Consider the following 48,773-nt stretch of genomic DNA (forward strand, 5'->3'; position numbering starts at 1 on the left):
CACAGTGTCAACGGCAAATTCAACCTCAGCCTTTCAACCGCCGAAAAATCATGCAAATGAATCACTTTGCGAGTCTGCTCGCAGCCAGGAGTTAAGCTTGTCACGTTTTCACGTAAAACGGTGCTATAAAATGAACCACTAATTAACCCCACAGATATTCAGGAAATTGTATGATCAAGGAACGAATGACGCCAGAAGAGTTAGCCCTGCTGACTGGCTATAGCCGACAGACCATCAATAAATGGGTACGCAAAGAGGGTTGGATTACATCGCCAAAACCAGGCGTTCAGGGCGGCAAGGCGCGTCTGGTACACGTCAATGAAAAAGTGCGCGACTTTATTCGCAGCGCACGCAGGGTAACAGAGTCGCCGGAAATGCCAGAAAAGGCGTACCACGAAGGCTCGCTTCACGCCCTGCTCCTGACGCTGGCGAATGAAATGACGCCGGATGAGCAAAAGCAGATGACATCTCTGTTACTGCGGGAAGGGATTACCGGATTGTTACAACGCTTAGGGATTCGCGACCAACGCTAATATGAAAAGATTACGCAGCAAAATGACCACGGAAGAGCTGGCGGACAGTCTGGGCGTCGCCCGACAAACCGTTAATCGCTGGATACGACAGAAAGGATGGAAAACGGAGGGTATCAACGGTGTAAAAGGCGGAAGAGCGAGGGTGATATGTATTGATGCGCACGTTAAGGAGCACATCATTAGCCTTCCCGCCATTCGTAACAGTCGGGCTGTTTACCATGCGGCAGAAAGCCCTTCACTCTATGGCGTGGCGACCTCATCCAGCCTGCTTCCACAAATTATCGACTCGCTGGAAAACATGACAACTGTCGAACAGGAACGTTTGCACAAGCTGCTCGCTCGCGAAGGTTTGCAGGGTTTTCTCACGCGTCTTGGTATTGCTGAATAACAGACATAAAAAACGGCAGGTTACCCTGCCGTTATTTGTATTTCACGAGCATTACTGCTGGCTTTCGCGCTCAGCAATAAAGCCCAGCGCCTTGTTGATACGCGCAACGCTACGTGATTTGCCAATGGCATGAACGGTCACGTCCAGCGCCGGAGACTGGCCTGCCCCCGTCACCGCAACGCGCAGCGGCATACCGACTTTACCCATGCCAATTTCCAACTCATCAGCGGTTGCCTGAATCGCGTGGTGAACATTTTCTGCAGTCCATTCGGTAATGGCTTCGAGTTTATCTCGCACCACTTCCAGCGGCTGACGCGCAACCGGACGCAGGTGTTTCTTGGCCGCGTCGGCGTCGAACGCGTCAAACTCTTCATAAAAGTAGCGGCAGCTCTCGGCGATCTCTTTCAGCGTTTTGCAACGCTCGCCAAGCAGCTTCACCAGATCCGCCAGTTCAGGGCCCGTACGGGTATCGATGTTTGCCTGCTCAATGTGCCATTGCAGATAAGTCGCCACATACTCTGGCTGCATGGTATTGATGTAGTGATGGTTCAGCCACAGCAGTTTGTCAGTGTTGAACGCGCTGGCTGATTTGCTTACCGAGTTCAGAGAGAAAAGCTCGATCATCTCTTCGCGGCTGAAGATCTCCTGGTCACCATGAGCCCAGCCCAGACGCACCAGATAGTTCAGTAGCGCTTCCGGCAGATAGCCGTCATCACGGTACTGCATCACGCTCACCGCGCCATGACGTTTGGACAGCTTTTTACCGTCGTCACCGTTGATCATCGATACGTGCGCATACACCGGTACAGGCGCGTTCAGCGCTTTAAGAATGTTGATCTGACGCGGGGTGTTATTGATATGGTCTTCACCACGGATCACGTGAGTGATTTCCATATCCCAGTCGTCCACAACCACGCAGAAGTTATAGGTTGGCGAGCCGTCAGTACGACGAATGATGAGGTCATCCAGCTCCTGGTTGCTGAATTCGATCGGGCCACGGATCTGGTCATCAAAGATAACAGAGCCATCCTGCGGGTTAGCAAAACGCACTACGCAAGGCTCATCAGCAGCATGCTCGCTGTGGTCATGACGGCAACGACCGTCATAACGCGGTTTTTCGCCTTTTGCCATTTGCTCTTCGCGCAGCGCATCCAGACGCTCCCTTGAGCAGTAGCACTTATAGGCCGTGCCTGCGACCAGCATCTCGTCAATTACGGCGTTATAGCGGTCAAAACGTTTGGTCTGGAAGTATGGGCCTTCGTCCCACTCCAGATTCAGCCAGTTCATCCCATCCATAATGGCTTCAATTGCTTCCGGCGTTGAGCGCTCCAGGTCGGTGTCTTCAATACGCAGCACAAACTCACCTTTGTTGTGGCGTGCGAAAAGCCAGGAGTAGAGAGCAGTACGTGCACCACCGACATGCAGATAGCCTGTCGGGCTCGGCGCGAAGCGAGTTTTGATTTTCATGAAATGGCCTTACGTTATAAAGATGCCGGTAATCGGCAAATCCTGGGAAGAAAACAATGGGCAATATTCTATCACTGTGGGCCGATTCCTCAATGTCGATCACTTTATCCGGTTCGAGATTGCTGTTTTTGTTTAGAAATCATGCACCACAGTCCGTTTTGCGATCGTTTTGACTAATTTTACGACGAACGAATAAAAACTTTAGAAAATGCGTTGACTCATTTTCAACTCTCCCTATAATGCGACTCCACACAGCGGGGGTGATTAGCTCAGTTGGTAGAGCATCTCCTTTACACGGAGGGGGTCGGCGGTTCGAGCCCGTCATCACCCACCATCTACTTCGGTAGACTCGCAGTGTAGATAAGAATTGAGATTGGGCGATTAGCTCAGTTGGTAGAGCATCTCCTTTACACGGAGGGGGTCGGCGGTTCGAGCCCGTCATCGCCCACCATTCTCACCTTATCGTAGCAGTTCCGAAATGGGCGATTAGCTCAGTTGGTAGAGCATCTCCTTTACACGGAGGGGGTCGGCGGTTCGAGCCCGTCATCGCCCACCATTTCGGGTCGTTAGCTCAGTTGGTAGAGCAGTTGACTTTTAATCAATTGGTCGCAGGTTCGAATCCTGCACGACCCACCAATGTAAAAAAGCGCCCTAAAGGCGCTTTTTTGCTATCTGCGATATAGCACATCCCCATTGCAGCCAAACCGCTTGTTTTACTCAAGCTCACGCCTTCTTTGCCGATACCTCTATTTTATGGCGAAAAGGATCTCAATATGACAACTCTTAAGCCCGTTTCTCTGTCGGCGATGGAAATCGGCAGCGTAGATAACAGCTCCGGCGGAAACGACATTGCTTCCCAGATCACCCGTCTGACCAAACAGATAACGAAAGTCACTCAGCAACTTAAAGAAGTCGCCATGGGTGATGCCACAGCGGAAGAAAAGCAAAAGCAGCAAGAATTGCTCGAATCTCAGCTGGCTATGTTGCAGGCACAGCTGGCGCAATTGCAGCGTCAGCAGGCAGAAGAGGCGATGCCAAAACAGGAAAGCGGTCAGGCTGTGGCGGAAGGCGTCAATAAACCCTCCGCAGAACATCAGATTGATATCTATATCTGATCATTGGTTTCATTAAAAAGTGGATCGCGCGTGCGGGCCTCCATCAGACGCCTGGCCTGCATACGCACCACATCCCAGCAGGCGTGTGCCGCTCCGGAAAGAGACCTGTTTTTACGGCGTACCAGCATCAGCTGGCGTTCGACACAGGGTACGAAACGCTTCACCGTTAAACGACTCCCCTGCGGCAGTGGCAGCGCCAGCGCCGGCAGAACGCTGATGCCAATCCCCGCTTCGACCATCGGGAAGAGCGTGGCAGGATGCCCAATCTCCTGCACAATGGTTGCCTTTACGCCCTGTGCGGCCAGTGCGGCATCTATCAGCGGGCGGCTACCTGATGCATAATCCTGTAACACCAGGTTTGCCCCCTGTAAGGCTTGCCAGGCCACCTGCGACAGCGATGCCAGAGGATCATCATCGCGGCAGAGCAATAAAAAGGGTTCCGAGAGTACCACTTCACATTCCAGGTCGCTTACCGCTCCGGGATCGATAACAATCCCGAAATCCACATCCCCCTGACGAATACTCTCCAGTACCCAATGCTGCGGCCTGTCGTGCAAAACAAAATCGATATCCGGATAGCGGTGATTACTTTCAGCGATGCACTGGGGAATAAGATGCGCCGAAATCGTCTGGCTCGCCGCCACTCTCACGGTACCGGAAAGCTGTTGTCCAAGCCGTCCGACGTCTCTCAGCGTACTGTTCAGTTCATCCAGCAGCCTTTCCAGACGCGTTGCCAGCTGATGTCCCGCTTCGGTGAGCACCACTTCGCGCGTCGTGCGGTCGAGCAGTTTCACGCCGGTTTGAGTTTCCAGCTCTTTCACGCTATGGCTCACCGCCGACTGGCTGAGGCCAATCATCTCCCCTGCCCGACTGAAGCTGTGGGCCTGCGCGACGGTGACGAAAACACGAAGCTGACGTAGTGAATAATTCATCTGTTTAATTCATGAATGGATGCAATAAATCAATTTTATTTCTCAAAGGGAAGAAAGCACAATAGCGGCATCTGTTTTCAGGAGTGATTATGAAACTTTTTCGTATCCTTGATCCGTTTACGCTGACCCTGATTGGTGTCGTCTTGCTGGCCTCGTTCTTCCCGGCGCGGGGCGGTTTCGTTCCGGTCATTGAAGGGCTGACCACGGCAGCCATTGCCCTGTTGTTCTTTATGCATGGCGCCAAACTCTCCCGGGAAGCCATTATTGCAGGCGGTAGCCACTGGCGACTGCACCTCTGGGTAATGTGCAGCACCTTTATCCTCTTCCCTGTTCTGGGCGTGCTGTTTGCCTGGTGGGCGCCGGTGAATGTCGATCCGGCACTCTATACCGGTTTCCTTTATCTGTGCATTTTGCCGGCCACCGTGCAGTCTGCTATTGCCTTTACCTCGCTGGCGGGCGGCAACGTCGCGGCGGCGGTCTGTTCTGCTTCGGCTTCCAGCCTGCTCGGGATCTTTGTTTCACCGCTGCTGGTCGGTCTGCTGATGAACATGCATGGTGCAGAAGGTAATCTGGAGCAGGTGGGTAAAATTTGTCTGCAACTGCTACTGCCGTTTGTGCTCGGACACTTATCCCGCCCCTGGATTGGGGCGTTTGTGGCGAAACACAAAAAATGGATCGGGAAAACGGACCAAAGCTCCATTCTGCTGGTGGTTTACACGGCCTTCAGCGAAGCCGTGGTGAACGGCATCTGGCACAGGGTGGGCGCAGGATCGCTGCTGTTTATTGTGGTGGTAAGCATTGTTCTGCTGACCATTGTGATCGCGGTTAACGTCTTTGTGGCCCGCAAATGCGGCTTCAATAAGGCCGATGAAATCACCATCGTATTCTGCGGATCGAAAAAGAGCCTGGCCAACGGGATCCCGATGGCCAATATTCTGTTCCCGACGTCGGTCATTGGGATGATGGTACTACCGCTGATGATTTTCCATCAGATCCAGCTGATGGTGTGTGCGGTACTGGCGCGGCGTTACAAGGCACAGACTGAAAAGCTGGCGCAGGAAGAGACCCGCGCCGCGAAAGTTTAAGGACGTTTCAGGGGCTGCACCAGCTGGGTCAGCCCCTCTGTTTTGATCAGTAATGTGATAGCCATCAGCTCGCCAAGACGCCCGGCAGGAAACTCATCCTTACGGGCAAACCACAGCAGATATTCTTCCGGTAAATCAATCAGCCTGCGGCCCTTATATTTACCGAACGGCATCTCCGTATTGGCGATCTCAACGAGCTGCTCTTTTTCCACATCACTCTCCTAACAGGCGCATCATTTCCGCTTCATCGATCACCTCGATGCCGAGCTCCTGCGCTTTTGCCAGCTTCGAACCGGCCGCTTCCCCGGCGATCACCAGGTCGGTTTTCTTTGACACGCTTCCCGCCACTTTTGCCCCAAGCGCCACCAGGCGCGCTTTCGCGTCATCACGCGAGAGCTGGCTCAGACTGCCGGTCAGCACCACCGTTTTACCGGCAAACGGGCTGTCGATCTCTTCTGCATTAACCACTACCGGTGCGGGCCAGTGAATGCCCTGTTCCAGTAATTTACCGATCACTTCACGGTTGCTCTCTTCGGCGAAGAAGTTGAAGACGTGGGTAGCGACCACTATACCAACGTCAGGGACTTTCTGTAGTTCGTCGATGGTGGCTTTCTCAAGAGCCTCCAGCGTGCCGAAATACGCCGCCAGCCCTGCCGCCGTCGCCTCTCCGACTTCACGAATGCCTAGCGCGTAAAGGAAACGGGCAAAGGTAGTATTTTTGGCCGCCTCAAGCGCATTGACCACGTTCTGGGCAGATTTCGGCCCCATACGATCAAGACCGGTCAGCTTACCTGCCGTCAGGGTAAAGAGGTCCGCTGGCGTATGGACATACTCTTTCTCAACTAACTGGTCGATGATCTTGTCACCCATTCCGTCGACGTCCATCGCCCGGCGGGAGACAAAGTGCTTCAGGGACTCTTTACGCTGCGCGCCGCAGATTAACCCGCCCGTACAGCGCGTTACCGCTTCACCTTCCACGCGCTCAACGTCCGAACCACATACCGGACAATGGGCAGGAAACTCGATGGCACGGGTATCGGCAGGACGTTCTGATTCCACTACGTTAACCACCTGCGGGATCACATCGCCCGCGCGGCGAATCACCACTTTGTCACCAATTCGCAGCCCCAGACGGGCAATTTCATCGGCGTTATGCAGCGTAGCGTTACTGACCAGCACGCCAGCCACCTGCACAGGCTCCAGACGCGCCACAGGCGTAATCGCACCCGTACGTCCTACCTGAAATTCCACGTCGCGAACGAAGGTCATCTGCTCCTGCGCCGGGAACTTAAAGGCCACTGCCCAGCGTGGCGCCCGGGCAACAAAACCCAACTGTTCCTGCAATGCCAGGGAGTTAACCTTGATCACTACGCCATCAATATCAAACCCAAGCGTGGGACGATCTTCTTCAACCTTGTGATAGAACGCCAGCACCGCCTCTGGAGAGTCGCAAAGCTGCACGCGGTTGCTTACCGGCAAACCCCACTCTTTGAACTGCATTAAACGACCCAGGTGGGTATCCGGCAGGTCACCGCCTTCCAGGATCCCGACGCCGTAGCAGAAGAAAGTAAGCGGTCGCTTCGCGGTGATACGCGGATCGAGCTGGCGCAGCGAACCTGCCGCCGCGTTACGCGGGTTTGCAAACACTTTACCCCCGGTACGACGCGCTTCTTCATTGATCTTCTCAAACCCCGCCTGCGGAAGGAAAACTTCCCCGCGCACTTCCAGCCGCGCAGGAATATTATCGCCACGCAGCTTCAGCGGGATCGCACGAATGGTGCGCACATTGGTGGTGATGTCTTCCCCGGTGGTGCCGTCGCCGCGCGTTGCGGCACGTACCATCACGCCGTTCTCATAAAGAATGCTGACGGCCAGACCATCCAGTTTTAGCTCGCAGCACCAGCTAAGATTGTCGACGCTCTTCAGGCGATCCTGCACGCGCTTGTTGAAAGCCAGAAAACTCTCTTCATCAAACACGTTATCCAGCGACAGCATCGGCACTTCGTGGCGCACCTGGCTGAAAGCACCCAGCGGTTCCGCGCCGACGCGCTGCGTTGGGGAATCGGGCGTAATCAGTTCGGGGTGCTGCGCTTCCAGCTCGCGCAGTTCACGCATCAGGCGGTCATATTCCGCATCCGGCACTTCCGGTGCGTCCATAACATGATAGAGATATTCATGATGGCGAAGCGTGGTTCGCAGTTCAGTAAGTTGTTGTTCGATTGAGTCCATATCGCACCATCAATGAGAAAAACCCCCGACAGGCGGGGGTTGAGGAGGAGTTGAAGTAAACGCGACGATTACGCGTTAGCTTCCTTAACTTCGCGGATGCGGTCCTGATATTCGCGCAGTTTCTGCGGCGTCATCATACGACGCTGATCGTCGAGCACAACACCGCCCACTTCGTCGGCGATGTGCTGAGCGGACTGTAGCATCAGCTTAAAGTTTTGCAGCTCGTCACCGTAGGACGGCACCTGCATAAAGATCGTAACCCCAGGCGTGACGAAATCACCGGTCATTTCCGGGTCAAACGTGCCTGGATTGACCATATTGGCCAGGCTGAACAGCGCCGGACCGCTGCCGTCAGGACTCAGGTGGCGATGGAAAATATTCATGTCGCCGAACTTGAAGCCTGCCTGTTGGATGCTGTTGAGCAGCACGTCACCGTTCAGATGGGTGCCATGATGAGCAGCCACATTCATGATGATTACCGCTTCTTTACGCTGCGGCTTTTCAACAACCGGTTCTGGCTCAACAACAGGCTCTGGCTCAACGCGCGGAGCGGGCTGTGGCGCAGGCGGTGCAGATTCAGGCTGCGGTTGTTCTACCGGCTGCGGCTGTTGCACTGGCTGTGGCTGATGCACTGGCTGTGCAGGCTGTTGCACAGGTTGCTGCTGTACAGGCTGTGGCGCAACGGGCTGCTGTTGCACAGGCTGCTGCGACGGATGACGAACAGGTTCTTCCACTGGCGGCGGCGCTGGCTGGCGCGGCTGGGCAGAGGCATACGGTGGTTGATACTGGTGCTGCGGAGCGCGGGGAGCTTCATGCTCTCCATGCGCTGCGCCGGGCGCAGTATTGACCCGATGAACACGAACTTCACCCACGCCGTCGTCGTCAAGACCGTCGATGTCGTCTTCAACGTCATCGTCTTCGCGACTGGACTTCATGCGCTTCAGTGGACGATCGCGAAACATAGAGGAACGCTCTTTACGGCTGGTCCAGAAACCATGTACCAGTAAAGCGATTATGGCGATCGCGCCAACAATGATTAATATCAGACGCAAATCCTGCATCATTATATTCTCTGTTGTTCTAACACCTTGCCACCACGGCAAACATTTACTCACTAAGAGTATTTGCCGTTTACGTCAAGTGCAAGTGTATGCAGAGCATTCACAGCATAAAGATGAACTAAATCGTGCTTTTTGCTGGTTTTTCGAACATTTCCGAACTGGTCATTGGCCCGTAACTGGATAATATAGGCGGGCAATTCCACTGGTTGTGTAAAAAGGAGTACAGCCTGGTATGGTTTCAACATCTTCTTCTGCCCCACGTAGCGGGGTCTGGTACTTTTCTCAGGGCTGGAAACTGGTCTCCCTGCCGGGCATTCGACGCTTCGTTGTTTTGCCGTTACTGATCAACATTATTCTGATGGGGGGCGCGTTCTGGTGGCTGTTCACCAGACTGGAAAGCTGGATCCCTTCCCTGATGAGCTATGTGCCGGACTGGTTACAGTGGTTGGACTACCTGCTCTGGCCGATTGCGGTTATCTCCGTGCTGCTGGTTTTCGGCTATTTCTTTTCGACGATAGCTAACTGGATAGCCGCGCCGTTCAACGGTCTGCTGGCCGAACAGCTGGAAGCGCGCCTGACCGGTGCGGCGCCGCCTGACACGGGCGTACTGGGGATCGTGAAAGATGTCCCCCGCATCATGAAGCGCGAATGGCAGAAGTTTGCGTGGTACCTGCCGCGGGCGATTGTGCTGCTCATCCTTTATTTTGTACCCGGGATCGGCCAGACGGTCGCACCCGTGCTGTGGTTCCTGTTCAGCGCCTGGATGCTTGCTATCCAGTACTGTGATTATCCGTTCGATAACCACAAAGTGCCGTTTAAAGAGATGCGCACTGCCCTGCGCACTCAGAAGGTTGCCAATATGCAGTTTGGTGCCCTTACCAGCCTGTTCACCATGATCCCTTTCCTGAATCTGTTCATCATGCCCGTTGCCGTTTGCGGCGCGACGGCGATGTGGGTGGACTGCTACCGTGCTAAGCACGCGTTATGGAAGTAATGCAAAAATGTGTAAAAGAGGGGTGGCTTATGCCGCCCCTTATTCCATACTGATCCCCATTATTTCCTTGCAGCATATAGATATGCGATTTCCTTACTTCCCCATACCTGTTCAACAGGTATGCTGGGTCGGTATCCCAATTTCATACAGTTAAGGACAGGCCATGAGTAAGATTTATGAAGACAACTCGCTGACTATCGGTCATACGCCCCTGGTTCGACTGAACCGTATCGGTAATGGACGCATTCTGGCGAAGGTGGAATCTCGTAACCCAAGCTTCAGCGTTAAATGCCGTATCGGTGCGAATATGATTTGGGATGCTGAAAAGCGTGGCGTGCTGAAACCTGGCGTTGAGCTGGTTGAACCCACCAGCGGCAATACCGGTATCGCCCTGGCCTATGTTGCGGCGGCGCGCGGCTATAAGCTGACGCTGACTATGCCTGAAACCATGAGCATTGAGCGCCGTAAGCTGCTGAAAGCGTTGGGTGCGAATCTGGTCCTCACGGAAGGCGCGAAAGGCATGAAGGGCGCGATTCAGAAGGCCGAAGAAATCGTCGCCAGCGATCCTGCAAAGTATCTGCTGCTCCAGCAGTTCAGCAACCCGGCCAACCCGGAAATTCATGAGAAAACCACCGGCCCGGAAATCTGGGAAGATACCGACGGTCAGGTTGATGTGTTTATCTCCGGCGTAGGCACCGGCGGTACGCTGACCGGGGTGTCTCGCTATATTAAAGGCACGAAAGGTAAAAAAGATCTGATTACCGTTGCCGTTGAGCCAACCGACTCTCCGGTTATCGCTCAGGCGCTGGCAGGCGAAGAGATCAAACCAGGTCCGCACAAAATCCAGGGTATCGGCGCTGGCTTTATTCCAGGCAACCTCGATCTGAAGCTGATCGATAAAGTGGTCGCAATCACCAATGAAGAAGCCATCTCCACGGCGCGTCGCCTGATGGACGAGGAAGGCATTCTGGCGGGTATCTCTTCCGGTGCGGCGGTTGCTGCAGCTCTCAAACTGCTGGAAGACGAAACCTTTACCAACAAGAATATTGTGGTTATCCTACCGTCTTCGGGTGAGCGTTACTTAAGCACAGCACTGTTTGCCGATCTGTTCACAGAGAAAGAACTGCAACAGTGATGCCAGCATGTTAAAAACGCGTAAAAAAGCACCTTTTCAGGTGCTTTTTTGTGGCCTGCTTCAAAGTTTTACCCCTCCTGGCATTGCTTCACCCCGTTGGGTCTGGTATTTAAACCAGCAATTATTTTGATGCGCGAAATTAATCGGTGAACGAAATAGCGCTGCTGAATCGATTTTATGATTTGGTTCAAGTCTTGCTTTCACTGCATAATGTTTAATGACGATTGAAACGTCAGCGCTAACTATACAGGCTAAAGTTAAGTCGCCAGGCTAGACTTTAGTTCCACAACACTAAACCTATAAGTTGGGGAAATACAATGTTCCAGCAAGAAGTTACCATTACCGCTCCGAACGGTCTGCACACCCGCCCTGCTGCTCAGTTTGTTAAAGAAGCGAAAGGCTTCACTTCTGAAATCACTGTGACTTCCAACGGCAAAAGCGCTAGCGCAAAAAGCCTGTTCAAGCTGCAAACTCTGGGTCTGACTCAGGGTACCGTTGTTACCATCTCCGCTGAAGGTGAAGACGAGCAGAAAGCAGTTGAGCATCTGGTTAAGCTGATGGCTGAACTCGAGTAAGTTTACCGGGTTCTTTTCAATATCAGTCACAAGTAAGGTAGGGTTATGATTTCAGGCATTTTAGCATCCCCGGGTATCGCTTTCGGCAAAGCATTGCTGCTGAAAGAAGACGAAATCGTCATTGACCGGAAAAAAATTTCTGCCGACAAGGTTGATCAGGAAGTTGAACGTTTTCTGAGCGGTCGTGCCAAGGCATCTGCGCAACTGGAAGCGATTAAAACTAAAGCTGGCGAAACTTTCGGTGAAGAAAAAGAAGCCATCTTCGAAGGGCACATTATGCTGCTCGAAGATGAGGAGCTGGAGCAGGAAATCATAGCCCTGATTAAAGATAAAGGCATGACGGCCGACGCGGCTGCGCATGAAGTTATCGAAGGTCAGGCAACTGCCCTGGAAGAACTGGACGATGAATACCTGAAAGAGCGTGCGGCTGACGTACGTGACATCGGTAAGCGCCTGCTGCGCAACATCCTGGGTCTGGCCATCATCGATCTGAGCGCGATTCAGGACGAAGTCATCCTGGTTGCCGCTGACCTGACCCCGTCTGAAACCGCACAGCTGAACCTGAACAAGGTGCTGGGTTTCATTACTGATGCAGGTGGACGTACCTCCCACACCTCTATCATGGCGCGTTCTCTGGAGCTGCCAGCCATCGTGGGTACCGGTAGCGTCACCTCGCAGGTGAAAAACGACGACTATCTGATTCTGGATGCCGTAAACAACGTGGTTTACGTCAACCCAACTAACGATGTGATCGAGCAGCTGCGTTCCGTTCAGGAGCAGGTTGCTACCGAGAAAGCGGAACTCGCTAAACTGAAAGATCTGCCAGCCATCACGCTGGACGGCCATCAGGTTGAAGTGTGCGCTAACATTGGTACCGTACGTGACGTTGACGGCGCTGAGCGCAACGGTGCGGAAGGTGTAGGTCTGTATCGTACTGAATTCCTGTTCATGGACCGCGACGCCCTGCCAACGGAAGAAGAGCAGTTTGCAGCGTACAAAGCGGTTGCGGAAGCGTGCGGCTCGCAGGCCGTTATCGTCCGCACCATGGATATCGGTGGCGACAAAGAGCTGCCGTACATGAACTTCCCGAAAGAAGAGAACCCGTTCCTGGGCTGGCGTGCCGTACGTATCGCCATGGATCGCAAAGAGATCCTGCGTGACCAGGTTCGCGCTATCCTGCGTGCATCCGCTTTCGGTAAGCTGCGCATCATGTTCCCGATGATCATCTCTGTTGAAGAAGTGCGTGCACTGAAGAAAGAGATTGAAATCTACAAGCAGGAACTGCGTGACGAAGGTAAAGCATTTGACGAGTCAATCGAGATCGGCGTGATGGTGGAAACACCGGCAGCCGCGACCATTGCACGTCATTTAGCCAAAGAAGTTGATTTCTTTAGTATCGGTACCAATGATTTAACGCAGTACACCCTGGCAGTTGACCGTGGTAATGATATGATTTCACATCTCTACCAGCCAATGTCGCCGTCTGTACTGAATTTGATCAAGCAAGTTATTGATGCTTCTCATGCAGAAGGTAAATGGACTGGCATGTGTGGTGAGCTTGCAGGCGACGAACGTGCTACACTTCTGTTGCTGGGTATGGGTCTGGACGAATTCTCTATGAGCGCCATTTCCATCCCGCGCATCAAGAAGATTATCCGTAACACGAACTTCGAAGATGCGAAGGTATTAGCAGAGCAGGCTCTTGCTCAACCGACAACGGACGAGTTAATGACGCTGGTTAACAAGTTCATTGAAGAAAAAACAATCTGCTAATCCACGAGATGCGGCCCAAATTACTGCTTAGGAGATAAGTCTAATGGGTTTATTTAGTAAACTGTTCGGTGACAAAAGCAATAGCGACTCCGGAACTATTGAGATTGTTGCTCCGCTCTCCGGCGAGATCGTCAATATCGAAGACGTGCCGGATGTAGTGTTTGCTGAGAAAATCGTTGGTGATGGCATTGCTATCAAACCAACTGGCAACAAAATGGTTGCTCCAGTTGACGGTACCATTGGTAAGATTTTTGAAACCAACCATGCGTTCTCTATCGAATCCGATAGCGGTATCGAACTGTTCGTTCACTTCGGTATCGACACCGTTGAACTGAAAGGCGAAGGCTTCAAACGTATCGCGGAAGAAGGCCAGCGTGTTAAAGTTGGCGACCCTGTAATTGAATTCGATCTGCCACTGCTGGAAGAAAAAGCGAAGTCTACCCTGACTCCGGTTGTTATCTCCAACATGGACGAAATCAAAGAGCTGATCAAACTGTCTGGCAGCGTTACCGTGGGTGAAACCCCGGTTATCCGCATCAAGAAGTAATTCTTGCCGCACGGTAAAATGGCGCCTTCGGGCGCCATTTTTGTTTATGCAGGCAGAATAAGCTCGTCGTAGCCTTTCGACTGCGTATAGATCATCACGTCAGTCACCCTGTCGCCCGCCATGCGAATGGCGTCGGCCACGGTTTTACCGCCGACGATACCGCTCACCAGCTCCGAACAGAACAGATCCCCCGTCCCTTTCAGGTCCGTCTCAACGCGCGGGTGTGCGCTTACGGTAACGCCCTCCTCGCTCACCAGCACGACGTGGATATTTTGCGGATCGTCAGCCACTGGCGCGCTGGTGATCGCCACCCATTTAAGCGTGTCAGACAGCAGCCCCTGCGCGGCGGCAATGGCGCTCTCCGGAGTACGGCACGGTTTGCCGCTCAGCACTTCCAGCTCAAACACGTTGGGCGTAATGCCTTGGGCCAGCGGGAGCAGGTGCTCACGGTAGGCTTCAGGAATATCCGGCTTCACGTACATCCCGCTGTCGATGTCTCCGATTACCGGGTCGACCAGCACCAGCAGATCGGGATGTTGCACTTTGATCGCCTTCAGCCACTGCGCCAGCAGCACGATCTGGCTGGCGCTGCCCATATAGCCGGTAGTGACTGCTTTAAGCTCGCGCAGGATCTCGCGCTCTTCCAGCGCCTTCAGGTAGCCGCTGAACCACTCGTCCGGGATCACCCCGCCGTAGAAGGTGTCGTAGTGTGGCGTATTGCTGAACAGCACCGTCGGCACGGCGGTAACGTTCAGTCGATGGGTGCGAATATTTGGCACCGCGATGCTGTTTCCCACACTGCCGTACACCACCTGCGACTGAACGGCGACAATATCGGTTTGCTGCGCCCGGGTGTTATCCCGGAATAAAATCATCTCCATGACGCTTAAATCCCCGCCCCCTGCGAATAACTCTCTTCACCAAAGACGCCGGTCGACAGGTAGCGATCGCCGCGATCGCAAATAATCGCTACCACTACTGCACCCGGGTTTGCCTTAGCCACCCGAATCGCCCCCGCTACCGCGCCACCCGAACTGACGCCGCAGAAGATGCCTTCACGCACGGCCAGCTCACGCATGGTATTTTCCGCCTCGCGCTGATGAATATCCAGCACCTGGTCCACAAGCTGCGCATTAAAGATGCCCGGCATATACTCCGCGGGCCAGCGGCGAATGCCCGGAATACTGCTTCCCTCTTCCGGCTGGAGGCCGACAATCGTCACCGGCTGCTCCTGCTCGCGCAGAAAACGTGACACACCGGTGATCGTGCCCGTGGTCCCCATGCTGGAGACAAAGTGGGTGATGCGCCCGCCGGTTTGCTGCCAGATTTCCGGGCCGGTGGTGGTGTAGTGCGCGTACGGGTTGTCCGGGTTATTAAACTGGTCGAGCAGCTTGCCTTCCCCGCGCTCCGCCATCGCTAACGCTAAATCTCGCGCCCCTTCCATACCCTGCTCTTTGCTCACCAGAATCAGCTCGGCCCCGTAGGCACGCATGGCGGCACGGCGCTCCTGGCTCATGTTATCCGGCATCAGCAGCTTCATACGATAGCCTTTCAGGGCGGCTATCATCGCCAGTGCGATACCGGTGTTACCGCTGGTGGCTTCGATCAGCACGTCGCCGGGCTTTATTTCGCCGCGCTTTTCGGCCTGAACAATCATCGACAGCGCCGCCCGGTCTTTCACCGACCCCGCCGGGTTATTGCCTTCAAGTTTGACCCAGATTTCGCTGCCGTTGTCACACCCCATGCGCTGAAGTTTGACCAGAGGGGTGTTGCCGATGGTGTGTTCGAGTGTATTCACGATTTTTACTCAATAAAAAGCCCGGTAAGCATCACGCCACCGGGCGAAAAACATACTCAATAACCTATCAGGCTGACTCCGCCAGAGCAATATCCTCGCGCGTCTCGATGCGCTCGTTGCCATGATAAATGCGCGCGTGTTGCAGCCCCACAAACAGGCGTTCCCCCCGGTGCGGCGGCTCGTCGTCACGCATAACCACGGTCAGCGGCTCGGTGTACCAGCCCAGGGGCTGTACCACTAATTGGGTGTAGTGACCTTTAGGGCTAGCTTCCAGCACCTGCACCGGAAGCGGTGAGTCCAGGCTGGTACGGCGGCTGACGTCCACTTCCCACGGGCGCAGGAACAGATCCACCGGCCCCTGGTGCGCGGAGGTATACCCCAGCGGCCAGCGGTGCGCACCAACGTGGAACTGACCGCCGCGAATAGTACCCTGAAGGCGGTTTACTTCCCCCATAAACTCCAGCACAAAGCGGGTCGCCGGTTCACGCCAGAGTTGCTCTGGCTCGTCAACCTGCTCAATGTTGCCCTGACTCATCACCACCACGCGGTCGGCTACTTCCATCGCCTCTTCCTGATCGTGGGTCACGAAAACGCTGGTGAACTGGAGTTCCTCATGAAGCTGACGCAGCCAGCGGCGGAGCTCTTTACGCACCTGCGCATCCAGCGCGCCAAACGGTTCGTCCAGCAGCAGGATTTGCGGTTCCACGGCTAACGCACGCGCCAGCGCCACGCGCTGTTTCTGCCCGCCAGAAAGCTGTGCCGGGAAGCGGTCCGCCAGATGAGCCAGCTGCACCATCTCCAGCAGTTTGGTCACTTTCGCTTTGATGGCGGCCGCATTCGGACGCTCACGACGCGGCAGTACGGTCAGACCAAACGCGATGTTGTCGAATACCGTCATGTGGCGGAACAGGGCGTAGTGCTGGAATACAAAACCCACTTTACGGTCGCGGGCATGCAAACGGCTTACGTCCGTACCGTGGAAGCGGATATGTCCGCTGGTCTGGTGCTCAAGCCCGGCGATAATACGCAGCAGCGTGGTTTTACCGGAGCCAGACGGCCCCAGCAGCGCCACCATTTGTCCGGAAGGGATATCCAGCGAGATATCATTCAGCACCTGGGTGCGACCAAAAGACTTCTTAATATTGGCAATCTCAATGCTCATGATTTCCCTCCTGATGCTGACGTTTTTCCTGATTCTCTAAACGCCACTGCACCACACTCTTCAAAAACAGGGTCAAAATCGCCATCAGCGTCAGCAACGCTGCGGCAGTAAAGGAACCGACGGTGTTGTAGTCCTGTTCCAGTAATTCAATCTGTAACGGCAGCGACAGGGTTTCGCCGCGAATCGAGCCGGATACCACCGACACCGCGCCAAACTCACCGATCGCACGGGCGTTGGTCAGCACCACGCCGTAAAGCAGTGCCCAGCGGATATTCGGCAGCGTGACGCGGCGGAACATCTGCCAGCCGGAAGCGCCGAGCAGCACCGCGGCTTCATCTTCATGGCTGCCCTGGCTGAGCATCACCGGCACCAGCTCGCGTACCACGAACGGACAGGTGACAAAGACGGTCACCAGCACCATCCCGGGCCAGGCGAACATGATCTGCAGGTCGTGTTCATCCAGCCAGCCGCCCAGCGGGCCATTGGAACCGTAGAAGAGCAGATAAACCAGACCCGCCACCACCGGTGACACCGCAAACGGGATATCCAGCAGGGTCAGCAGCAGCTGACGCCCCGGGAAGTTAAAGCGCGTTACCAGCCAGGCCAGCAATACGCCAAACACCAGATTCACCGGGACGGTGATCAGGGCAATCATGACCGTCAGCCAGATGGCGTGGAGCATGTCCGGATCGGCCAGGTTTTGCAGCGCGGGCATAATCCCTTTGCTGAAGGCCTGAACGAAGATGTACACCATCGGCACGACGAGAATGAATGCGGAGACCAGCACGCCGGTACCAATCAGAAACCATTTGCCCCAGTTGATGCGGGGCGCGTCATAGCGCTTCAATTGCGTAACTTCCGCCATCAGTGACCTACCACACGTCGACCAAAGCGACTTTGCAGAGTGTTAATCGAGAACAGCAGTAGCAGCGACGCGGCAAGGATCACCGAGGCAATCGCACTCGCGGCCGGATAATCAAACTCCTGCAAACGGACAAAAATCATCAGCGAGGTTACTTCAGTTTTCCACGCGATGTTCCCGGCGATAAAAATGACCGCGCCAAACTCACCGAGGCTGCGGGTAAAGGAGAGCGCGATACCCGCCAGCAACGCCGGAGAGAGTTCCGGCAGCACGACCTTGCGAAAACTCTGCCAGCGCGTGGCGCCGAGCGTTTCTGCGGCCTCTTCGTATTCGGGTCCTAACTCTTCCAGCACCGGCTGCACGGTACGTACCACAAACGGGATGCTGGTAAAGGCCATGGCCACCGCGATACCGAGCCAGGTATAGGTCACTTTGATATCAAACTTAGCCAGCCACTCACCGTAAAAGCCGTTCACGGAAAACAGCGACGCCAGCGTCAAACCGGCAACCGCCGTCGGCAGGGCAAACGGCAGATCCATCAGCGCGTCGAGCAGGGTGCGGCCCGGGAAGCGATAGCGAGTTAAGATCCACGCCATCAGCAGGCCAAACACGCCGTTAAAAATCGAGGCCACGAACGCAGACAGCAGGGTGACCTTGTAGGCCGCCACCACCTGCGGGTTAGTAATCACTTCCCAGTACTGGGACCAGCTCATCTCAGCGAGCTGCATCACCAGCGCGCTGAGCGGTAATAACAAAATCAGACAGACGAACAGCAGGCTGGTCCCGAGGCTTAAGGTAAAGCCCGGCAGCACACGTCTGGAGGATACTGCAAACATTACTTACGCCCCGCTGCCAGCAGTTTGTCCAACTCACCGCCGCTGACAAAATGCGTTTTCATGACCTCAGGCCAGGCGCCGAAATGATCTTCCACGCGGAACAGCTCGGTCTGCGGGAATTTGTCTTTCAGCTTGCTCATCACGTCCGGGTTGTTGACACGGTAGTAGTAGTCGGTGATAACGGTCTGCGCCTGCGGGCTGTACAGATAGTTCAGGTAGGCTTTCGCCGCCTTTTCTGTGCCGTTAGCCTTAACGTTTTTATCCACCCACGCTACCGGGAACTCGGCCAGAATGTTCGTTTTCGGGATAACCACTTCGAAGCCCTGCGCTTCGTACTGTTTACGAATATTGTTCACTTCGGATTCAAAGCTGATCAGCACGTCGCCCAGCCCGCGCTCGGCGAAGGTGGTGGTTGCGCCACGACCGCCGGTATCAAACACCTCGACGTTTTTCAGGAACTGGGTCATAAACTGTTCGGTTTTCGCTTTATCGTTACCGTCAGCTTTGTCCGCCGCGCCCCACGCCGCCAGATAGGTGTAACGTGCGTTGCCGGAGGTTTTCGGATTCGGGAAGATCAGCTTTACGTCTGAACGCACCAGGTCGTTCCAGTCGTGGATGTTCTTCGGGTTGCCCTTGCGCACCAGGAAGCCCATGGTGGAGTAAAATGGCGAACTGTTGTTCGGCAGGCGGCTTTGCCAGTTCGCCGGGATCAGTTTGCCTTTGTCGTGCAGGATCTGCACGTCCGTGACCTGGTTGTAGGTCACCACGTCCGCTTTCAGCCCCTGCAAAATGGCCAGCGCCTGCTTGGATGAGCCAGCGTGCGACTGCTTGATGGTCAGCTTGTCGCCGTTGTTCTCTTTCGCCCACTGCTGTTCAAATGCGGGATTAAGGGCGGCAAACAGCTCGCGCGAAACATCATAAGAACTGTTCAGCAACTCGGTTGCCTGCGCCTGCGCCACCAGCAGTAAACCTGCCAGTGCCAGCGATCCTTTTTTCAGTACAGTAACGGCCATTGCGCACCCTTATAAATGTGATGACTATCTTATAGTCATAATATTTATAACGGAGTCTAAAGGAGTAACGGTTTTATATACCGTTTGGTGATTTAGAAGCAGAAAAGGGAATAAGAGTTGCGGGAGAAATTGCCGGGTGGCGCTCACGCTTACCCGGCCTACGAATGGAGAGCGATTTACAACGCCAGCAGGCGCTCAACGGACGGCGCAAAGTAGTAGCCGCCGGTCACCGGGCGGGTGAAGCGCAGCATGGCGTCACGCTTACCGTCGGTATCGCCAAACATGCTCAGCAGCTGCTGTTCGATGTTGTAGAGGCGTGCGCAGTAAGCGCAGAAGTACAGGCCGTGCGTACCGCTCGCGGTGCCGTACGGCAGGCTCTGGCGAACAATCTTCAGCCCCTTACCGTCTTCTTTAAGGTCAACGCGGGACAGGTGGGAAGTGACCGGACGCGCATCGCCGTCAATCTCTTCATTGGCATCTTTGGTACGGCCAATCATCATCTCCTGGTCATGCACGCTCATGCGGTTAAGCTGCCTGAGGTTATGCTCCCAGCGCTGGACGAACACATAGCTGCCGCCCGCGTCCACGCCATCCTTGATTACAGCCACCTCGCGACGCGTCTCTTCCCCGGCCGGGTTTTCGGTGCCGTCGACGAAGCCGCTCAAATCGCGCTCTTCCACCCAGCGGAAACCGTGGATCTCTTCCTGCACGTCGATACTGTCACCAAAGGCCTCAATCGCAGCCTGAGCGACAGAAAAGTTCACGTCGTGACGCAGGGAGAGGATATGGATCAGAACGTCATACTGGGTGGCGGGCGCAAGACCTTTGCCATAAGGAATAAAGTCTTTCAGCTCTTCTGCGCCTTCGCCGCCGCTCAGATGACGCCAGACGGTGCTGCCAAAGGCAACCACCGCGCCCAGATGGGCTTCGGGGAATTTGGCCTGGAAGGTGGCCAGTTTATCAACGAAAACTTTGCTGGCCGCGCGCAGGGCATCCACGTCCCCTTTGACGTTGGCTTCAATCCAAATCGCCGCCCGGCAATGTTCTGGCAAAATGCCACTCTGAACCTGAGACATCGCTCCTCCTGAAATAAAGATGCCACGACAGCGTGGCATTGATGGCGGCTATTATACCCGGATTTCAGCGAGGCGGCTTGCTCAGGCGCAAATTACTGCTGCCAGATAATTTTGCTCACTTTCCACTTTTTCAGGGTGTCGTCAGACGGCATTAACCCTTCCGGACCGTTCCAGGTGCCGCTGAACACATAGCTAATATGCTGGCTGCCGTCGGCCTTACACTCGACCGCCACGCTCTCCTCCGATGGCACACTGGCGCAGTGGCCAAACGCTTTCTGATAGAGTTCGCCAAACGGCGTTCCCACCTTCACGCCACCTGAGGTCGGGATCTCTTCATCCATCACCGCAATGCGGTTGACCGTACCTTTATCGCCGTTGATGACCATTGCCACCTTGTCATCTTTCAACGCTTCGAAATAGCGCACGATGTTGCCGTTCTCGGTTTTCATGCCGCTGCGCAGGCGATAATCACTGCCGATGGCATCCTGAATGGCATCCTGATCCAGCGCCGTCGAGGCGGTGATTTTGCCCACGCCCTGCTCGGTCACTTCCATTGAGGAGCCAAACCAGTTCCACGGATAGGCCGCAGACCAGTTGATGGATGAGAGCGTGGAACAGCCGGTTAACGCCAGCGGGAGAGCGCATAAAAGTAAACGCAGCGATTTCATTGAGACGTCCTTACGTAGTAAATCAACGCTTGTTGGAGTGCAGTATCGACAAAAAGTGCCGTTTTAATCTGGCTCATGCGTAAAACAGGCGCGTAGACGGGGATTCGTGTCCAGCCACAGCAGCGCGACAATATCCGCCACCACCAGTGCAATCCCGATACCCGAAAGCGGCTCGCCGTACAGCCAGAGCAAGGGTTGCCAGACCAGAAGCACAAACTGCGCCAGGATCAGCAGCCAGCGAAGCGCGCGCCAGAAGCGCGGAATGGCTTGCCGCCGTCCGCTGCACAGAAACGCCAGGACCGCCGGTACGCCTGGCAGTAACCCCAGCCAGAACGCATCGTGATCGGGATAAAAGAGATTCAGTAACGTATCGCCCTGCCCGCGCGACGCGCCAGCCATCACGAACAGCACCCAGGTTCGGGCCTGCAACAGCAGAACGCACCAGAACAAAAAAGGCAGACGCAGACGACCGTGAACGTCGTAGTCGCCAGGGTGGAACTCAGTACTCTTCATCTTCGATCAGGCGCTTACCCAGCGTCAGTACATCCGCGTGCTCGTAGCCCAGACGTTCATACATGCCCAGCACCACGTCGTTATCTTCCCGGACCATAATCTGGATTTTCGGGCAGCCACGGGCGATCAGTTTCTTTTCCAGACGGTTAAGCAGCGCGTTGGCGATGCCGCGCGCGCGGTATTCCGGGTGCACGCCCAGATAGTAGGCCGAGCCGCGGTGGCCGTCGTACCCACCCATCACCGTCCCGACCACTTCGCCGTTGACCTCAGCGACCAGAAACAGACTGACGTCGTGATTCACCTTCCGTTCGATGTCCATTTCCGGATCGTTCCACGGACGCAGCAGATCGCAGCGCTCCCAAAGGGTGATCACCTCTTCGAAATCTTCCTGGCGAAAAACGCGTATCTCCATGGTATTAACCGCCTTTTCGGGTTTAAAAACAGTGATTATGGCGTGAACAGGGCGTTTAGCCAATAACCGGGGAAAAACTCGCCAAAATTTGGCATAATGTCACTTTGTCACGTATTGAAATGAAAAGTAAAACAATTCTCAATAAGGACTGTCGTAACGGGAAACACGATACGATATAACACCAGGACCCCAATTTTTACAATTCAGGCCGCATGAGCACATTCAAACCATTAAAAGCACTCACATCGCGTCGTCAGGTTCTCAAAGCGGGGCTGGCGGCCTTAACGTTATCGGGTATCGCAAAGCAGGCTCAGGCAAAAGAAGAGAGCACGCTTAAAACCAGTAACGGACACAGCAAGCCGAAAACCAAAAAAGCTGGCGCAAAGCGTCTGGTCATGCTCGATCCGGGCCACGGCGGGATCGACACCGGCGCCATTGGCCGAAACGGGTCGAAAGAAAAACACGTCGTGCTGGCAATTGCAAAAAATGTACGCGCAATTTTACGCAGTAACGGTATTGACGCCCGCCTGACGCGCACGGGCGACACGTTTATCCCGCTGTACGATCGCGTGGAGATTGCCCACAAGCACGGCGCAGATCTGTTTATGTCCATTCACGCGGATGGCTTCACAAACCCTTCCGCCGCAGGCGCCTCGGTATTTGCGCTCTCCAACCGTGGCGCCAGTAGCGCCATGGCGAAATACCTCTCCGATCGCGAAAACCGGGCGGATGAAGTGGCCGGGAAAAAAGCCACCGACAAAGACCATCTGTTACAGCAGGTTCTGTTTGATCTCGTGCAGACCGATACCATCAAAAACAGCCTGACGCTCGGCTCGCATATCCTCAAACGGATTAAACCCGTGCACCGTCTGCACAGTAAAAGCACCGAGCAGGCCGCGTTTGTGGTGCTGAAGTCACCGTCTATTCCGTCCGTGCTGGTGGAAACCTCGTTCATTACCAACCCGGAAGAAGAGCGTTTACTCGGCACTAAGGCGTTTCGTCAGAAGATCGCGAACGCCATCGCCTCCGGGGTCATCAGTTATTTCAACTGGTTCGATAATCAAAAAGCGCACTCCAGGAAACGTTGATGAAACCGAATGCACAGCTGGTCAAAACTTTCCTGATGCAGCTCCAGGATGCGATTTGCCAGAAACTGACCGCCGCAGACGGCGGTGAATTCCAGGAAGACACCTGGCAGCGCGAAGCGGGCGGCGGCGGGCGCAGCCGCGTGCTGCGTAACGGCGGTATTTTTGAACAGGCCGGGGTCAACTTCTCCCACGTCCACGGTGATGCAATGCCAGCGTCCGCCACGGCGCATCGGCCTGAACTGGCGGGCCGCAGCTTCGAGGCGATGGGCGTATCGCTGGTGGTGCATCCGCATAACCCGTTTGTGCCAACCAGCCACGCCAACGTGCGCTTTTTCATCGCGGAAAAACCGGGGGCCGATCCGGTCTGGTGGTTTGGCGGCGGTTTCGACTTAACGCCTTACTATGGCTTTGAAGAGGATGCCGTGCACTGGCACACCACCGCGCGCGATCTCTGCATGCCGTTTGGCGAAGACGTTTACCCGAAATACAAAAAGTGGTGCGATGATTATTTCTATCTGAAGCATCGCGACGAGCAGCGCGGCATCGGCGGGCTGTTCTTTGACGATCTCAATACCCCGGATTTTGATACCGCGTTCAGCTTTATGCGCGCGGTGGGTGAAGGCTTTACCGACGCCTATCTTCCGATTGTCGAACGCCGCAAAGACACCGACTACGGCGTGCGCGAGCGTGAGTTCCAGCTCTACCGTCGCGGGCGCTATGTGGAGTTTAATCTGGTGTGGGATCGCGGGACGCTGTTTGGCCTGCAAACCGGCGGGCGCACGGAGTCCATTCTGATGTCGATGCCGCCGCTGGTGCGCTGGGAATACAGCTACGCGCCAAAAGAAGGCAGCCCGGAGGCTGCCTTGAGTGAGTTCCTTAAAGTACGCGACTGGATTTAACTGCCGGATGGCGCTGCGCTTATCCGGCCTACTCAATCCGTAGGTCGGGTAAGCAAACGCGCCCTTACAGCGGCTGCGTCTGCGCCTCAACCACCGCCAGTGCCACCATGTTGACGATACGACGCACGGAGGCAATCGGCGTTAACACATGTACCGGTTTTGACACCCCCATCAGTACCGGCCCGACGGTCACACCTTCAGAACTCGACACGCGCAGCAGGTTATAGCTAATACGCGCCGCTTCCACGTTCGGCATAATCAGCACGTTCGCCGAGCCTTTCAGCGGACTGTCCGGCATACGTTCATTACGAATACTCTCCACCAGCGCGGCGTCGCCGTGCATCTCGCCGTCGATCATCAGCTCCGGCGCGCGCGCTCGCACCAGGTCCAGCGTCTGGCGCATTTTGCACGCCGCCGCGGATTTGGATGACCCGAAGTTTGAGTGCGACAGCAGCGCCACTTTCGGCTCGATACCAAAGCGGCGCACGGTTTCCGCCGCCATCACGGTGATTTCCGCCAGTTCGTCCGGGGAGGGATCGTCGTTGACGTAGGTATCGGCGATAAAGGTGTTACCGCTTGGCAGCAGCAGCGCGTTCATTGCGCCGGCAGTATGGACGCCCTCGCGATAGCCGAAGATCTCCTGTACCACGCTGAAATGCTCATGGTACTCGCCGATGGTGCCGCAGATCAGCGCATCCGCCTCACCGCGATGAACCATGATCGCGCCGATCACCGTGGTGTTGCTGATCACCGCCCGCTGCGCCTGCTCCTGGGTGATCCCGCGACGCTTCATGATCGAATAGTATTCGTTCCAGTACTCTTTGAAGCGCGGATCGGATTCGTTGTTAACGATCTCAAAGTCCACGCCCGGCTTAATTTGCAGGCCGAGCTTCTGAATACGCATCTCGATCACGCTCGGACGACCAATCAGGATCGGTTTCGCCAGCCCTAAGGTGATCAGCTCCTGCGTGGCATGCAGCACGCGCGCCTCTTCCCCTTCCGCCAGCACCACGCGCTTCGCGTCGGCGCGCGCCTGGGAGAAGATCGGCTTCATAAACAGGTTGGTTTTGTAAACGAACTCGGTGAGTTTATCGACGTAGGCATCGAAATCTTCAATCGGCCGCGTCGCCACGCCGGAGTCCATCGCCGCTTTGGCCACCGCTGGCGCGATCTTCACGATCAGACGCGGGTCAAATGGTTTAGGGATGATGTAGTCGGGGCCGAAGCTCAGATCCTGATCGCCGTAGGCGGAGGCCACCACTTCGCTCTGCTCGGCGTGCGCCAGCTCTGCGATAGCATGAACGGCAGCCAGCTTCATCTCTTCGTTGATCGCCGTAGCGCCGACGTCCAGCGCCCCGCGGAAGATGAACGGGAAGCAGAGCACGTTGTTCACCTGGTTCGGGTAGTCCGAACGTCCGGTGCAGATGATAGCGTCTTCACGCACCGCCTTCGCCAGCGGCGGCAGAATTTCCGGCTCCGGGTTCGCCAGGGCCAGGATCATTGGCGCGCGCGCCATCTTCTGCACCATCTCCTGGGTCAGCACTTTCGGGCCTGAACAGCCGAGGAAAATGTCAGCACCGTCAATCACGTCTTCAAGCGTGCGCTTGCCGTCGTCTTCCACCGCATAGGCCGCCTTGGTTTCCGCCATGTTTGGCTCGCGGTCTTTGTAGATCACGCCCTTGGAGTCGCAGACCACAATATTGTGCTTCTGCATGCCCAGCGCCACCAGCAGGTTCATACAGGCGATGGCCGCGGCGCCTGCGCCGGAGACCACCATGCGCACGTCGGAGAGATTTTTCTCTACCACGCGCAGGCCGTTCAGAATGGCGGCGGTACTGATAATCGCCGTGCCGTGCTGGTCGTCATGGAACACGGGAATGTTCATACGCTCGCGCAGCTTCTGCTCGATATAGAAACATTCCGGCGCTTTGATGTCTTCCAGGTTGATGCCGCCGAAGGTCGGCTCCAGCGCCGCCACCACGTTGATGAATTTATCCGGATCCAGTTCGTCCACTTCGATATCGAAGACGTCGATACCGGCAAATTTCTTAAACAGAACGCCCTTCCCTTCCATCACCGGCTTACCAGCCAGCGCACCGATGTTCCCTAACCCCAGCACCGCCGTACCGTTAGAGATAACGGCCACCAGGTTGCCGCGCGCGGTGTATTTGTACGCTGCCAGCGGATCTTTTTCGATTTCCAGGCACGGAGCAGCCACGCCCGGCGAGTAGGCCAGCGCCAGATCGCGCTGGGTCGCCAGCGGTTTGGTCGGGGATACCTGGATTTTACCCGGAACAGGAAACTCGTGAAAATCGAGAGCGCTTTGTTTTAACTGATCATCCATCTTGTTATTCCTTTCACGTTTCGGTCAAAAAGGGTGATGTCGACGTTCCTATGCACACCCTGGTGTGCCGCATAGTATCGCCGCAGGCAGGCTCCTAAACTTTGAAGGCTGCCAAACTCTCACCATTGCAGAATAAAAATTGTTATCAATTTATAACAGCCATGTTACCCGTCTCAGAAAGCAATGCCTCCCCCGTCTGCTATGCTTTTTTGTTAAGTCCATCATGATTTTCTCAGAAGTGTGAACTAACGCACTCGACTAACTCTTTTATTTCCAAGGAGTAATTATGAACCAGCTAGACGGCATCAAACAATTTACCACCGTGGTTGCAGACAGCGGCGACATCGAGTCGATTCGTCACTACCAGCCGGAAGACGCGACCACCAATCCCTCTCTGCTACTCAAGGCGGCCGGTCTTGCGCACTTTAGTCATCTGATTGATGACGCCCTTGCCTACGGCAAACAGCGCGGGAAAACGCAGGAACAGCAGGTCGCCGAAGCCAGCGACAAGCTGGCGGTCAATATCGGTGCGGAAATTCTTAAAAGCATACCGGGGCGCGTCTCTACCGAAGTGGACGCCCGCCTCTCGTTCGACCAGGAAAAAAGCATTAACAAGGCCCGCCGCATAGTGGAACTCTACCAGGAGCAGGGGATCGATAAGTCACGCATTCTGATCAAGCTTGCGTCTACCTGGGAAGGCATCCGCGCGGCGGAAGTGCTGGAGAAAGAGGGGATCCACTGCAACCTGACGCTACTGTTCTCCTTCGCCCAGGCGCGTGCCTGCGCCGAAGCGGGCGTGTTCCTGATTTCACCGTTTGTTGGGCGTATCTACGACTGGTATCAGGCGAAACAGCCAATGGATCCGTACGTGGTGGAAGAAGATCCTGGCGTAAAATCGGTGCGTAATATCTACGATTATTACAAGCAGCATCGCTACGAGACCATCGTGATGGGGGCCAGCTTCCGCCGCACCGAGCAGATCCTGGCGCTCGCGGGCTGTGACCGTCTGACCATCTCTCCTGACCTGCTGAAAAAGCTTCAGGAGAGTGAAGAGACGGTGATCCGCAAGCTGGTACCGACCTCTACCGTTCTGCCAAAACCGAAACCCATGACCGAAGCGGAATTCCGCTGGGAGCACAATCAGGATCCAATGGCCGTGGAAAAACTGGCAGATGGCATCCGCCAGTTCGCCGTCGACCAGCGCAAACTCGAAGATCTTCTCGCCGCCAAACTTTAACCTTGCCACGGAGTGAACTATGTCCCGTAAAGAGCTCGCCAACGCCATTCGCGCCCTCAGCATGGATGCCGTACAAAAAGCCAATTCCGGCCACCCTGGCGCCCCCATGGGTATGGCTGATATTGCCGAAGTGCTGTGGAACGACATCCTGAAGCACAACCCGACCGATCCGACCTGGTACGATCGCGACCGTTTTATTCTCTCCAACGGTCATGCCTCGATGCTGCTCTACAGCCTGCTGCACCTCTCCGGTTACGATCTGCCGCTTGAGGAGTTAAAAAACTTCCGCCAGTTGCACTCCAAAACGCCGGGCCACCCGGAGATCGGCTATACGCCGGGTGTTGAAACCACTACCGGCCCGCTGGGCCAGGGGCTGGCGAATGCTGTCGGCCTGGCGATTGCAGAGCGTACGCTGGCCGCGCAGTTCAACCAGCCCGACCACGAGATTGTCGATCACTACACCTATGTCTTTATGGGTGATGGCTGCCTGATGGAGGGGATCTCCCACGAGGTCTGCTCGCTGGCGGGCACCCTGGGCCTGGGCAAGCTGATTGGCTTCTACGATCACAACGGTATCTCCATTGACGGGGAAACCGAGGGCTGGTTTACCGACGACACGGCAAAACGCTTTGAAGCCTATCACTGGCACGTGGTGCACGAAATCGACGGTCACGATCCTGAGGCGGTGAAAAAAGCGATTCAGGAAGCGCAGAGTGTAAAGGACAAACCGTCCCTGATCGTCTGCCGCACCACCATCGGCTTCGGCTCGCCGAACAAAGCGGGTAAAGAAGAGGCGCACGGCGCGGCGCTGGGTGAAGAGGAAGTGGCGCTGACCCGCCAGAAACTGGGCTGGAAACACCCGGCCTTTGAGATCCCAAAAGAGATCTACAGGGCCTGGGATGCTCGCGAAACAGGTGAAAAAGCGCAGCAGGCCTGGAACGAGAAGTTTGCTGCCTACAAAAAAGCGTATCCGGAGCTGGCGGCCGAATTTAACCGCCGCATGAGCGGTGGCCTGCCGGAAGACTGGGAAGAGAAAACTCAGGCGCTGATTGAAAACCTGCAATCTAACCCGGCGAAAATTGCCACCCGTAAGGCGTCACAAAACACCCTGAACGCGATTGGCCCTGTCCTGCCCGAACTGCTGGGCGGCTCGGCGGATCTGGCGCCAAGTAACCTCACCATCTGGTCTGGCTCTAAATCCCTGAAGGAAGACATTGCCGGGAACTATATCCACTACGGCGTGCGCGAGTTCGGGATGACCGCCATTGCCAACGGTATCGCCCACCATGGCGGCTTCGTGCCGTACACCGCCACCTTCCTGATGTTTGTCGAATATGCCCGTAACGCGGCGCGTATGGCGGCCCTGATGAAGGCGCGGCAAATCATGGTGTATACCCACGACTCCATCGGACTGGGTGAAGATGGGCCGACGCACCAGGCGGTAGAGCAGCTGGCGAGCCTGCGCCTGACGCCAAACTTCAGTACCTGGCGTCCGTGCGATCAGGTTGAAGCGGCTGTGGGCTGGAAGCTGGCCGTAGAGCGCCATAACGGACCCACAGCGCTGATCCTGTCGCGCCAGAACCTGGCGCAGATCGAGCGCACGCCGGAGCAGGTGAAAAATATCGCCCGCGGCGGGTACATCCTGAAAGACAGCGGCGGTAAGCCGGACGTGATCCTGATTGCCACCGGTTCAGAGGTGGAAATCACGGTAAAAGCGGCCGAGAAACTGACCGCCGAGGGTCACGCGGTGCGCGTGGTTTCCCTGCCTTCAACGGATATCTTTGATGCCCAGGATGAGGCGTACCGCGAATCGGTGCTGCCTTCAAACGTCGCGGCGCGCGTGGCGGTTGAAGCTGGCATTGCCGACTACTGGTACAAATATGTGGGTCTGAAAGGGGCGATTGTCGGCATGAAGGGTTATGGTGAATCCGCCCCGGCCGATAAGCTGTTCCCGTACTTCGGCTTTACCGTTGAGAACGTGGTGGAGAAGGCGCTGAGCGTGCTGTAGTGCAGTCTTCGTGCCCGGTGTCGGCTACGCCTTACCGGGCCTACAAATCGCTAAAACGTAGGCCCGGTAAGCGACAGCGCCCTACCTGGTGATCCACAGCGTGGGCCAGGCATCTGGCCCATTCCAGTTATCGCAGCTTGGCTCTTCCGCGTAGCGCACCAGGCGGAAACGCTGGCCGTTAAAACGCCAGCGGGTCTGGATCCCACAGTCGCCAATCCCGCGTCCCAGTGCCAGCGTGGTCAGCTCGCGCGTTTTTTCATCGAAGCTGGCATTCATCAGCTCCATGTCGCTACTCTGGCTGGAAGGGGTAAACGGCAGACGCAATCTCACGCTTCTGGCAGCAAACGGTTTTTTACGCGACACCAGCCACGCCAGATCGACGGTGTTGTACGCCCCCGCCTCACAGCTGATGATCATCAGCGCTTTGTCATCGGTCAACGCGGTCACGCGCACTTCACGCCGGTTCGGATCGAGGGAGCACTGGCTGTGGTTCATGCGCCAGGTACCGTAATCCAGCAGATCGTTAAGTTCGTTATGCGTCAGCGGCGTTGGCGTGGGGTTCACCACTGCCACCTTTTTTAATGCCGGCGCAGGCGGCACGCTCAGCGGTGGACTATCCCCTTTTTTAATCCATGCCGTTTCACTTCCGACGCGTTTTTGCTGGGCATCAATAAACAGCAGCGCCGCTTTCAGACCGGCCAGAGAGATCGTCTGCTTCCCCTCGCGCAGGGTCAGCGCCTGCCCCTCCTGAATGGTTTTCAGAAACGTGGTGATGGTGCCCGTATCGTCTGTTTTAAGATGCCAGGGGGTTAACTGCCAGTGTTGCGACGTGAGCTGAAGCGGCACATTGTCGAGCAGCAGGCGCGGGGCAATGTCAGGCTCTTTCACCGGAGGCGTCGAAAGACCGCCGAGATCGATGCGCAGGCTGGCGTCCGTTTTTGCCCCCGCACTGCGGCTCAGCGTCATGACCAGACCGCGATGCTCGCCGGTGTTGCGCGCTACGCAGAAATTCTGGTTATTGCAGGTCACCTGCCAGTCTGAAAAAGACTGCTGCGCAGGCGCAGCCCACACCAAAGGTGCGGGAAGCACGCAAATGAAGAAGAGAAGAAAAACGCAGTAGCGCATGAACGGCACAGCCCCGGAAACGAATAGGTCAATCTGGGGCGTATCTTCGTGCCCTGGGCGGGCTGGCTCAATCGGATTTATCGGATAGATTTATCTGAAATACAACTTATCACGCTACCGACGCAGCATTCATCAAACCGCTGGTTTGCAGATACTGCAACAGGATCACCGCTTTACCGTCGCGGATCTCGCCGCTTTTCACCATGTCGACAGCCTGAGCGAAAGGCATTTCCAGCACTTCAATGTCTTCATCGTCCACGCCACCGCCCCGGTGCGTGCGCTGGGCATCGGTGTACTCCGCAATGAAGAAGTGAACCAGCTCGGTAACCCCGCCAGGGGACATAAACAGCTCAAAGACTTTCTGCACCGCCCCCACCTCAAAACCCGTCTCTTCAATGGCTTCTTTGCGGATACACACTTCCGGCTCATCGTCGTCCAGCAGACCTGCACAGGTTTCAATCAGACGTCCGTCCGCGTTGCCATTGACCCATGTCGCGATGCGAAACTGGCGGATCAGCACCACGCTTTGCTTTTCACGGTTATACAGCAAAATGGTTGCACCATTGCCCCGGTCGTAGACTTCGCGTTTATGGCGAATGACGTCCCCGCTCTTACGGGTGAGATCGTAAGTGATGTTACGCAGGACAAAGTAATTTTCAGATAGGATTTTGTCTTTAATAACGGTAATGTTCAGGGACATACGGGCTCCACGGCAAAATGAGTCTGTTTATACTACGCCGTGATGCCCGCTTTGTCGCCCGTCTGCGTTAATGCATGTTGCGCGGCGGCACGCCAAGCCAGTCCATGATCCCCTGCGCGGCATGGCGCCCTTCCGCCATCGCGGTGACCACCAGATCCGCACCACGTACCGCATCACCGCCAGCAAAAATCTGCGGATTCGAGGTCTGGTAACGATAACGGCTCTCCACGGAGGCCCTGATGCGCCCCCAGTCGTCGGTTTCAACGCCCTGCGCCTGAAGCCACGGCATGGCGTGCGGATTAAACCCAAACGCCATGATCACCGCATCCGCTGGCATGACAAACTCACTGCCCGCCACCGGGACAGGACGACGCCGCCCCTGCGCATCCGGCTCGCCCAGACGGGTGCGCAGCATCCGGATACCCTTGACCTTCCCGTCGTCATCCAGCGTGAGCTCAACCGGCTGGACATTAAATTCAAACGCCGCGCCCTCTTCTTTCGCGTTTTTAACCTCTTTCTTTGAGCCCGGCATGTTGGCCTCGTCCCGCCGATAGGCGCAGGTTACTTTCGCCGCGCCATGTCGCAGCGCGGTGCGCACGCAGTCCATCGCCGTATCGCCCCCGCCCAGCACCACCACGTTTAACCCCTGCGTGTCGATAAACGGCTCGTCTGCGGCAGGGTCAAGACCCATCACGTTCCGCGTATTTGCCACTAAAAACGGCAGCGCGTCGTACACGCCCGGCGCGTCTTCATGAGGGATACCTGCTTTCATGGAACGATAGGTCCCTACGCCGATGAACAGGGCATCGTAGTCGTTTTGCAGTTGGACCATCGACACGTCTTTTCCCACCTCGCAGTTCAGCTCGAAGCGGATACCCATCGCGCTGAATATCTCTCTGCGCCGCGCTAACAGGGATTTATCCAGCTTGAAGGCCGGAATACCAAAGGTCAGCAATCCGCCGATTTCTGGATGGCGATCGTAGACCGTCACACCGATGCCGCTGCGCACCAGTACGTCGGCACAGGCCAGCCCTGCCGGACCGGCACCAATGATGGCGACGCGCTTACCGACCGGTGTAACGTGGCTGACGTCCGGCGTCCAGCCCATCGCCAGCGCCCGATCCGAGATATATCGTTCGATATTACCGATGGTTACCGCCCCTGACGCATCCCGCAGGGTGCAGGCGCCTTCACATAATCGATCCTGTGGACAGACGCGGCCGGTAATTTCCGGTAAACAGTTAGTCTGGTGAGAAAGCTCAGCCGCACCGAGGATATCCCCCGCCCTGATCCGCTCAATCCACTGCGGAATATGGTTATGCAGCGGGCAGGTCCACTCGCAAATGCTGTGGTCGCCACATTTCAGGCACCGGGATGCTTCGCGCTGCGCCTGTTCCGGGCGAAACGGCAAGTAGATCTCGTTAAAATGGCCGGCGCGCGCGTCGGGGCTGAGCTTATCCGGCTCACCGCGCGACGGGGTGTTTTGCATCTGTTGCCGTTTGGTTTGCGGAGGGGCTGATTGAACCGCCTCGCTGTGCCACGGCAGCGCGTCCAGCCTTGCGCTGCGCTGTCGGCGCTGTTTAACCAGCTTATCCAGCACGGCTGGGGTGGCGAGCGTAAGCACCTCCGCCGGGCAGTTTTCAACGCAGGCCGGGCCTTGCGGCCTTTCCAGGCAGAGGTCGCATTTGTGCGCCGAGGCCTTTACGCTGTCGTTTTCAAGCGGGGTGATCAGCATGTCCATCGTGCCAAACGGGCAGGCCACCACGCAGGCTTTACAGCCAATGCATTTTTGTTGATTGACCTGTACGCTGTCGCTGTGTTGCGTGATGGCTCCGTTCGGGCAGCTTTGCGCGCAGGGCGCATTTTCACAGTGGTGGCAGGTCACTGGGCTTTTTCGCAAGCCAGAGGTAAGGACCGTAATGCGGGGATGAAAATGGCGCTCGCTCAGCGCGTGCTGCTCCCCGTTGTGCGCCATCACACAGGCAACTTCGCAGGCGCGACAACCGATACACTGTTGAGCGTTGGCCATAATAAAACGATTCATAACAACACCTGTTTTTGGTTCAATAACCTTATTCTTTATATTGTTATCGTATTTACCCACAGTGGCATGGCGACGCAATGTTCAAATGCCCAGGAAGGCGAACTATTTCCAGTGAACCTGTGGCAGATCAATTTAATTCAGGAAGCTGATGAGTGACCGTTAAACGCCCCGTATCGGGAAGCCTGGCTCGGGCTTTCTTTTCGATGATTGTCTTGTCCGTTCTGATCAGCGCCATTGCGCTGGTTACACTCGCCAGCAGCCAGCGCGACGCCGAGGCGATTAACATCGCCGGATCGCTGCGCATGCAGAGCTACCGCCTGGGCTACGAAATGCAGCGCGCCAGCCCGTCACTGGCAGAGCACCGCGCGGTCTGGCAGAAAACGCTGAGCGCGCCTGCGTTGCAGAAGCTAAACCGCTGGTATGTGCCAGAGGACGTCAAACAGCGTTACCAGCAGTTGCAGCTTGGCTGGCAGGAGATGGACACGCGTATCGCCAGCGGCGATACCGGGTGGTATCAGAGCCACATAGAGGATTTCGTGGGCCGGATAGATGCCTTTGTGCTGGCGCTACAGCACTACACCGAACATAAGATACAGCTGGTGATTTTCATGTCGCTGACGGGCGGCCTGGGCATCCTGCTGCTGGCGGTGATGACCCTGCGGCGCATCCGCCGTCAGGTTGTGCTGCCGCTGAATAATCTGGTGGCAGCGAGCGAGCGTATCGAACAGGGGCAGTTCGATACCCCCGCGCCGGATATTATGCTTCCCAACGAGCTGGGCCAGCTTTCCCGCGCCTTCAACCATATGTCGGCGGAATTACACACCCTGTACCGTTCCCTGGAGCACTCCGTTGCCGAAAAAACCCGCCACCTGAATGAAGCGCATCAGCAGCTTGAAATGCTGTTCAAATGCTCACAGGCGTTGAATACCGGGCAGATAGACAGCCACTGCTTCCGGCATATTTTGCAAATTGTGCATGACTATACGCAGATGAATTACCTGCAATTGCGCACCAGTGACGACTGGCAGCTTTACGAAGGACAGGAGTCCCCGGACGAGAAAATGCACAATTTACCGGTATTAATGCAGGACACCCTGTACGGCGAACTGCGCTGGCAAAGCGCGACCGGGGATGTTCCGCTGCCGCTCATGGAAAGCGTGGCGACGATGCTGGGCCGGGGGCTCTATTTCAATCAGGCGCAGAAACATTATCAGCAGTTGCTGCTGATGGAAGAGCGCGCCACCATCGCGCGCGAGTTGCATGATTCGCTGGCGCAGGTGCTCTCCTATTTGCGTATTCAGCTTACGCTGCTGAAGCATGCCGTGCCGGGCGACAATGCCCCGGCGCAGACCATCATTACGGACTTCTCCCGCGAGCTGAATAACGCCTGGCATCAGCTACGCGAGCTGCTCACCACCTTTCGCCTGACGCTCAACCACGCCAATCTTCCTGCCGCGCTACAGGAGTCTCTCGACGGTTTGCAAAGCCAGACCAGCGCGAAGCTGGTGCTTGACTGCCGTCTCTCATCGCTGGCACTGGACGCGCAAAAACAGGTGCACCTCTTACAGATTGTGCGTGAGGCAGTGCTGAATGCGATTAAACATGCCGACGCCAGAGAGATTGTGGTCAGCTGCGTCACCACCGCGGACGGTACTCACACGGTCACGATCCGTGACAACGGTATTGGTATCGGCGACGCCAGTGAACCGCCGGGGCATTACGGGCTGAATATCATGCGCGAACGCGCGGGACGGCTCGGCGGAACATTACACTTTTCTCAGCCGCCACAGGGCGGTACACAGGTCAGCGTGACGTTCCGGACACCTGCGGCGCAGGCTGAAAAATAGCGGGAAAGAAGGCGCGCTGAAAAAAGCGCATGATAATTTACATTATCTCCTTTATTTCTCCACGTTTGACCTGGACCTTACCGCTAAAGTTAGGCGGGCAATAAACAATAATGACGTGCAGCAAAACGAGGTCACATTTTAATGGCGAATTTTTTCATCGATCGCCCCATTTTTGCCTGGGTGCTAGCAATCCTGTTGTGTCTGACGGGTGTCCTGGCGATTACTTCCCTTCCTGTTGAGCAATACCCCGACCTCGCCCCCCCTAACGTGCGTATCACGGCGAACTACCCTGGCGCCTCGGCACAGACGCTGGAAAATACCGTCACGCAGGTTATCGAGCAGAACATGACGGGTCTTGATAACCTGATGTACATGTCCTCGCAGAGCAGCGCCACGGGCCAGGCGACGGTAACCCTGAGCTTTACGGCGGGCACGGATCCGGACGAAGCGGTGCAGCAGGTGCAAAACCAGCTGCAATCGGCCCTGCGTAAACTGCCTCAGGCGGTGCAGAACCAGGGGGTGACCGTGCGTAAGACCGGTGACACCAATATTTTGACAATCGCGTTTGTTTCAACCGTTGGCTCGATGGATAAGCAGGACATCGCGGACTACGTCGCCAGTAATATTCAGGACCCGCTCAGCCGTATCAACGGCGTGGGTGATATCGACGCCTACGGCTCGCAGTATTCCATGCGTATCTGGCTGGATCCCAACAAGCTGAACAGCGTGCAGATGACCGCCAAAGATGTCACCGACGCCATCGAATCGCAGAACGCTCAGATTGCCGTGGGGCAGCTCGGTGGTACGCCGTCCGTGGATAACCAGGCGCTTAACGCCACCATCAACTCCCAGTCGCTGCTCCAGACGCCTGAACAGTTCCGCAATATCACTCTGCGCGTGAATCAGGACGGTTCGGAAGTGCGTCTGGGGGATGTCGCCACCGTGGAAATGGGGGCGGAAAAATATGACTACCTGAGTCGCTTTAACGGCAATGCTGCGTCCGGCCTGGGGGTGAAACTGGCCTCCGGCGCTAACGAAATGGCGACCGCGCAGCGGGTGTTAGAGCGTCTGGATGAGCTGTCGCATTACTTCCCGCACGGACTGGAGTACAAAGTCGCCTACGAAACCACCTCATTCGTAAAAGCCTCCATCGAAGATGTGGTGAAAACCCTGCTCGAAGCTATCGCGCTGGTGTTCCTCGTGATGTACCTGTTCCTGCAAAACTTCCGCGCCACGCTGATCCCCACCATTGCGGTGCCGGTGGTGTTGCTGGGAACCTTTGCGGTGCTGTATGCCTTCGGTTACAGCATCAACACCCTGACCATGTTTGCCATGGTGCTGGCCATCGGCCTGCTGGTCGATGATGCCATCGTGGTGGTGGAAAACGTCGAGCGCATCATGAGCGAGGAAGGGCTTTCGCCCCGCGAGGCCACGCGCAAATCGATGGGACAAATTCAGGGTGCGCTGGTCGGTATCGCCATGGTGCTGTCGGCGGTATTTATCCCGATGGCGTTTTTTGGCGGCACTACGGGCGCGATTTATCGCCAGTTCTCGATCACCATCGTCTCTGCGATGGTGCTCTCCGTACTGGTGGCGATGATCCTTACCCCTGCTCTGTGCTCGACGCTGCTCAAACCGCTGCATAAGGGCGAACACCACGGTCAAAAAGGCTTCTTCGGCTGGTTTAACCGGATGTTTAACCGAAATGCGGCGCGCTATGAAGCGGGCGTGGGTAAAGTACTGCACCGCAGCGTGCGCTGGATGGTGGTCTATGTCCTGCTGCTCGGCGGCATGGTCTTCTTATTCCTGCGGCTGCCAACCTCGTTCCTGCCGCTGGAAGATCGCGGCATGTTTATCACCTCCGTACAGTTACCGAGCGGCTCGACCCAGCAGCAGACCCTGAAAGTGGTGCAGAAGGTTGAGAACTACTTCCATACTCAGGAGAAGGATAACGTGGTCTCCGTCTTCTCCACCGTCGGCTCTGGCCCTGGCGGTAACGGGCAGAACGTGGCGCGTATGTTTGTGCGCCTGAAAGACTGGGACCAGCGCGACAGCGATAGCGGCTCCTCCTTTGCCATCATTGAACGTGCAACTAAAGCGTTCAACAAAATCAAGGAAGCGCGCGTTTTCGCCAGCAGCCCGCCCGCTATCAGTGGCCTGGGCAGCTCAGCCGGATTTGATATGGAGCTTCAGGATCACGCGGGTGCCGGGCATGACGCGTTGATGGCAGCTCGCGATAAACTGCTCGAGCTGGCCGGGAAAGAGCCGCAGCTTACCCGCGTTCGTCATAACGGTCTGGATGACAGCCCTCAGCTACAGGTGGATATCGACCAGCGTAAAGCGCAGGCGCTGGGCGTCTCCATCGACGACATTAACGACACCCTGCAAACGGCATGGGGCTCAAGCTACGTGAATGACTTTATGGATCGCGGTCGCGTGAAAAAGGTCTACGTTCAGTCTGCTGCCAAATACCGCATGCTGCCGGACGATATCAACCGCTGGTATGTGCGCAATAACACCGGCGGCATGGTGCCGTTCTCGGCGTTTGCGACGTCACGCTGGGAGACCGGTTCGCCGCGTCTGGAGCGTTACAACGGCTATTCGGCGCTGGAGATTGTCGGTGAAGCCGCGCCTGGCGTCAGTACCGGTACTGCAATGGACATTATGGAAAAACTGGTTCAGCAGTTACCGACCGGCTTTGGCCTGGAGTGGACGGCGATGTCCTACCAGGAACGGCTTTCCGGCGCGCAGGCGCCTGCCCTGTATGCCCTTTCGCTGCTGGTGGTGTTCCTCTGCCTGGCGGCGCTGTATGAAAGCTGGTCAGTGCCGTTCTCGGTAATGCTGGTGGTGCCTCTCGGGGTCATCGGCGCGCTGCTGGCAACCTGGATGCGTGGCCTGGAAAACGATGTCTATTTCCAGGTCGGACTCCTCACCGTAATCGGATTGTCGGCGAAAAACGCCATTCTGATCGTCGAATTTGCCAATGAGATGAATGCCAAAGGTCACGAACTGATGGCCGCCACGCTGCACGCCTGTCGTCAGCGCCTGCGCCCGATCCTGATGACTTCTCTGGCGTTTGTGTTTGGCGTCCTGCCGATGGCCACCAGCTCCGGCGCAGGCTCCAGCAGCCAGCACGCGGTGGGAACGGGCGTTATGGGGGGAATGATTTCCGCGACGATTCTGGCTATCTATTTCGTACCGCTGTTCTTTGTGCTGATACGCCGTCGTTTCCCGCTGAAGGATAAGCCGGAATAACCCGTTGAAATAAAAAAAGGCGGCTTTACAGGCCGCCTTTTTATTGTGTGATTCTTTCACACTATGGTTATTTTAGTTAATTAAGTGCTCTTGCATTTCTTACCGGAAATTCATTTACGAAGCATGCCTTCGATAAAATCTTTCCAGTTCCCCAGTTCATGTTCAATCATAACAACCTCTCTTATTATTATGTGCATTCTACGAAAACGTATCATCATTGTGAAGCCACTTTAACCGATTGCTGTGATTGAGCCTCGCTGTGCAGGTAGGTTTAGGATCACTATGAGCGTTGCCGGGTAAATTTTATGTGACCTACAGCAATATTTTGAAATAGTCAGAAAAATGACAGCATTTTTAATTTCCCCCTGAGTTTATTGGCAATTTATACAGAGTGGACAACTATGCTTAAAAGATGGAACACTATTCAGCGTACAGCTGTTCGTTGAATTATGGAGAATTGTAAATCACGAAAAATTCCGAATATGTTATATTCCACTTAAGGATATATCTTCGAAAATATTGAACATTTAATCCACACAAGAACAAAAGGATTCACTATGGTTGTGATGTACGGCATTAAGAATTGCGATACGATTAAAAAAGCCCGCCGCTGGCTGGAAGCACACAACATCGACTATCGCTTCCATGATTACCGTGCCGACGGGCTTGACCCCGCGTTTCTCCATTCCGCCATCAACGAACTGGGCTGGGAAGCGCTGCTGAACACCCGCGGGACCACCTGGCGAAAACTGGATGAATCTCTCCGGGCCACGATCAACAACGCCGACAGCGCAGCCAAACTGATGCTTGAAATGCCGGCAATCACCAAACGCCCATTGCTCTGCAAGCCAGGTCAGCCTATGCTGCTGGGTTTCAGTGAAACCCTTTATTCAGATTTATTCGTTGAGGTGTAGTCTATGTCATGCCCGGTCATTGAGCTGACTCAGCAGCTTATTCGCCGTCCTTCCCTTAGCCCGGACGACGCAGGTTGTCAGGCATTAATGATTGAGCGCCTGCGTGCCATCGGTTTTACCGTCGAGCACATGGATTTTGGCGATACGCAGAACTTCTGGGCATGGCGCGGTCAGGGGGAGACGCTGGCGTTTGCCGGACATACCGACGTAGTTCCCGCAGGCGACGCAGACCGCTGGATCAACCCGCCTTTTGAGCCAACCATCCGCGACGGCATGCTTTTCGGACGCGGCGCTGCGGATATGAAAGGTTCCCTGGCTGCGATGGTCGTGGCGGCAGAGCGTTTCGTCGCCCAGCATCCGAACCATAAAAACCGTCTTGCGTTTTTGATTACCTCCGATGAAGAAGCCAGCGCCCACAACGGCACCGTGAAGGTCGTTGAGGCGCTGATGGCGCGCAATGAACGTCTGGACTACTGTCTGGTGGGCGAACCGTCCAGTACCGAAGTGGTGGGCGATGTGGTGAAAAATGGCCGCCGTGGATCCCTGACCTGCAATTTGACCATTCATGGCGTGCAGGGCCACGTTGCCTATCCGCACCTGGCGGATAACCCGGTACACCGCGCCGCGCCGATGCTGAACGAACTGGTGGGCATTGAATGGGATAAAGGCAACGAATTTTTCCCGCCAACCAGCATGCAAATAGCCAACATCAAGGCCGGCACCGGCAGCAACAACGTCATTCCCGGCGATCTCTTCGTCCAGTTTAACTTCCGCTTCAGCACCGAACTGACCGACGAGATGATAAAAGCGCGCGTGATTGCGCTGCTAGAGAAATACCAGCTGCGCTATACCCTCGACTGGTGGCTGTCTGGCCAGCCGTTCCTGACGCAGCGCGGTAAACTGGTGGATGCGGTAGTGAACGCCATTGCGCACTATAATGAAATTAAGCCACAGCTGCTGACAACGGGCGGCACATCTGACGGACGCTTTATTGCCCGCATGGGCGCACAGGTTGTCGAACTGGGTCCGGTTAACGCGACGATTCACAAAATCAATGAATGCGTGAACGCTGCCGATTTACAACTGCTGGCCCGCATGTATCAACGTATTATGGAGCAGCTCGTCGCCTGACGGGTGCTTAAAGAGGATTAGCGAATGGACTGGCTTTCAAAGTACTGGTGGATTCTGGTGTTGGTATTTCTGGTAGGCGTGCTGCTTAACGTGATTAAAGATCTCAAGCGCGTTGACCACAAAAAGTTCCTTGCCAACAAACCGGATCTTCCGCCGCACCGTGATTTTAACGACAAGTGGGACGATGAAGACGACTGGCCGAAGAAGGACCAGAAGAAGTAATCGCTTTGTTTCCCCTCTCCCTAGGGAGAGGGGAAACCTCACATAAACTCGACGATATCATCATCATTCGGCTTACCGCCGCTGAGCGCTTCATCAAAGTAGTGCTTCGGTACGGTATAACGCAGATGATCGAGCGCGAACTGCATGCTGCGATCGTCAATGGCATGCCCCAGATCGTCCACGATATCCAGCGTCACATCCCCGCCCTCGCGCATCAGCGTCTCCTGGGCCGCAACCGCATGCGAAAGCTCAATTACCCGGTCTTCACCCCCATGAATGAGATGGATCGTGGTCTGCGTGGTCGCGCTTTGCGGTAACGTCGCAAAACGCCCGTTGAAGGCAATCACGCGGGACACCAGTCCGGGCTGCGCTTTTACGCTTTCCAGCGACATGATTGAGCCCTGAGAGAAGCCAATCAGCGCTGTTGCATTGGCACCTACGCCGCTCTGCTGCTGCCAGTAACGCACGATATCGATAAAGGCTGGCATAACGGCATCAATACGTGCCTGACGATTTTCCTCCGTCACGCCCTCGACGGAAAACCACTGCCGCCCGTCCGGACCGCAGGGCTCCACGCCGCCGATACTGACGATCAGCGCGTGTGGGAAAACGGGTGCAAACCAGCTGCCAATCTGTCCCATATTGACGGCATTGTCGCCCACGCCATGAAACAGAAGCAGTAGCTGTTTAGCAGGTGTATCCGGGCTTTGCACAACAAAATGGTCATGTTTCATGGCGATCTCCTTAATTGTTAAGCAGGATTTTACGCCTCTGCGGGGTAATGACCATGCCACTTTACTGAAGAAGTCATTGAAAAAATTGCCATTGCAAAATGTCGGCTTTCAGCCGCTGGCTACGGGAGTAATCAAGCCTTTCAAGCGCGTGAGCGGTTTCCTCGCGTAGCTTCGCCAGCAACGCTTTGCGCCCGAAATCGTGTGTATTCCCTTCCATTTTCCCGCGCAGCGCCGGGAGCGGCATATCCACGGCTAACAACAATCGCGTTAGCGCCGCAACCGAGGTTGAAAACGCCCGGTGCGCAAAGGCAAACCCCGCCAGCTCCAGCCAGTCGTCACTATTAAGGGTAGCTTCCCATGCATCCATCACCGGGATCTTTTCGCCATTCCAGGCCGACAGGACGCGCATATCACGACATAAACGCTGATGCGCCTCTTCGCAGAGCTGATGCCCCGCCTCGCTCAGCGGCAGCAACGCCATCGCCGTATAGCACCCGCTGCTGGCCTCCCGGTGGCTGCCCATTCGCACCAGCACAAACCCGCACTGCCGCCAGAAACGCCACAGCTCGTCGGTATAGCCAAAGCTGACCGAGAGATAATCTTCTCCGCTGGCACTGCGGATCAGCCCCTGGCCGATGCCTTCCCGCTGGCGATGAGGATGAACCGCAATACGGCTGACGCGTCGGCCTTTCAGCGTCGCCGCGAGAGGCGATCCGCCGTGCGCCGCCAGCGACTGTGCCACCAGATTTCCACGCGGCCGACGAAACCCCGCCCATACTGCGCGGCTAAGTTCAGGGGGTAACCCCCCCTCCTCCACCAGCCAGAGCGCGCCAGCGATCTCCGCGCCCGCCTGAGCAACAGCAAAGTGCTGGCCGGGGGCGTCCATCATCCGGCGTAAATCGAGGGGGGACGTCCGGTAGTGCGCGGCACACAGCAGTTCATACACGCCTGCCCCGCGCGCCGGATCGCTCTCCCACACCCCGGGCGCCAGCGACGTTAAACTTACCTCCCCTGCCGGTTTGCGATCGATAAGCGCATCGTCGAACAGCAGCGCGTTCGCCACGATTCGCTCAAGAGGACATCCGGCAGCCCAGCGTACAGGAGTTGATAAGGTATATCGCCGCAGACCGCTGAACCGGGCGCAGAACTTCAGCAGGAATCCCCTGCCCGTGCCTTCATAACCCTGCACCGTAGTGGTCAACAACACGCGGGGAAAGCGCATCGTCAGTTTCTCGAGCAGCGGGCCGGGGATGGCGGCCGCCTCATCGACAATCAGCCAGTCAGCTTCTGTTGTGGAGGCCAGCAGCGCATCCGGGGCCATAAAGTGAAAATGTTCCCCGGCGAAACGCGCGATGACATCCGTCGCCCCTTTTGCCGGTGCGGTCACTACAGCACTACCCTGAATGCCGTTGAGCAACATGCCCGCCAGGGCGGACTTTCCTCGTCCGCGCGGGGCCGTCACGGCAGCCACGCCAGCAGGCATGGTCAGAAGCGCGTCGAGGATCTCAGCCTGCTCGCGCTGCGGTTCACCGCTGGCGGACTGCCAGGCGGGTAAATCTGGCGCAACGGGAAGGCACAGAGGACGATGTTGATGCCAGACGATAGCATCTGAATCGGCGGCCAGCGTCCGGCAAAAATGGTAAACAAAGTGCGGGGTGGCGATCGGCTCGGCGCTGTCGCTCCAGCGTAGAGAATCCGCGTCGGGCCTGTTAGCCCAGACGGAGAACGGCGGCACCAGCAGCACCAGAAGGCTTCCGGCGCGCAGGGTCCCGCTGAGGGCGGCGAAGGCCGAGACGTCAAACCCGCGACGCGCGTCAAAAACGGCGTGCAGATATTCACGTCCCAGCAGGCCGCTGATGGCCTTAGAGGGGTTTTCCTCCAGCCACAGCCAGTCTCCTGGTAACGTATCGCGCAGGATGGTCGCCTGGCTCAACGTCCACGCTTCATCGCCGCTAAGCACCACCAGCCGGCGGTGCCCGGTACGCTGAAGCTGGTTAACCAGCTGTTCAACCCCCAACATCACATAGCTTTGCCGAAGGTATTACACTGCGACGGGTTGCCGCTGTCAAAGCCACGCTTAAACCAGCTGTAGCGCTGCTCTGAGGTGCCATGGGTAAAGCTGTCCGGCACAACGCGCCCCTGGCTTTGCTGCTGCAAGCGATCGTCACCAATCGCCTGTGCGGCATTCAGGGCCTCTTCCAGATCGCCTGTTTCCAGCACGCCCTGCTGCTGCATGCTGTGTCCCCAGACGCCAGCGAAGCAGTCGGCCTGAAGCTCCATGCGTACGGAGAGATGATTCACCTCCGCCTGAGACGCATTCTGCTGCATCTGACGCACTTTAGGTTCAATGCCGAGGAGCTTCTGCACATGGTGGCCGACTTCATGCGCGATCACGTAGCCCTGGGCAAAATCGCCGTCGGCGCCCAGCTTGCTTTTCATGTCGTCATAGAAGGAGAGATCGATATAGACGGTGCTGTCCGCCGGGCAGTAGAACGGCCCCATAACGGACTGCCCGGTGCCGCAGCCCGTGCGGGTTGCTCCCCGGTACATCACCAGTTTTGGCGGCTGATAAGTCCGCCCCATTTTCTCGAACTGCTGACCCCAGGTATCTTCGGTCGTCGCGAGAATAACGGAAGTAAATTTCGCCGCTTCATCTTCATTCGGGCTGATGGAGCGCTGAGAATACTGCTGCTGTTGCCCGGTTTCACCGGTCATCAAACCGGTCAGGTCGACACCGTAGTAGCCCGCTACCAGCACGACGACCAGCAGAATAATACCGCCCTTGCCGCTGGGTAACCGGAAACCTGGCCCGCCCATAGACGGACCACCGCTACCACTGCTGCGTCTGTCTTCTACGTTGTCACTTTCACGACGCCCTTGCCAGCGCATAAACACCTCGAACTATTCCATTTATAATAGCTATGATCGTAGGCGGTTAATGAAAGGATTACCATAGTAAACAAGGATAAGACGCCAAAGGATGCCAACATCCTTTGGCAAATGCGCAGTTTAGTCGAGCTTAACGCCTAAACGGTGAGCAACCGCTTCGTACGCTTCGACCACGCCACCCAGACTCTGGCGGAAACGGTCTTTGTCCATTTTATCCAGCGTCTCTTTGTCCCACAGGCGGCTGCCGTCAGGAGAGAACTCGTCGCCCAGCACCACTTCGCCTTTGTACAGACCGAACTCCAGCTTGAAGTCGACCAGGATCAGGCCCGCGTCATCAAACAGCTTTTTCAGCACGTCGTTGGCTTTGTAGGTCAGTTCCTGCATGCGCGCCAGGTTCTCTTTGCTGACCCAGCCGAAGGTTTCGCAGTAGGATTCGTTGACCATCGGGTCATGCATGGCGTCGTTTTTCAGGAACAGATCGAACAGCGGTGGATTCAGTTCGATACCCTCTTCAATGCCCAGACGCTTCACCAGGGAGCCTGCGGCACGGTTACGGATCACGCACTCAACCGGCACCATATCCAGTTTTTTTACCAGACATTCCGTATCGGACAACAACGCTTCCATCTGAGTCGGGATACCGGCTTCGGCCAGTTTGGTCATAATGAAGTGGTTGAACTTGTTGTTCACCATGCCCTTACGATCGAACTGCTCAATGCGTGCGCCGTCTCCTGCTGACGTATCATTGCGGAATTCGAGCACCAACAGATCCGGGTTTTCCGTGCTGTATACGGTTTTCGCTTTGCCACGATACAACTCAGCTTGCTTCTGCATCTTCATTACTCCTGGTGTGATGATTTGTATTCAAAACTGGCCATATTATGCCACGCACACGTTTGCGTGGCACGAAAATAAAAAGGGCTGGATTAACCAGCCCTCACTATTATTTGCTGAATGCGGCCTGGAAGGCAGCGACCAGCGCATCGTTCTGCGCCTGGGTCAGCGTGTGTCCTTTCGGATCGATAAACTGCAGGCTGCTGCGGTTATCGAGGTCGCCGACCTGGATTTTGTAGTCACCGGAAGGCAACTGTGGATCGCTTGCCCCCAGCTCCTGCCAGGCACTTTCAGACAGCGGCTTATAGGTCGCTGTGATGCTGCCCGTTGAACGGGTGCTGTCGGTCACCTTCATGCCCACTTTTTCCAGCGTGGCTGGCAGACGCTGCCAGGTCTGGTTAAACGGCGCACGCACCACCAGCATTGGCAGGCCGGTATCGTCTGCACCGCTCTGCACGTCAAACGTTGAGCCGTTACGGTTCTGCGCGGCGTTTGCGGCATCAGCAGCGTTCTTATCCAGACCCGCTGCAATCACGTTCAGCATTTCGGTACTGTAGCGCTGCATGGCGGACGGATCGGCAACCGGTTTACCTGCCTGCTCAAGATTCAACAGCTTAACGGTAACCGCCTGCTGATAACCCTGCGGCTTAACGGAGACTTGATAACGACCACGATACTGCTGGTCTTCATCGAGACGGTTCCACTCAATCCAGTCGGTGGTTAAGGTCTGGCTGGCGTCGTCGCGTTTATCAATCGGATAGTTTTTCGACTGAATGACGCTCACAACCTGCGGCCACAGCGTGGTACCGCGTGCGCTTTCCACCAGCAGAGAAGCTGTATCTCCGGTGAACTGCGTGCGCGCGCCACTCACCAGCGCCAGAGGCTGAGCTGGCGGACGAATATCGAGCGCTTTACCCACCAGGCCGCTGCCGTTGGTAACCGGAATATTATAATCACCGTTCTGGATCGGCAGGATCATGCCGGCAGGCGCGTGAAGTTCAGCAAGCGGCGGCGCATCCAGATAGGATTCATCACCGCTCACCTGGCGCTTGTAGCGCGAGTCTGAACTACAGGCAGCGAGGAGCATAACAAGCGAAACACCCGCAACCTTGGCCAGGCGCGACTTCTGTACTGAATAAGCCATCAAATCTCCCTAAACTTTACAGCAAACCGGCATGCTTCAGCGCGCCAGCGACAATTTCACGACCATGGTCGGTAATCGGTGTCATTGGCAGACGCAGCGTGTCGGTTGCTACAAGCCCCAACTCCTTACATGCCCATTTCACTGGGATCGGATTGGGTTCGACAAATAATTTATTATGCAACGGCATCAGACGCTGATTAATCACGCGAGCTTCATCAAAGTGACCGGCTGCGGCCAGTTTGCACATGTCAGCCATATCACGCGCCGCCACGTTCGCCGTCACGGAAATAACGCCGTTACCACCGAGCTGCATAAAGTCCAGTGCGGTCGCATCATCACCGCTCAACAGGATAAAGTCGTCTGAAACCAGCTCTTTGATCTGATGAACGCGGCTTAAGTTCCCTGTCGCCTCTTTAATCCCGATAATATTTTTTACTTTCGAGAGACGGCCAACGGTTTCCGGCAGCATATCGCAACCGGTACGGGACGGCACATTATACAGAATTTGTGGCAAGTCAGTATGTTCAGCGATGGCTTTGAAATGCTGGAACAAACCTTCCTGAGTTGGACGGTTGTAGTAAGGGGTCACCGTCAGACAGCCAACAATGCCGCTGTCGTTAAAACGCTGAGTCAGGCTAATGGCCTCTGCCGTTGCGTTTGCGCCCGTACCCGCGATGACCGGAATACGCCCGTCCGCCAGTTCCAGGGTCAGCATCACAACGTCGCCGTGCTCTTCGTGGCTCAGCGTGGCGGATTCACCGGTAGTCCCTACCGAAACGATCGCCGAGGTTCCATTGGCGACATGGTAATCAATGAGCTTCTTCATGCTTGACCGGCAGACATTACCTTTTTCATCCATCGGTGTAACAAGCGCGACAATACTTCCCGTGAACATGAGCCATCCTCTGTGCGAACAAGAGCCTCAATGTTACGTTTGGAACTGTAATAAAAGCAAGCGACCTGAGGCTCTCAGGCGGTTGTATGCATGTTTTTTTTATGCTTTCCTTAGGAAGACTTAACCACGCAAAGGAAGAACAGGTTTGACAACCTCATCACAACATTACCTGGTTATCACTGCGCTGGGTGCTGACAGGCCGGGTATCGTGAATACCATCACTCGCCACGTGAGCAGCTGCGGCTGCAATATCGAAGACAGCCGGCTGGCTATGCTTGGCGAAGAGTTCACGTTCATCATGCTGCTTTCCGGAACATGGAATGCCATTACCCTCATCGAATCTACCCTGCCGCTGAAAGGCGCAGAGCTGGATTTACTGATTGTGATGAAGCGCACCACCGCGCGCCCGCGTCCGGCTCTGCCTGCCACAGTCTGGGTACAGGTTGAAGTGCCTGATTCACCTCATCTGATTGAACGTTTTACGGCACTGTTTGACAGCCATCAGATGAACATTGCCGAACTGGTTTCCCGCACGCAGCCTGGCGATGAAAACGCCATCCCGACGCTGTTTATTCAAATCACCGCCCACAGCCCTGCCTCGCAGGATGCGTCAAATATCGAGCAAGCGTTCAAAGCCCTCTGTACAGAATTACACGCGCAAGGCAGTATAAGCGTCGTCGATTATTCGCAGCACGAACAGGATGGAGTTGAGTAATGAACCCACTGAAAGCCGGTGATATCGCACCGAAATTTAGCTTACCGGATCAAGACGGCGAGCAAGTAAATTTGACCGACTTCCAGGGACAGCGTGTTCTGGTCTATTTCTACCCGAAAGCCATGACCCCGGGCTGTACCGTACAGGCCTGCGGTTTACGCGACAACATGGATGAGTTGAAAAAGGTCGGTGTGGAAGTGCTGGGCATCAGCACCGATAAACCAGAGAAGCTGTCACGTTTTGCGGAAAAAGAGCTGCTGAACTTCACGCTGCTTTCCGATGAAGACCACCAGGTTTGCGAGCAGTTTGGCGTCTGGGGTGAGAAGTCCTTTATGGGCAAAACGTACGACGGTATTCACCGCATCAGCTTCCTGATTGACGCTGACGGTAAAGTTGAGCACGTGTTTGATGATTTCAAAACCAGCAACCACCACGACGTGGTGTTGAACTGGCTGAAACAAAGCGCCTGATAAACAGCAAAACGGCAACCCAGGTTGCCGTTTTTGGTGTTTGCCCCCTCTCCCCGTGGGCTGAGGGTTCCCCACAAATTAATGCGAGCACTGAGCAATCCCCT

Annotated in this window: 46 protein-coding genes and 4 tRNA genes; 24 read left to right on the plus strand and 26 right to left on the minus strand. The window is 55.9% G+C overall.

Annotated features, from left to right (window positions below; translation table 11 throughout):
- Nucleotides 1–170 precede the first annotated feature (170 nt).
- Both ACOT0L_RS12880 and ACOT0L_RS12885 read left to right on the plus strand, forming a co-directional pair.
- A complete protein-coding gene (locus tag ACOT0L_RS12880) occupies nucleotides 171–533 on the plus strand; it encodes a YfeC-like transcriptional regulator (RefSeq protein WP_022648936.1) in 363 nt (120 codons plus the stop codon).
- 1 nt (nucleotide 534) lies between these two features.
- Complete coding sequence (locus ACOT0L_RS12885) at nucleotides 535–921, plus strand: YfeC-like transcriptional regulator (protein ID WP_045621165.1); 387 nt, start codon at nucleotides 535–537, stop codon at nucleotides 919–921.
- 51 nt (nucleotides 922–972) lie between these two features.
- Here ACOT0L_RS12885 and gltX read toward each other — a convergent pair whose 3' ends face one another.
- Nucleotides 973–2,388: a glutamate--tRNA ligase gene (gene gltX, locus ACOT0L_RS12890; protein WP_022648938.1), complete on the minus strand. Its 1,416-nt coding sequence runs from the start codon at nucleotides 2,386–2,388 to the stop codon at nucleotides 973–975.
- 258 nt (nucleotides 2,389–2,646) lie between these two features.
- Between gltX and ACOT0L_RS12895 the strand changes: the two genes are divergently transcribed.
- The 5 genes from ACOT0L_RS12895 (at nucleotide 2,647) to ACOT0L_RS12915 (ending at nucleotide 3,503) form a co-directional block, all read left to right on the plus strand.
- Nucleotides 2,647–2,722 (plus strand) — tRNA-Val (locus tag ACOT0L_RS12895).
- A 41-nt stretch (nucleotides 2,723–2,763) separates the two neighbouring features.
- Nucleotides 2,764–2,839 (plus strand) — tRNA-Val (locus ACOT0L_RS12900).
- Between the two features lie 29 nt (nucleotides 2,840–2,868).
- Nucleotides 2,869–2,944 (plus strand) — tRNA-Val (locus ACOT0L_RS12905).
- A 4-nt stretch (nucleotides 2,945–2,948) separates the two neighbouring features.
- Nucleotides 2,949–3,024, plus strand: a tRNA-Lys gene (locus ACOT0L_RS12910).
- A 137-nt stretch (nucleotides 3,025–3,161) separates the two neighbouring features.
- Entirely contained in the window at nucleotides 3,162–3,503 is a 342-nt protein-coding gene (locus ACOT0L_RS12915) for a FlxA-like family protein (RefSeq protein WP_022648939.1), read from the plus strand.
- Here the strand turns inward: ACOT0L_RS12915 and ACOT0L_RS12920 are convergent.
- A complete protein-coding gene (locus tag ACOT0L_RS12920; protein WP_126503340.1) occupies nucleotides 3,494–4,435 on the minus strand; it encodes a LysR family transcriptional regulator in 942 nt (313 codons plus the stop codon). The genes ACOT0L_RS12915 and ACOT0L_RS12920 overlap by 10 nt on opposite strands.
- Nucleotides 4,436–4,524: 89 nt before the next feature.
- Between ACOT0L_RS12920 and ACOT0L_RS12925 the strand changes: the two genes are divergently transcribed.
- Nucleotides 4,525–5,520, plus strand: coding sequence for a bile acid:sodium symporter family protein (locus ACOT0L_RS12925; protein ID WP_022648941.1), 996 nt, complete (start codon nucleotides 4,525–4,527; stop codon nucleotides 5,518–5,520).
- Here the strand turns inward: ACOT0L_RS12925 and ACOT0L_RS12930 are convergent.
- From ACOT0L_RS12930 to zipA, 3 genes are all read right to left on the minus strand, one after another.
- Nucleotides 5,517–5,732, minus strand: a complete 216-nt coding sequence (locus ACOT0L_RS12930) for a DUF3820 family protein (RefSeq protein ID WP_003861328.1) — start codon at nucleotides 5,730–5,732, stop codon at nucleotides 5,517–5,519. The genes ACOT0L_RS12925 and ACOT0L_RS12930 overlap by 4 nt on opposite strands.
- Nucleotide 5,733: 1 nt before the next feature.
- The gene (gene ligA, locus ACOT0L_RS12935) at nucleotides 5,734–7,749 is read right to left on the minus strand and encodes an NAD-dependent DNA ligase LigA (protein ID WP_032623825.1); all 2,016 of its coding nucleotides are present in this window, start codon (nucleotides 7,747–7,749) and stop codon (nucleotides 5,734–5,736) included.
- A 68-nt stretch (nucleotides 7,750–7,817) separates the two neighbouring features.
- The gene (gene zipA, locus ACOT0L_RS12940) at nucleotides 7,818–8,813 is read right to left on the minus strand and encodes a cell division protein ZipA (RefSeq protein WP_022648943.1); all 996 of its coding nucleotides are present in this window, start codon (nucleotides 8,811–8,813) and stop codon (nucleotides 7,818–7,820) included.
- 229 nt (nucleotides 8,814–9,042) lie between these two features.
- On the opposite strand from zipA, the gene cysZ reads away from it, so the two are divergent.
- The 5 genes from cysZ (at nucleotide 9,043) to crr (ending at nucleotide 13,834) form a co-directional block, all read left to right on the plus strand.
- A complete protein-coding gene (gene cysZ / locus ACOT0L_RS12945; RefSeq protein ID WP_022648944.1) occupies nucleotides 9,043–9,804 on the plus strand; it encodes a sulfate transporter CysZ in 762 nt (253 codons plus the stop codon).
- Between the two features lie 163 nt (nucleotides 9,805–9,967).
- Complete coding sequence (cysK, locus tag ACOT0L_RS12950; RefSeq protein ID WP_006811453.1) at nucleotides 9,968–10,939, plus strand: cysteine synthase A; 972 nt, start codon at nucleotides 9,968–9,970, stop codon at nucleotides 10,937–10,939.
- A gap of 317 nt (nucleotides 10,940–11,256) precedes the next feature.
- Complete coding sequence (gene ptsH, locus ACOT0L_RS12955) at nucleotides 11,257–11,514, plus strand: phosphocarrier protein Hpr (protein WP_000487600.1); 258 nt, start codon at nucleotides 11,257–11,259, stop codon at nucleotides 11,512–11,514.
- A 45-nt stretch (nucleotides 11,515–11,559) separates the two neighbouring features.
- Nucleotides 11,560–13,287 carry a phosphoenolpyruvate-protein phosphotransferase PtsI gene (ptsI, locus tag ACOT0L_RS12960; RefSeq protein ID WP_022648945.1) on the plus strand — a complete coding sequence of 576 codons (1,728 nt, stop codon included), beginning with the start codon at nucleotides 11,560–11,562 and terminating at the stop codon, nucleotides 13,285–13,287.
- Between the two features lie 43 nt (nucleotides 13,288–13,330).
- Nucleotides 13,331–13,834 carry a PTS glucose transporter subunit IIA gene (crr, locus tag ACOT0L_RS12965; protein ID WP_022648946.1) on the plus strand — a complete coding sequence of 168 codons (504 nt, stop codon included), beginning with the start codon at nucleotides 13,331–13,333 and terminating at the stop codon, nucleotides 13,832–13,834.
- A gap of 44 nt (nucleotides 13,835–13,878) precedes the next feature.
- On the opposite strand, the gene pdxK is transcribed toward crr, so the two are convergent.
- The 10 genes from pdxK to ACOT0L_RS13015 form a co-directional block, all read right to left on the minus strand.
- Nucleotides 13,879–14,715: a pyridoxine/pyridoxal/pyridoxamine kinase gene (gene pdxK, locus ACOT0L_RS12970; RefSeq protein ID WP_022648947.1), complete on the minus strand. Its 837-nt coding sequence runs from the start codon at nucleotides 14,713–14,715 to the stop codon at nucleotides 13,879–13,881.
- Nucleotides 14,716–14,720: 5 nt separating this feature from the next.
- Nucleotides 14,721–15,632, minus strand: coding sequence for a cysteine synthase CysM (gene cysM, locus ACOT0L_RS12975; protein ID WP_022648948.1), 912 nt, complete (start codon nucleotides 15,630–15,632; stop codon nucleotides 14,721–14,723).
- A gap of 67 nt (nucleotides 15,633–15,699) precedes the next feature.
- Entirely contained in the window at nucleotides 15,700–16,794 is a 1,095-nt protein-coding gene (gene cysA / locus ACOT0L_RS12980; RefSeq protein ID WP_022648949.1) for a sulfate/thiosulfate ABC transporter ATP-binding protein CysA, read from the minus strand.
- Nucleotides 16,784–17,659 (minus strand): sulfate/thiosulfate ABC transporter permease CysW, encoded by an 876-nt coding sequence (gene cysW / locus ACOT0L_RS12985; RefSeq protein ID WP_003861305.1) that lies wholly within the window; start codon nucleotides 17,657–17,659, stop codon nucleotides 16,784–16,786. The genes cysA and cysW overlap by 11 nt, the downstream gene beginning before the upstream one ends.
- Nucleotides 17,659–18,492 (minus strand): sulfate/thiosulfate ABC transporter permease CysT, encoded by an 834-nt coding sequence (gene cysT, locus ACOT0L_RS12990; protein WP_022648951.1) that lies wholly within the window; start codon nucleotides 18,490–18,492, stop codon nucleotides 17,659–17,661. Before cysT ends, cysW begins: the two co-directional genes overlap by 1 nt.
- Nucleotides 18,492–19,505: a sulfate ABC transporter substrate-binding protein gene (locus ACOT0L_RS12995; protein ID WP_022648952.1), complete on the minus strand. Its 1,014-nt coding sequence runs from the start codon at nucleotides 19,503–19,505 to the stop codon at nucleotides 18,492–18,494. Before ACOT0L_RS12995 ends, cysT begins: the two co-directional genes overlap by 1 nt.
- 176 nt (nucleotides 19,506–19,681) lie before the next feature.
- Nucleotides 19,682–20,581 (minus strand): Dyp-type peroxidase, encoded by a 900-nt coding sequence (locus tag ACOT0L_RS13000; protein ID WP_022648953.1) that lies wholly within the window; start codon nucleotides 20,579–20,581, stop codon nucleotides 19,682–19,684.
- 92 nt (nucleotides 20,582–20,673) lie between these two features.
- A complete protein-coding gene (locus tag ACOT0L_RS13005) occupies nucleotides 20,674–21,249 on the minus strand; it encodes an RpoE-regulated lipoprotein (RefSeq protein ID WP_022648954.1) in 576 nt (191 codons plus the stop codon).
- Nucleotides 21,250–21,312: 63 nt separating this feature from the next.
- The gene (locus ACOT0L_RS13010) at nucleotides 21,313–21,762 is read right to left on the minus strand and encodes a DUF2919 domain-containing protein (RefSeq protein ID WP_126503338.1); all 450 of its coding nucleotides are present in this window, start codon (nucleotides 21,760–21,762) and stop codon (nucleotides 21,313–21,315) included.
- Nucleotides 21,749–22,174, minus strand: a complete 426-nt coding sequence (locus tag ACOT0L_RS13015; RefSeq protein ID WP_003861292.1) for a GNAT family acetyltransferase — start codon at nucleotides 22,172–22,174, stop codon at nucleotides 21,749–21,751. The genes ACOT0L_RS13010 and ACOT0L_RS13015 overlap by 14 nt, the downstream gene beginning before the upstream one ends.
- Nucleotides 22,175–22,386: 212 nt before the next feature.
- Here ACOT0L_RS13015 and amiA point away from each other — a divergent pair, with 212 nt between their 5' ends.
- Nucleotides 22,387–23,262, plus strand: coding sequence for an N-acetylmuramoyl-L-alanine amidase AmiA (gene amiA / locus ACOT0L_RS13020; protein ID WP_023306670.1), 876 nt, complete (start codon nucleotides 22,387–22,389; stop codon nucleotides 23,260–23,262).
- On the plus strand, nucleotides 23,262–24,161 hold the full coding sequence (hemF, locus tag ACOT0L_RS13025) for an oxygen-dependent coproporphyrinogen oxidase (protein ID WP_126503336.1): 900 nt from the start codon (nucleotides 23,262–23,264) through the stop codon (nucleotides 24,159–24,161). Before amiA ends, hemF begins: the two co-directional genes overlap by 1 nt.
- A 64-nt stretch (nucleotides 24,162–24,225) precedes the next feature.
- Here hemF and maeB read toward each other — a convergent pair whose 3' ends face one another.
- Complete coding sequence (gene maeB / locus ACOT0L_RS13030) at nucleotides 24,226–26,505, minus strand: NADP-dependent oxaloacetate-decarboxylating malate dehydrogenase (protein WP_022648958.1); 2,280 nt, start codon at nucleotides 26,503–26,505, stop codon at nucleotides 24,226–24,228.
- Nucleotides 26,506–26,791: 286 nt separating this feature from the next.
- On the opposite strand from maeB, the gene tal reads away from it, so the two are divergent.
- On the plus strand, nucleotides 26,792–27,742 hold the full coding sequence (gene tal / locus ACOT0L_RS13035; RefSeq protein WP_022648959.1) for a transaldolase: 951 nt from the start codon (nucleotides 26,792–26,794) through the stop codon (nucleotides 27,740–27,742).
- A gap of 19 nt (nucleotides 27,743–27,761) precedes the next feature.
- The gene (gene tkt, locus ACOT0L_RS13040) at nucleotides 27,762–29,750 is read left to right on the plus strand and encodes a transketolase (protein ID WP_421637262.1); all 1,989 of its coding nucleotides are present in this window, start codon (nucleotides 27,762–27,764) and stop codon (nucleotides 29,748–29,750) included.
- 81 nt (nucleotides 29,751–29,831) lie between these two features.
- On the opposite strand, the gene ACOT0L_RS13045 is transcribed toward tkt, so the two are convergent.
- The 3 genes from ACOT0L_RS13045 to aegA all read right to left on the minus strand — a co-directional run bounded on the left by ACOT0L_RS13045 (nucleotide 29,832) and on the right by aegA (nucleotide 33,619).
- Nucleotides 29,832–30,875, minus strand: a complete 1,044-nt coding sequence (locus ACOT0L_RS13045; RefSeq protein WP_022648961.1) for a DUF1176 domain-containing protein — start codon at nucleotides 30,873–30,875, stop codon at nucleotides 29,832–29,834.
- Nucleotides 30,876–30,984: 109 nt separating this feature from the next.
- Nucleotides 30,985–31,575 (minus strand): GDP-mannose pyrophosphatase NudK, encoded by a 591-nt coding sequence (gene nudK, locus ACOT0L_RS13050; RefSeq protein ID WP_022648962.1) that lies wholly within the window; start codon nucleotides 31,573–31,575, stop codon nucleotides 30,985–30,987.
- A gap of 67 nt (nucleotides 31,576–31,642) precedes the next feature.
- The gene (gene aegA / locus ACOT0L_RS13055) at nucleotides 31,643–33,619 is read right to left on the minus strand and encodes a formate-dependent uric acid utilization protein AegA (RefSeq protein WP_126503334.1); all 1,977 of its coding nucleotides are present in this window, start codon (nucleotides 33,617–33,619) and stop codon (nucleotides 31,643–31,645) included.
- Nucleotides 33,620–33,771: 152 nt separating this feature from the next.
- Here aegA and narQ point away from each other — a divergent pair, with 152 nt between their 5' ends.
- Both narQ and acrD read left to right on the plus strand, forming a co-directional pair.
- Entirely contained in the window at nucleotides 33,772–35,466 is a 1,695-nt protein-coding gene (gene narQ / locus ACOT0L_RS13060; protein WP_126503332.1) for a nitrate/nitrite two-component system sensor histidine kinase NarQ, read from the plus strand.
- A 141-nt stretch (nucleotides 35,467–35,607) separates the two neighbouring features.
- Nucleotides 35,608–38,721 (plus strand): multidrug efflux RND transporter permease AcrD, encoded by a 3,114-nt coding sequence (gene acrD / locus ACOT0L_RS13065; protein ID WP_126503330.1) that lies wholly within the window; start codon nucleotides 35,608–35,610, stop codon nucleotides 38,719–38,721.
- A gap of 110 nt (nucleotides 38,722–38,831) precedes the next feature.
- On the opposite strand, the gene ypfM is transcribed toward acrD, so the two are convergent.
- On the minus strand, nucleotides 38,832–38,891 hold the full coding sequence (gene ypfM / locus ACOT0L_RS13070; protein ID WP_100181659.1) for a protein YpfM: 60 nt from the start codon (nucleotides 38,889–38,891) through the stop codon (nucleotides 38,832–38,834).
- Nucleotides 38,892–39,278: 387 nt separating this feature from the next.
- On the opposite strand from ypfM, the gene ACOT0L_RS13075 reads away from it, so the two are divergent.
- The 3 genes from ACOT0L_RS13075 to ACOT0L_RS13085 are packed head-to-tail and all read left to right on the plus strand — an operon-like array spanning nucleotide 39,279 to nucleotide 40,988.
- Nucleotides 39,279–39,635 carry an ArsC family reductase gene (locus ACOT0L_RS13075; protein WP_126503328.1) on the plus strand — a complete coding sequence of 119 codons (357 nt, stop codon included), beginning with the start codon at nucleotides 39,279–39,281 and terminating at the stop codon, nucleotides 39,633–39,635.
- 3 nt (nucleotides 39,636–39,638) lie between these two features.
- Nucleotides 39,639–40,766, plus strand: coding sequence for a succinyl-diaminopimelate desuccinylase (gene dapE, locus ACOT0L_RS13080; RefSeq protein ID WP_017383496.1), 1,128 nt, complete (start codon nucleotides 39,639–39,641; stop codon nucleotides 40,764–40,766).
- Between the two features lie 24 nt (nucleotides 40,767–40,790).
- Nucleotides 40,791–40,988, plus strand: a complete 198-nt coding sequence (locus ACOT0L_RS13085; protein WP_000383991.1) for a YpfN family protein — start codon at nucleotides 40,791–40,793, stop codon at nucleotides 40,986–40,988.
- A 38-nt stretch (nucleotides 40,989–41,026) separates the two neighbouring features.
- Here ACOT0L_RS13085 and ypfH read toward each other — a convergent pair whose 3' ends face one another.
- The 6 genes from ypfH to dapA form a co-directional block, all read right to left on the minus strand.
- Nucleotides 41,027–41,722, minus strand: a complete 696-nt coding sequence (gene ypfH, locus ACOT0L_RS13090; protein ID WP_126503326.1) for an esterase — start codon at nucleotides 41,720–41,722, stop codon at nucleotides 41,027–41,029.
- A 73-nt stretch (nucleotides 41,723–41,795) separates the two neighbouring features.
- Nucleotides 41,796–43,742, minus strand: coding sequence for a tRNA(Met) cytidine acetyltransferase TmcA (locus ACOT0L_RS13095; protein ID WP_126503324.1), 1,947 nt, complete (start codon nucleotides 43,740–43,742; stop codon nucleotides 41,796–41,798).
- Complete coding sequence (locus ACOT0L_RS13100) at nucleotides 43,742–44,611, minus strand: neutral zinc metallopeptidase (protein WP_063151989.1); 870 nt, start codon at nucleotides 44,609–44,611, stop codon at nucleotides 43,742–43,744. Before ACOT0L_RS13100 ends, ACOT0L_RS13095 begins: the two co-directional genes overlap by 1 nt.
- A gap of 120 nt (nucleotides 44,612–44,731) precedes the next feature.
- Nucleotides 44,732–45,445, minus strand: coding sequence for a phosphoribosylaminoimidazolesuccinocarboxamide synthase (gene purC / locus ACOT0L_RS13105; protein WP_001171626.1), 714 nt, complete (start codon nucleotides 45,443–45,445; stop codon nucleotides 44,732–44,734).
- 109 nt (nucleotides 45,446–45,554) lie between these two features.
- Nucleotides 45,555–46,589: an outer membrane protein assembly factor BamC gene (gene bamC, locus ACOT0L_RS13110; RefSeq protein WP_046619008.1), complete on the minus strand. Its 1,035-nt coding sequence runs from the start codon at nucleotides 46,587–46,589 to the stop codon at nucleotides 45,555–45,557.
- 16 nt (nucleotides 46,590–46,605) lie between these two features.
- Entirely contained in the window at nucleotides 46,606–47,484 is an 879-nt protein-coding gene (dapA, locus tag ACOT0L_RS13115; RefSeq protein WP_003860542.1) for a 4-hydroxy-tetrahydrodipicolinate synthase, read from the minus strand.
- Between the two features lie 145 nt (nucleotides 47,485–47,629).
- Here dapA and ACOT0L_RS13120 point away from each other — a divergent pair, with 145 nt between their 5' ends.
- Together ACOT0L_RS13120 and bcp are read left to right on the plus strand one after the other, a co-directional pair.
- Complete coding sequence (locus ACOT0L_RS13120) at nucleotides 47,630–48,199, plus strand: glycine cleavage system transcriptional repressor (protein WP_000213743.1); 570 nt, start codon at nucleotides 47,630–47,632, stop codon at nucleotides 48,197–48,199.
- The gene (gene bcp, locus ACOT0L_RS13125) at nucleotides 48,199–48,669 is read left to right on the plus strand and encodes a thioredoxin-dependent thiol peroxidase (protein ID WP_022648972.1); all 471 of its coding nucleotides are present in this window, start codon (nucleotides 48,199–48,201) and stop codon (nucleotides 48,667–48,669) included. Before ACOT0L_RS13120 ends, bcp begins: the two co-directional genes overlap by 1 nt.
- The last annotated feature ends 104 nt before the right edge of the window (nucleotides 48,670–48,773 follow it).

It is taken from the genome of Enterobacter cloacae complex sp. XAL002, from assembly GCF_049236805.1.
In the GTDB taxonomy this organism is placed as follows: Bacteria; Pseudomonadota; Gammaproteobacteria; order Enterobacterales; family Enterobacteriaceae; genus Enterobacter; species Enterobacter intestinihominis.

Bases quoted from the DNA above. Each gene is read 5' to 3' on its own strand.
- ACOT0L_RS12880 (WP_022648936.1), top strand. From the start codon at position 171: ATGATCAAGGAACGAATGACGCCAGAAGAGTTAGCCCTGCTGACTGGC.
- ACOT0L_RS12995 (WP_022648952.1), bottom strand. From the start codon at position 19,505: ATGGCCGTTACTGTACTGAAAAAAGGATCGCTGGCACTGGCAGGTTTA.
- ACOT0L_RS13005 (WP_022648954.1), bottom strand. From the start codon at position 21,249: ATGAAATCGCTGCGTTTACTTTTATGCGCTCTCCCGCTGGCGTTAACC.
- ACOT0L_RS13085 (WP_000383991.1), top strand. From the start codon at position 40,791: ATGGACTGGCTTTCAAAGTACTGGTGGATTCTGGTGTTGGTATTTCTG.
- cysW (WP_003861305.1), bottom strand. From the start codon at position 17,659: ATGGCGGAAGTTACGCAATTGAAGCGCTATGACGCGCCCCGCATCAAC.
- ACOT0L_RS12885 (WP_045621165.1), top strand. From the start codon at position 535: ATGAAAAGATTACGCAGCAAAATGACCACGGAAGAGCTGGCGGACAGT.
- nudK (WP_022648962.1), bottom strand. From the start codon at position 31,575: ATGTCCCTGAACATTACCGTTATTAAAGACAAAATCCTATCTGAAAAT.
- crr (WP_022648946.1), top strand. From the start codon at position 13,331: ATGGGTTTATTTAGTAAACTGTTCGGTGACAAAAGCAATAGCGACTCC.
- zipA (WP_022648943.1), bottom strand. From the start codon at position 8,813: ATGATGCAGGATTTGCGTCTGATATTAATCATTGTTGGCGCGATCGCC.
- ACOT0L_RS12915 (WP_022648939.1), top strand. From the start codon at position 3,162: ATGACAACTCTTAAGCCCGTTTCTCTGTCGGCGATGGAAATCGGCAGC.
- cysK (WP_006811453.1), top strand. From the start codon at position 9,968: ATGAGTAAGATTTATGAAGACAACTCGCTGACTATCGGTCATACGCCC.
- purC (WP_001171626.1), bottom strand. From the start codon at position 45,445: ATGCAGAAGCAAGCTGAGTTGTATCGTGGCAAAGCGAAAACCGTATAC.
- ACOT0L_RS12920 (WP_126503340.1), bottom strand. From the start codon at position 4,435: ATGAATTATTCACTACGTCAGCTTCGTGTTTTCGTCACCGTCGCGCAG.
- ACOT0L_RS13075 (WP_126503328.1), top strand. From the start codon at position 39,279: ATGGTTGTGATGTACGGCATTAAGAATTGCGATACGATTAAAAAAGCC.
- ACOT0L_RS13010 (WP_126503338.1), bottom strand. From the start codon at position 21,762: ATGAAGAGTACTGAGTTCCACCCTGGCGACTACGACGTTCACGGTCGT.
- aegA (WP_126503334.1), bottom strand. From the start codon at position 33,619: ATGAATCGTTTTATTATGGCCAACGCTCAACAGTGTATCGGTTGTCGC.
- maeB (WP_022648958.1), bottom strand. From the start codon at position 26,505: ATGGATGATCAGTTAAAACAAAGCGCTCTCGATTTTCACGAGTTTCCT.
- ACOT0L_RS13100 (WP_063151989.1), bottom strand. From the start codon at position 44,611: ATGCGCTGGCAAGGGCGTCGTGAAAGTGACAACGTAGAAGACAGACGC.
- cysT (WP_022648951.1), bottom strand. From the start codon at position 18,492: ATGTTTGCAGTATCCTCCAGACGTGTGCTGCCGGGCTTTACCTTAAGC.
- hemF (WP_126503336.1), top strand. From the start codon at position 23,262: ATGAAACCGAATGCACAGCTGGTCAAAACTTTCCTGATGCAGCTCCAG.
- dapA (WP_003860542.1), bottom strand. From the start codon at position 47,484: ATGTTCACGGGAAGTATTGTCGCGCTTGTTACACCGATGGATGAAAAA.
- dapE (WP_017383496.1), top strand. From the start codon at position 39,639: ATGTCATGCCCGGTCATTGAGCTGACTCAGCAGCTTATTCGCCGTCCT.
- ptsI (WP_022648945.1), top strand. From the start codon at position 11,560: ATGATTTCAGGCATTTTAGCATCCCCGGGTATCGCTTTCGGCAAAGCA.
- ACOT0L_RS13015 (WP_003861292.1), bottom strand. From the start codon at position 22,174: ATGGAGATACGCGTTTTTCGCCAGGAAGATTTCGAAGAGGTGATCACC.
- ypfH (WP_126503326.1), bottom strand. From the start codon at position 41,722: ATGAAACATGACCATTTTGTTGTGCAAAGCCCGGATACACCTGCTAAA.
- cysZ (WP_022648944.1), top strand. From the start codon at position 9,043: ATGGTTTCAACATCTTCTTCTGCCCCACGTAGCGGGGTCTGGTACTTT.
- tkt (WP_421637262.1), top strand. From the start codon at position 27,762: ATGTCCCGTAAAGAGCTCGCCAACGCCATTCGCGCCCTCAGCATGGAT.
- gltX (WP_022648938.1), bottom strand. From the start codon at position 2,388: ATGAAAATCAAAACTCGCTTCGCGCCGAGCCCGACAGGCTATCTGCAT.
- amiA (WP_023306670.1), top strand. From the start codon at position 22,387: ATGAGCACATTCAAACCATTAAAAGCACTCACATCGCGTCGTCAGGTT.
- ACOT0L_RS12925 (WP_022648941.1), top strand. From the start codon at position 4,525: ATGAAACTTTTTCGTATCCTTGATCCGTTTACGCTGACCCTGATTGGT.
- acrD (WP_126503330.1), top strand. From the start codon at position 35,608: ATGGCGAATTTTTTCATCGATCGCCCCATTTTTGCCTGGGTGCTAGCA.
- bcp (WP_022648972.1), top strand. From the start codon at position 48,199: ATGAACCCACTGAAAGCCGGTGATATCGCACCGAAATTTAGCTTACCG.
- cysA (WP_022648949.1), bottom strand. From the start codon at position 16,794: ATGAGCATTGAGATTGCCAATATTAAGAAGTCTTTTGGTCGCACCCAG.
- bamC (WP_046619008.1), bottom strand. From the start codon at position 46,589: ATGGCTTATTCAGTACAGAAGTCGCGCCTGGCCAAGGTTGCGGGTGTT.
- tal (WP_022648959.1), top strand. From the start codon at position 26,792: ATGAACCAGCTAGACGGCATCAAACAATTTACCACCGTGGTTGCAGAC.
- ACOT0L_RS13095 (WP_126503324.1), bottom strand. From the start codon at position 43,742: ATGTTGGGGGTTGAACAGCTGGTTAACCAGCTTCAGCGTACCGGGCAC.
- ACOT0L_RS13045 (WP_022648961.1), bottom strand. From the start codon at position 30,875: ATGCGCTACTGCGTTTTTCTTCTCTTCTTCATTTGCGTGCTTCCCGCA.
- ptsH (WP_000487600.1), top strand. From the start codon at position 11,257: ATGTTCCAGCAAGAAGTTACCATTACCGCTCCGAACGGTCTGCACACC.
- pdxK (WP_022648947.1), bottom strand. From the start codon at position 14,715: ATGGAGATGATTTTATTCCGGGATAACACCCGGGCGCAGCAAACCGAT.
- ligA (WP_032623825.1), bottom strand. From the start codon at position 7,749: ATGGACTCAATCGAACAACAACTTACTGAACTGCGAACCACGCTTCGC.
- ACOT0L_RS13000 (WP_022648953.1), bottom strand. From the start codon at position 20,581: ATGTCTCAGGTTCAGAGTGGCATTTTGCCAGAACATTGCCGGGCGGCG.